Annotated in this window: 48 protein-coding genes (2 of these 48 only partly in view); 12 read left to right on the top strand and 36 right to left on the bottom strand. The window is 57.5% G+C overall.

The features are described 5' to 3' along the window. From GYRE_RS01615 to GYRE_RS01605, 3 genes are all read left to right on the top strand, one after another. On the top strand, positions 1-862 hold the 3' portion of the coding sequence (locus GYRE_RS01615; RefSeq protein WP_006816923.1) for an NAD(P)/FAD-dependent oxidoreductase. The gene continues 1,031 nt to the left of window position 1, outside the view; only the last 862 of its 1,893 coding nucleotides appear in the window; its start codon lies beyond the left edge, outside the window; it ends in the stop codon at positions 860-862. A 4-nt stretch (positions 863-866) separates the two neighbouring features. Next, a complete protein-coding gene (locus tag GYRE_RS01610) occupies positions 867-2,063 on the top strand; it encodes a cytochrome c (protein ID WP_038252447.1) in 1,197 nt (398 codons plus the stop codon). Positions 2,064-2,149: 86 nt separating this feature from the next. After that, positions 2,150-3,271: a ribosomal protein uL16 3-hydroxylase gene (locus GYRE_RS01605; protein WP_006816925.1), complete on the top strand. Its 1,122-nt coding sequence runs from the start codon at positions 2,150-2,152 to the stop codon at positions 3,269-3,271. 90 nt (positions 3,272-3,361) lie between these two features. Here the strand turns inward: GYRE_RS01605 and GYRE_RS24365 are convergent, their stop codons facing one another. Together GYRE_RS24365 and GYRE_RS01600 are read right to left on the bottom strand one after the other, a co-directional pair. Beyond that, positions 3,362-3,487 carry a hypothetical protein gene (locus GYRE_RS24365; RefSeq protein ID WP_237723238.1) on the bottom strand — a complete coding sequence of 42 codons (126 nt, stop codon included), beginning with the start codon at positions 3,485-3,487 and terminating at the stop codon, positions 3,362-3,364. Between the two features lie 4 nt (positions 3,488-3,491). Further along, positions 3,492-4,940, bottom strand: coding sequence for a nucleobase:cation symporter-2 family protein (locus GYRE_RS01600; RefSeq protein ID WP_006816927.1), 1,449 nt, complete (start codon positions 4,938-4,940; stop codon positions 3,492-3,494). A 425-nt stretch (positions 4,941-5,365) separates the two neighbouring features. Between GYRE_RS01600 and ygfT the strand changes: the two genes are divergently transcribed. Next, on the top strand, positions 5,366-7,303 hold the full coding sequence (gene ygfT / locus GYRE_RS01595) for a formate-dependent uric acid utilization protein YgfT (RefSeq protein ID WP_038252445.1): 1,938 nt from the start codon (positions 5,366-5,368) through the stop codon (positions 7,301-7,303). Further along, positions 7,300-7,776: a 4Fe-4S dicluster domain-containing protein gene (locus tag GYRE_RS01590; protein WP_038252443.1), complete on the top strand. Its 477-nt coding sequence runs from the start codon at positions 7,300-7,302 to the stop codon at positions 7,774-7,776. The genes ygfT and GYRE_RS01590 overlap by 4 nt, the downstream gene beginning before the upstream one ends. Positions 7,777-7,840: 64 nt before the next feature. On the opposite strand, the gene GYRE_RS01585 is transcribed toward GYRE_RS01590, so the two are convergent. The 8 genes from GYRE_RS01585 to GYRE_RS01550 all read right to left on the bottom strand — a co-directional run bounded on the left by GYRE_RS01585 (position 7,841) and on the right by GYRE_RS01550 (position 21,174). Next, positions 7,841-9,208, bottom strand: a complete 1,368-nt coding sequence (locus GYRE_RS01585; protein WP_038252441.1) for an NCS2 family permease — start codon at positions 9,206-9,208, stop codon at positions 7,841-7,843. Positions 9,209-9,240: 32 nt separating this feature from the next. Then, the gene (gene guaD, locus GYRE_RS01580) at positions 9,241-10,557 is read right to left on the bottom strand and encodes a guanine deaminase (protein ID WP_038252438.1); all 1,317 of its coding nucleotides are present in this window, start codon (positions 10,555-10,557) and stop codon (positions 9,241-9,243) included. A 13-nt stretch (positions 10,558-10,570) separates the two neighbouring features. Beyond that, positions 10,571-11,968: a nucleobase:cation symporter-2 family protein gene (locus GYRE_RS01575; protein ID WP_006816933.1), complete on the bottom strand. Its 1,398-nt coding sequence runs from the start codon at positions 11,966-11,968 to the stop codon at positions 10,571-10,573. A 177-nt stretch (positions 11,969-12,145) separates the two neighbouring features. After that, on the bottom strand, positions 12,146-15,016 hold the full coding sequence (locus GYRE_RS01570) for a molybdopterin-dependent oxidoreductase Mo/Fe-S-binding subunit (RefSeq protein ID WP_038252436.1): 2,871 nt from the start codon (positions 15,014-15,016) through the stop codon (positions 12,146-12,148). After that, positions 15,013-15,792: a molybdopterin-dependent oxidoreductase FAD-binding subunit gene (gene ygfM / locus GYRE_RS01565; RefSeq protein ID WP_006816935.1), complete on the bottom strand. Its 780-nt coding sequence runs from the start codon at positions 15,790-15,792 to the stop codon at positions 15,013-15,015. Before ygfM ends, GYRE_RS01570 begins: the two co-directional genes overlap by 4 nt. Positions 15,793-15,841: 49 nt before the next feature. Then, positions 15,842-17,176 (bottom strand): putative aminohydrolase SsnA, encoded by a 1,335-nt coding sequence (gene ssnA, locus GYRE_RS01560; protein WP_038252432.1) that lies wholly within the window; start codon positions 17,174-17,176, stop codon positions 15,842-15,844. Then, complete coding sequence (gene ygfK / locus GYRE_RS01555) at positions 17,173-20,277, bottom strand: putative selenate reductase subunit YgfK (RefSeq protein WP_038252429.1); 3,105 nt, start codon at positions 20,275-20,277, stop codon at positions 17,173-17,175. The genes ssnA and ygfK overlap by 4 nt, the downstream gene beginning before the upstream one ends. Before the next feature lie 321 nt (positions 20,278-20,598). Then, complete coding sequence (locus tag GYRE_RS01550; protein ID WP_038252426.1) at positions 20,599-21,174, bottom strand: NTP transferase domain-containing protein; 576 nt, start codon at positions 21,172-21,174, stop codon at positions 20,599-20,601. 24 nt (positions 21,175-21,198) lie between these two features. On the opposite strand from GYRE_RS01550, the gene yqeC reads away from it, so the two are divergent. Continuing rightward, on the top strand, positions 21,199-21,963 hold the full coding sequence (gene yqeC / locus GYRE_RS01545; RefSeq protein WP_038252424.1) for a selenium cofactor biosynthesis protein YqeC: 765 nt from the start codon (positions 21,199-21,201) through the stop codon (positions 21,961-21,963). Positions 21,964-22,011: 48 nt separating this feature from the next. Beyond that, positions 22,012-23,637 carry a selenium-dependent molybdenum cofactor biosynthesis protein YqeB gene (gene yqeB / locus GYRE_RS01540; protein WP_038252422.1) on the top strand — a complete coding sequence of 542 codons (1,626 nt, stop codon included), beginning with the start codon at positions 22,012-22,014 and terminating at the stop codon, positions 23,635-23,637. 61 nt (positions 23,638-23,698) lie between these two features. Here the strand turns inward: yqeB and arcC are convergent, their stop codons facing one another. From arcC to ygeW, 5 genes are all read right to left on the bottom strand, one after another. After that, complete coding sequence (gene arcC / locus GYRE_RS01535; protein WP_038252420.1) at positions 23,699-24,631, bottom strand: carbamate kinase; 933 nt, start codon at positions 24,629-24,631, stop codon at positions 23,699-23,701. A 124-nt stretch (positions 24,632-24,755) separates the two neighbouring features. After that, on the bottom strand, positions 24,756-26,183 hold the full coding sequence (hydA, locus tag GYRE_RS01530; RefSeq protein WP_038252418.1) for a dihydropyrimidinase: 1,428 nt from the start codon (positions 26,181-26,183) through the stop codon (positions 24,756-24,758). Between the two features lie 51 nt (positions 26,184-26,234). Beyond that, positions 26,235-27,446 (bottom strand): YgeY family selenium metabolism-linked hydrolase, encoded by a 1,212-nt coding sequence (locus GYRE_RS01525; protein WP_006816943.1) that lies wholly within the window; start codon positions 27,444-27,446, stop codon positions 26,235-26,237. A gap of 58 nt (positions 27,447-27,504) precedes the next feature. Further along, the gene (gene dpaL, locus GYRE_RS01520; protein WP_006816944.1) at positions 27,505-28,704 is read right to left on the bottom strand and encodes a diaminopropionate ammonia-lyase; all 1,200 of its coding nucleotides are present in this window, start codon (positions 28,702-28,704) and stop codon (positions 27,505-27,507) included. Positions 28,705-28,767: 63 nt separating this feature from the next. Continuing rightward, a complete protein-coding gene (gene ygeW, locus GYRE_RS01515; protein ID WP_006816945.1) occupies positions 28,768-29,955 on the bottom strand; it encodes a knotted carbamoyltransferase YgeW in 1,188 nt (395 codons plus the stop codon). Between the two features lie 476 nt (positions 29,956-30,431). Between ygeW and GYRE_RS01510 the strand changes: the two genes are divergently transcribed. Next, positions 30,432-32,210, top strand: coding sequence for a sigma-54 interaction domain-containing protein (locus tag GYRE_RS01510; protein WP_038252588.1), 1,779 nt, complete (start codon positions 30,432-30,434; stop codon positions 32,208-32,210). A gap of 59 nt (positions 32,211-32,269) precedes the next feature. Here the strand turns inward: GYRE_RS01510 and xdhC are convergent, their stop codons facing one another. The 11 genes from xdhC to GYRE_RS01455 all read right to left on the bottom strand — a co-directional run bounded on the left by xdhC (position 32,270) and on the right by GYRE_RS01455 (position 45,030). Further along, a complete protein-coding gene (gene xdhC / locus GYRE_RS01505) occupies positions 32,270-32,746 on the bottom strand; it encodes a xanthine dehydrogenase iron sulfur-binding subunit XdhC (protein ID WP_038252416.1) in 477 nt (158 codons plus the stop codon). Beyond that, complete coding sequence (gene xdhB, locus GYRE_RS01500; protein ID WP_038252414.1) at positions 32,743-33,618, bottom strand: xanthine dehydrogenase FAD-binding subunit XdhB; 876 nt, start codon at positions 33,616-33,618, stop codon at positions 32,743-32,745. The genes xdhC and xdhB overlap by 4 nt, the downstream gene beginning before the upstream one ends. 5 nt (positions 33,619-33,623) lie before the next feature. Continuing rightward, positions 33,624-35,927 (bottom strand): xanthine dehydrogenase molybdenum-binding subunit XdhA, encoded by a 2,304-nt coding sequence (xdhA, locus tag GYRE_RS01495; protein ID WP_038252411.1) that lies wholly within the window; start codon positions 35,925-35,927, stop codon positions 33,624-33,626. A gap of 254 nt (positions 35,928-36,181) precedes the next feature. After that, entirely contained in the window at positions 36,182-36,925 is a 744-nt protein-coding gene (dagF, locus tag GYRE_RS01490) for a 2-dehydro-3-deoxy-phosphogluconate aldolase (protein WP_006816951.1), read from the bottom strand. Beyond that, positions 36,912-38,021, bottom strand: a complete 1,110-nt coding sequence (gene dgaE, locus GYRE_RS01485) for a D-glucosaminate-6-phosphate ammonia lyase (protein WP_038252408.1) — start codon at positions 38,019-38,021, stop codon at positions 36,912-36,914. Before dgaE ends, dagF begins: the two co-directional genes overlap by 14 nt. 3 nt (positions 38,022-38,024) lie before the next feature. Then, positions 38,025-38,885: a PTS system mannose/fructose/sorbose family transporter subunit IID gene (locus GYRE_RS01480; RefSeq protein ID WP_161616068.1), complete on the bottom strand. Its 861-nt coding sequence runs from the start codon at positions 38,883-38,885 to the stop codon at positions 38,025-38,027. Further along, the gene (locus tag GYRE_RS01475; protein ID WP_006816954.1) at positions 38,879-39,631 is read right to left on the bottom strand and encodes a PTS mannose/fructose/sorbose/N-acetylgalactosamine transporter subunit IIC; all 753 of its coding nucleotides are present in this window, start codon (positions 39,629-39,631) and stop codon (positions 38,879-38,881) included. The genes GYRE_RS01480 and GYRE_RS01475 overlap by 7 nt, the downstream gene beginning before the upstream one ends. Positions 39,632-39,655: 24 nt before the next feature. Further along, on the bottom strand, positions 39,656-40,141 hold the full coding sequence (locus tag GYRE_RS01470; protein WP_006816955.1) for a PTS sugar transporter subunit IIB: 486 nt from the start codon (positions 40,139-40,141) through the stop codon (positions 39,656-39,658). 12 nt (positions 40,142-40,153) lie between these two features. Next, positions 40,154-40,588, bottom strand: coding sequence for a PTS sugar transporter subunit IIA (locus GYRE_RS01465; protein ID WP_038252407.1), 435 nt, complete (start codon positions 40,586-40,588; stop codon positions 40,154-40,156). 131 nt (positions 40,589-40,719) lie between these two features. Then, positions 40,720-43,515, bottom strand: coding sequence for a transcriptional regulator DagR (dagR, locus tag GYRE_RS01460; protein ID WP_038252405.1), 2,796 nt, complete (start codon positions 43,513-43,515; stop codon positions 40,720-40,722). A gap of 102 nt (positions 43,516-43,617) precedes the next feature. Then, positions 43,618-45,030 carry an aminotransferase-like domain-containing protein gene (locus GYRE_RS01455; RefSeq protein ID WP_038252403.1) on the bottom strand — a complete coding sequence of 471 codons (1,413 nt, stop codon included), beginning with the start codon at positions 45,028-45,030 and terminating at the stop codon, positions 43,618-43,620. 176 nt (positions 45,031-45,206) lie between these two features. Here GYRE_RS01455 and GYRE_RS23350 point away from each other — a divergent pair, with 176 nt between their 5' ends. The 4 genes from GYRE_RS23350 to GYRE_RS01440 all read left to right on the top strand — a co-directional run bounded on the left by GYRE_RS23350 (position 45,207) and on the right by GYRE_RS01440 (position 48,122). Beyond that, positions 45,207-45,371 carry a DUF1127 domain-containing protein gene (locus GYRE_RS23350; protein ID WP_072009025.1) on the top strand — a complete coding sequence of 55 codons (165 nt, stop codon included), beginning with the start codon at positions 45,207-45,209 and terminating at the stop codon, positions 45,369-45,371. A 148-nt stretch (positions 45,372-45,519) separates the two neighbouring features. Beyond that, entirely contained in the window at positions 45,520-45,984 is a 465-nt protein-coding gene (locus GYRE_RS01450) for a MarR family winged helix-turn-helix transcriptional regulator (RefSeq protein ID WP_006816960.1), read from the top strand. Between the two features lie 7 nt (positions 45,985-45,991). Beyond that, positions 45,992-47,059: an HlyD family secretion protein gene (locus GYRE_RS01445; RefSeq protein WP_038252399.1), complete on the top strand. Its 1,068-nt coding sequence runs from the start codon at positions 45,992-45,994 to the stop codon at positions 47,057-47,059. After that, entirely contained in the window at positions 47,049-48,122 is a 1,074-nt protein-coding gene (locus GYRE_RS01440; protein WP_038252397.1) for a DUF2955 domain-containing protein, read from the top strand. Before GYRE_RS01445 ends, GYRE_RS01440 begins: the two co-directional genes overlap by 11 nt. A 30-nt stretch (positions 48,123-48,152) precedes the next feature. Here the strand turns inward: GYRE_RS01440 and GYRE_RS01435 are convergent, their stop codons facing one another. The 10 genes from GYRE_RS01435 to hpaG form a co-directional block, all read right to left on the bottom strand. Then, positions 48,153-48,665 (bottom strand): 4-hydroxyphenylacetate 3-monooxygenase reductase subunit, encoded by a 513-nt coding sequence (locus GYRE_RS01435; protein WP_038252394.1) that lies wholly within the window; start codon positions 48,663-48,665, stop codon positions 48,153-48,155. Between the two features lie 19 nt (positions 48,666-48,684). Next, positions 48,685-50,247: a 4-hydroxyphenylacetate 3-monooxygenase, oxygenase component gene (gene hpaB, locus GYRE_RS01430; protein WP_006816964.1), complete on the bottom strand. Its 1,563-nt coding sequence runs from the start codon at positions 50,245-50,247 to the stop codon at positions 48,685-48,687. 139 nt (positions 50,248-50,386) lie between these two features. Further along, positions 50,387-51,277, bottom strand: a complete 891-nt coding sequence (hpaA, locus tag GYRE_RS01425; RefSeq protein WP_038252390.1) for a 4-hydroxyphenylacetate catabolism regulatory protein HpaA — start codon at positions 51,275-51,277, stop codon at positions 50,387-50,389. A 9-nt stretch (positions 51,278-51,286) separates the two neighbouring features. After that, positions 51,287-52,639 carry a 4-hydroxyphenylacetate permease gene (gene hpaX / locus GYRE_RS01420; protein ID WP_038252387.1) on the bottom strand — a complete coding sequence of 451 codons (1,353 nt, stop codon included), beginning with the start codon at positions 52,637-52,639 and terminating at the stop codon, positions 51,287-51,289. 21 nt (positions 52,640-52,660) lie between these two features. Further along, positions 52,661-53,458 carry a 4-hydroxy-2-oxoheptanedioate aldolase gene (gene hpaI, locus GYRE_RS01415; protein WP_006816967.1) on the bottom strand — a complete coding sequence of 266 codons (798 nt, stop codon included), beginning with the start codon at positions 53,456-53,458 and terminating at the stop codon, positions 52,661-52,663. 10 nt (positions 53,459-53,468) lie between these two features. Beyond that, positions 53,469-54,272 carry a 2-oxo-hept-4-ene-1,7-dioate hydratase gene (gene hpaH, locus GYRE_RS01410; protein ID WP_006816968.1) on the bottom strand — a complete coding sequence of 268 codons (804 nt, stop codon included), beginning with the start codon at positions 54,270-54,272 and terminating at the stop codon, positions 53,469-53,471. 11 nt (positions 54,273-54,283) lie between these two features. Next, entirely contained in the window at positions 54,284-54,664 is a 381-nt protein-coding gene (locus GYRE_RS01405) for a 5-carboxymethyl-2-hydroxymuconate Delta-isomerase (RefSeq protein WP_006816969.1), read from the bottom strand. Between the two features lie 9 nt (positions 54,665-54,673). Then, complete coding sequence (gene hpaD / locus GYRE_RS01400) at positions 54,674-55,525, bottom strand: 3,4-dihydroxyphenylacetate 2,3-dioxygenase (protein ID WP_038252384.1); 852 nt, start codon at positions 55,523-55,525, stop codon at positions 54,674-54,676. Between the two features lies 1 nt (position 55,526). Next, the gene (gene hpaE, locus GYRE_RS01395; RefSeq protein WP_038252381.1) at positions 55,527-56,993 is read right to left on the bottom strand and encodes a 5-carboxymethyl-2-hydroxymuconate semialdehyde dehydrogenase; all 1,467 of its coding nucleotides are present in this window, start codon (positions 56,991-56,993) and stop codon (positions 55,527-55,529) included. After that, positions 56,990-57,671: the 3' portion of a 4-hydroxyphenylacetate degradation bifunctional isomerase/decarboxylase gene (hpaG, locus tag GYRE_RS01390; protein ID WP_006816972.1), read on the bottom strand. 620 nt of this gene lie beyond the right edge of the window; 682 of the gene's 1,302 nt are visible here — the last part of the coding sequence; the start codon falls outside the window, past its right edge; the stop codon is at positions 56,990-56,992. The genes hpaE and hpaG overlap by 4 nt, the downstream gene beginning before the upstream one ends.

Raw genomic sequence — 57,671 nt, 5'->3', positions numbered from 1 at the left:
CCTGATGATCCGCCATCTGATCCCGCAGGCGCTGCCTGGGAGCACGATGGAAGACTCCATCACTTCGCGCCTCGACTACTCGACCCTCGACAAGCCGCAAAACCCGGCGCGTATTCGCCTGAATAGCGTGGTGGTTAACGCCGCCAATACCGACGACGGCGTGGTCGTCACCTACCTGAACGACGGCAAGCCGCACCGCGTGCGCGGACGTAACGCGGTGATGGCGGGCTACAACATGATGGTGCCGTACCTGGTGCCGGAAACCCCGGAAGAGCAGAAAGACGATCTGCGTCTCAACGTGAAAGCGCCGCTGGTGTACACCAACGTGGTAGTGAAAAACTGGCAGCCGTTTATGAAGCTGGGGATCCACGAATTCTATTCTCCCGCTGCTCCGTACAGCCGCGTGAAGCTGGACTATCCGGTAAGCCTCGGGAGCTATCAGCATCCGCAGTCGCCGGACGAACCGATGGTGCTGCATATGGTGTACGTGCCGACCTACCCCGGCAGCAACATGAGCGCCCGCGAGCAGTTCCGCAAAGGGCGTGCGTTCCTGCTGGGAACCTCTTTTGATGCTCACGAAAAGATGATCCGCGATCAGCTGCAGGAGATGCTCGGCAGCGCCGGATTTGACCACGAGCGTGATATCGCCGCCATTACCGTCAACCGCTGGGCGCACGGCTATGCTTATTACGCCAACGCGCTGTTTGACGATATGGACAAACAGGCCGAAATCGTCGAGCGGGCGCGAAAACCCGTCGGGCGTATCGCCATCGCCAACTCGGATTCCGACTGGAGCGCCTATGCCCACGCGGCAATCGATCAGGCCTGGCGCGCGGTTAACGAACTTAAGGCTATGGGGTGACATCATGCGTACTGGACTGATTCTTGCCGGCCTGCTGTTCTCGGCGGTAAGCCACGCCGCACTTCCACAAGGGGAGTACGTTGCCCGCGTTGCCGACTGTATGGCCTGCCACACCGCCGAGGGCGGGGAGGCCAACGCCGGTGGCAAAAGGTTTCCCACTCCGGTAGGGGACATTTTCTCCACTAACATTACGCCGGACAAAACCCATGGTATCGGCAACTACAGCTATGAAGATTTCGAAAAAGCCGTTCGTCAGGGGATAGCGAAAGACGGGCACCCGCTGTACCCGGCGATGCCGTATCCGTCGTACGCCAGAATGTCGGATAAAGACGTGAAGGCGCTGTATGACTATTTCATGCATGACGTACCGCCTTCCGCCACCGCTAACCGTGAAAGCGAGATCCCGTGGCCGCTCTCCGCCCGCTGGCCGCTGCACATCTGGAATGCGCTGTATGCCGACACGCCCGCCGACGTGAAGGCGGCTGACGACGACGGCGATCTGGTGAAACGTGGGGCGTACCTTGTACAGGGCGCTGGGCACTGCGGGGCCTGCCATACCCCGCGCGGCGCGGCAATGAACGAAGAAGCCTACGACGACAGCGATCCGGCGTACCTCAGCGGGGCGATGATTGACGGCTGGTATGCGCCGTCGCTGCGCACCATTAACATGCCGCCGGAAGAGCTGAAGGCGCTGCTGCTTACAGGGCGCAGTAAACATGCGGCGATTTCTGGCTCGATGGTCGAGGTGGTTGAGCAGAGTACTCAGTACCTGACCGACAACGACGCCAACGCCATCGTCCACTACCTGCTGAGCCTCAACCGCAGCAGCGCAGCACCGTCGCCGATGCCGCCGCTGGCGGATGTACCCTCGAATCTGGACGGTAAAACGCTTTATATGCGCTACTGTTCTACCTGTCACGGCCCGTCAGGGCAGGGTACCGATGATAACGTGCCGGCGCTCAGCGGTAACCCGATGCTGCAGGTGGCGGACCCAACGCCGCTCATCCGGGTGATAGCGCAGGGGGCTGAAACCCCGAACACCAAAGGCAGCGTCTCGTTCCGTATGCCTGCCTATGGCGACGTGATGAGCGACGACGATATTCGCGACGTCACCAACTACCTCAGAGAGAGCTGGGGCAACGGCGCGCCGGAGGTGAACAGCAACGACGTTAACAAGGTGATAAAACAAACGTCACCTTAGGTGCCGAAAGGTTGACCGCTGACAAGGCAAATGCGGCCTGAGCTTTTTTATAATCAGGCCCGTTTGTCCTCTCATTGGTGTGACCTATGGCGTATCAACTGAATCTGAACTGGCCGGAATTTTTAGAGAAATACTGGCAAAAAAAACCTGTTGTTCTGAAAAATGCTTTTCCGAACTTCGTTGACCCCATCACGCCAGACGAACTGGCGGGGCTGGCAATGGAGCCGGAAGTCGACAGCCGCCTGGTCAGCCATTTCAACGGTAAATGGCAGGCCAGCAACGGCCCCTTCGAAGATTTCGATGGCTTAGGCGAAACCGGCTGGTCGCTGCTGGCGCAGGCGGTGAACCACTGGCATGCGCCTGCCGCTGAGCTGGTGCGTCCGTTCCGCGTTCTGCCGGACTGGCGGTTAGACGACCTGATGATCTCCTTCTCGGTGCCGGGCGGTGGCGTTGGCCCGCACATCGATCAGTACGATGTGTTCATCATCCAGGGCATGGGAAGCCGCCGCTGGCGCGTGGGCGACAAGCTGCCGATGCGTCAGTTCTGCCCGCACCCGGCGCTGCTGCACGTCGATCCGTTTGAGCCGATCATCGATGAAGATCTCGAGCCGGGCGATATTCTTTATATTCCGCCGGGATTCCCGCATGACGGCTTCACCCATGAAACCGCGCTGAACTACTCCGTGGGTTTCCGTGGGCCGAACGGTCGCGACCTCATCAGCAGCTTTGCCGACTACGCGCTGGAAAACGATCTTGGCGGTGAACACTACAGCGATCCGGATCTCACCTGCCGCGAGCACCCGGGCCGGGTGGAAGAGTATGAGATGGCGCGTCTTCGCCAGATGATGTTCGACATGATAAGCAAGCCGGAAGACTTCACTCAGTGGTTCGGCAGCTTTGTCACTACGCCGCGCCACGAGCTGGACATTGCCCCGGCCGAGCCGCCGTACACGCCGGATGAGCTGCAGGATGCGCTGCTCGGTGGCGAAGTGCTGTCTCGTCTGAGCGGGCTGCGGGTGCTGAACGTGGGCGGTAGCTGCTTCGTGAACAGCGAGCCGTTAGACGTGAGCGATGCGACCGCCGCCGATGCGCTGTGCCGTTACACCCTGCTCGGGCAGGAAGAGCTGGGCGACGCGTTGCAGAACCCGACCTTCATTGCCGAACTGACGGCGCTGGTGAACCAGGGTTACTGGTACTTCGACGAGTAAATCCCGCAAGTCAAAAACCCCGCCATATGGCGGGGTTTTCTTTAGTGCTTGTCCAGCGGCGAACGCATGTGGTTCGGGCTGGTCGGTGTGTTACATCATCAGCATTAAATAATGAAAACGGCTTTCAATGGCAATGGCAACACAATCTGACACCACTGGGATCGAGATTAGCATGAGCAGCAGCGTCCCCAGCAGACAGCGCAGCGCAAAAGCCATTTTGTCACTCATCGTCTTGACTCTTCTTCACTTTTCGCATTAACAACCACATGCGCACGGTACGTGGTGACCGCTTCGGCGCGTTAGGATCTTCCTCTGCAAGCCCGGTATTGTGCTTGTAACCGTTGAAGAACAGATTCAGGGTTACCGCCGCAATGGTGGCAAGCATGATCCCGCTGTGCAGCAGCGGCTGCAGATCGGCAGGAAATTTAGAGAAAAAGTTCTGCGATAAGGTGGGCGTCATGCCGACCCCCAGGCTGATGGCGACAATATACAGGTTGTAGCGATTCGTCTTGTAGTTGCAGCGTGCCAGGATGCGGATCCCGGTTGCCAGCACCATTCCGAACATCACCAGCCCCGCTCCGCCCAGGACAAACTGCGGAATTGAGGCAACCAGTATTCCCATTTTCGGCACCATACCGAAAATCAGCAGAATGGCACCGGAGGCGATACACACCCAACGGCTGTATACCCCGGTAACGCTCACCAGCCCGATGTTCTGGGAGAATGAGGTGTGCGGGAAGCTGTTGAAGATGCCGCCAAACAGGGTGCCGACGCCATCAACGCGCAGGCCGCGAATGATATCCTGCGAGGTGAGCTTACGGCCGACTATCTCGCCCAGGGCGAGGAACATCCCCATCGACTCGATAAAGACAATGATCATCACGGCGGTCATGGTCAGAATCGAGATTGGGTCGAACACCGGGGTGCCTAACGCCATCGGGGTGACGATGGCGAACCATTTCGCTTCCCCCAGTCCGGCGAGGTTAACTTCATTCATCATTAGCGACAGCACAAAGCCGAAGACTATCCCCAGCAGTACCGCCACGTTCGACAAAAAGCCTTTGGCAAAACGGGTAATCAACAAAATAAACAGCAGAACGGCAAACGAAATCCCCAGATAGATAGGGCTACCGTACTCCGGGTTGCCTTTGCCGCCGGCGGCCCAGTCGATGCCCACCTGAATAATGCTCAGGCCGATGGAGGTGATGACAATCCCGGTGACCAACGGCGGGAACAGCGGCATCAGACGGCCAATCAGGGGCGCGAGCAGCGTCGTGATGATCCCGGCACCGATAGTGGCGCCGAAGATCCCCATCAGCCCAATATCAGGGTTAAGACCGATTGCCAGCATTGGTGTCACGGCCGCAAAGGTGACGGACATAATCACCGGTAGACGTATCCCCATGAATCGCCCGATCCCAATACACTGCAGCAGCGTGACGATACCGCAGCAGAAGAGATCTGAACTGATTAACAGAGCGATGGTTTCTTTACTAAGGCCCAGCCTGTCGCCCACCATAAGGGGCACGGCGACAGCGCCAGCGTACATAACCAAAACGTGTTGCAAGCCCAAAATGATAAGCTTTCCTGGGGATAGTATCCGATCCACCTCATCAATTTCGTGGGGGCTGCCAGAGACCGATGGTGGCTGAGAATCTATGGCGCTCATAACTTTTTCTCCTTGTTTACCCGTCTTTCCGGCGCTCCTGGCCCGGCTGTGGGAGAGTACAGAATGATGAAAAGTAACACCGCTGAGTACATGCTTATCGAGTGCCAGTTTTTCGTTCGAAAGGAGGAAAGTATTTGAAATGCGGCGACAATCACAGAAAGGCCGTCTGGTGCGGTCTGGAGAGGAGAAAAGTGAAAGAATAGCGCGACGTTCTTTTCTCAAATTGAGAGAAAATTAATCATTCTGAATCGCAAGATGATTCTGGCTGAGAGAGATCCGCAGCGTGATTATTTTTCGCTGGTCGCATTCGCGGCTTTTTTTGAAGTGCCTCGCAAAAACGGATTAAGACTGACCCTGCGAAGAAAATAAGCCCGGTTTTTGCATCGCGACCTTCTGTTGAAGTTAAAACAATAAAAGGGTAGCGCATGAATAAATTTATTGTCGCCGATGCGTCTGAGTGCATTGGTTGCCATGCCTGTGAAGTAGCCTGCGTCACGGCACACCATCAGGATGGCTGGCCACAGCATCGCAGCGAGTTTTTGCCCCGGATCCACGTTTTTGCCAAAGAAACCTCAAGCAGCACGACAACCTGCCGCCACTGTAACGATGCCCCCTGTGTCACCTCTTGTCCAACGGATGCCCTGCGGGTAGAAAACCGTAGCGTTCAGCTCGATCAATCCCGATGTATCGGCTGCAAAAATTGTGTGATCGCCTGCCCGTTTGGCGCGATCGACATGGTTGCGGCTAACGAAGAGGCGCCGCTGCTGGCGCACAAATGCGATCTTTGCCAGCAGCATCCTTCGGGTAAGCCAGCCTGCGTGGCGAACTGCCCGACGCAGGCGCTGCGGCTGATGGATGAAGACGGGCTGAACCAGCTGCGCAACAGCCGCCGGGTGCGCGCCGCGCAGGGTCAGTCGGCGCAGGCGAAAACGCCTTCCCGTAAGGAAATCCTGCTCGACAGGACCGATCGTAAAGGTGCGAGCAAGGTTCCGGCGCAGGAGCGAAAAACCCATTTCAAAGAGATTTATCAAGGGCTTGATGCCCGTGAAGCCGAGTATGAAAGCACCCGTTGCCTCTACTGTGCGCAGAAGGCGTGGTGTAACTGGACCTGCCCGCTGCACAACCACATTCCTGATTTTATCCGTCTGGTCAATGAGGGCGACATCATTGGGGCCGCCGAGCTGTGCCATGACAGCAGTACCCTGCCGGAAATCTGCGGCCGCGTATGTCCGCAGGACCGCCTGTGTGAAGGCGCCTGTACCCTGAAGAGCCGCAACGGTGCGGTGGCCATTGGTAACCTCGAGCGCTACATCACCGATACCGCGCTGGCGATGGGCTGGCGGCCAGATCTTAGCGCCGTGCAGCCACGCGCCGAACGCGTTGCCATTATCGGCGCGGGTCCGGCTGGGTTGGGCTGCGCCGATATTCTCGCGCGCGCTGGCGTGAAGGTCGACGTCTTTGACAGGCACCCGGAAATTGGCGGTCTGCTGACCTTCGGGATCCCGCCGTTCAAGCTTGATAAAACCGTGCTCAGCATGCGTCGTGAGATCTTCAGCAACATGGGGATCCAGTTCCACCTCAATCAGGAGGTGGGTCGCGACGTCGAGTTCGACAGCCTGATGAACGATTACGATGCGGTATTCCTCGGCGTTGGCACCTACGGGCTGATGGCGGCGGGGCTGGAAGGGGAAGATGCACCGGGGGTTATCCAGGCGCTGCCGTTCCTGATTGCCAGCACCCGCGAAGTGATGTCGCTTGAAGAGAGCAGCGAGTACCCGTTAACCGAAATCCAGGGGAAAAACGTGGTGGTGCTGGGCGGGGGGGATACCGCCATGGACTGCCTGCGAACCTCGATTCGTCGCGGTGCCGCCAGCGTGACCTGCGCCTACCGACGCGATGAGCTGAGCATGCCGGGCTCGAAAAAAGAAGTGGTTAATGCCCGGGAAGAGGGCGTGGAGTTTCTGTTTAACGTTCAGCCGCAGTACATCTCGCGGGGGCGCAAAGGTCAGGTGACCGCCATCGGCCTTATCCGTACCGAGATGGGCGAGCCGGGGCCGGATGGTCGTCGCCGTCCGCGCCCGATCCCCGGTTCGGAATTCGAGTTAGCCGCCGACGTGCTGATCATGGCCTTTGGATTCCAGGCCCACGAGATGCCGTGGCTGCGCGGGCAGGGCGTGGCGCTTGACCGCTGGGGGCAAATTCGCACCGGCGGGAAAGGTTGCGGTACCACGCAAACCAGTAACCGGAAGATTTTTGCGGGCGGTGACGCCGTGCACGGCGCCGATCTGGTGGTGACGGCGATGGTCGCCGGTCGACAGGCAGCCCGCGAAATGCTGACCATGTTTGACGAGGAGGCTACATGACCAGTTTTATCGTTGCCAGTCCTGAAGCATGCATTGGTTGTAGAACCTGTGAGGTGGCCTGCGCGCTGGAGCACGTTTCGCCGTCAGCGCCTTTTGCCCCGCGGCTCAAGGTGCTGCGCCTTGACCATCTCAGCGTGCCGGTGATGTGCCATCAGTGTGAAAACGCTCCCTGTGTTGCCGCTTGTCCGGTGGCGGCACTGCGGATGGGTAAAGAGGCGGTAGAAGCGGATCCTTCGCGCTGTATCGGCTGCCAGAGCTGCGCTGTGGCCTGTCCGTTTGGCGCAATTACCATTGAAGTGGCAGCGAAGCAGCCGCCAGCGATTGTGAAGTGCGATCTCTGTGGTCACCGTGAGCAGGGGCCCGCCTGCGTCGAGGTTTGTCCGACGTTTGCCCTGAGTGTCATGACCGATGAAATGCTGGTGGCGTTGCAAAGACAGAGAGTGGTTGCCAGTGCGGGCCTCTATTCCTGTTAACCACACTCGTTAACCGCAGGGCGTAAAAAAGCCGGGTAGCATCATGCTAACCCGGCTTTTTAGTTTAGATAGCCCAGCCTCCCGCGTAGAACACCACCAGAATGATGGCAATCGCTACGGTACCGACGTTCAGCTTGCGCCACTCGCCGGAAAAGACCCTGCCGACCACCAGGGTGACAAAGCCCAGCATGATGCCGGTTACGATGTTACAGGTCAGAACGATAAATACCGCGCAAACCAGCCCCGACATGGCGTCGATAAAGTCGTTGAAGTCGAGTTTGGTGACGTTACTCAGCATCAACAGGCCCACATACATCAGCGCCGGTGCCGTGGCATAGCCGGGGATAAGGTACGCCAGCGGTGACAGGAACAGCACCAGCAGGAACAGCAGGCCAACCACTACGGCGGTAAGGCCCGTTTTCCCACCTGCAGCCGTTCCGGCGGCGGACTCGATATACACCGCAGCCGGAGCCGCACCCACCAGGCCCGAGAAGATAGAGCTCACCGAGTCGCTGGTTAATGCCTTTCCGCCGTTGATTATCTGATTGTTTTCATCGAGTAAATTCCCCTGGCCGGCCACCGCGCGGATGGTGCCGGTGGCATCAAACACCGCGGTCATCACCAGCGCCAGCACGCTCGGCAGCACGTACGGCTGCAGGGCACCCATGATGTCGAGGGTGAACATCAGCGAATTTCCCGCTTCATCCTGCATCTTCGGCATCGCGACCAGACCGTGGTACTTCACCGCCGGGTCGAATATCAGCCCGATAATAGAGATTGCGATGATAACCAGCAGGATCCCACCGGGCACTTTGCTCTTCTCCAGACCAAAGATAGCGGCAAGGCCGAGCAGCGCCATGGCGACCGGGAACGAGGTGAAGGCCCCCAGCGCCACCGGCATCCCGTCGAGCGGGTTCTTAATCACCAGACCCACGCCGTTTGCGGCGATTAGCAGCAGAAACAGCCCAATGCCGATCCCGGTGCCGTGCGCTATCCCCATCGGCAGATTGCGCAGGATCCAGGTTCGCACCCCGGTTACCGAGATGGCGGTGAAGATAACCCCCATCAGGAACACCGCTCCCAGCGCGACGGGGATGGGAATATGCTGCCCCAGCACCAGGCTGAAGGCGGTAAAGGCGGTGAGTGAAATCGCACAGCCGATAGCCATCGGCAGGTTAGCCCACAGCCCCATTAACAGCGAGCCGAACCCGGCCACCAGGCAGGTGGCAACGAAAACGGCACCCGGTGAAAACCCGGCCTTGCCCAGCATGCCCGGCACCACAATGACCGAGTACACCATCGCCAGAAAGGTGGTTAAACCGGCGAGTATCTCCTGGCGGGTTGAGCTGCCGCGTTCGGTGATTTTAAAGTAGTTGTCGAGGGCGCTGCGCGGTTGCGCGGTACCCGGTGTGTTAAGCGAATCGTCTGCCATTGTCATTCCCCTGCTTGATAGTGGAAATAGCGTCAGGTACGTTCATAAACCAGACGGCCATCAACATAAGTACGATAAATGGAACGGTCATCGCCCAGAGTCATCATGACGAACAGCTTGTCGATGAGTGACACCGAGTTGTCGTAGCGCAGCTGCTGAAGCGGGGTGGCGGTAGGTTCCAGCACCACAAAGTCAGCCTCTTTGCCAATATTGAAGTTGCCAATACAGTGGTCGAGATCCAGCGAGTGCGCGCCACCAAGCGTCGCGAGGTAAAAGGCCTCGAAAGCCGAGAGTCTGGCCCCCTGCAGCTGCATCACCTTGTAGGCCTCGTTCAGGGTTTGCAGCATGTTGAAGGTGGTTCCGGCGCCAATGTCGGTCCCCATCCCGACCGCCACCTTTTTGTGCCAGGCCTTTTGCAGGTTGAATAACCCGCTGCCGAGATACAGGTTGGAGGTCGGGCAGAAGGCGATAGAGGAGCGGGTGTCGCGCAGGCAATCCCACTCTTTTTCTTCCAGATGTACGCAGTGGGCGAAGACCGATTTTCTGCCGGTCAGCCCAAACTGGTGATAGACGTCGAGGTAGCCGTCGTGCTCCGGAAACAACGCCTTAACCCAGGCGATTTCATCCACGTTTTCACACAGATGTGTATGTACCCAGGTATCGGGATACTCTTCGCGCAAACGGCGGGCGACGGCCAGCTGCTCCGGCGTGGAGGTCGGCGCAAAGCGCGGCGTAATGGCATACTGCAGGCGGCCATGGTTGTGCCAGCGCTCAATGAGCGCTTTGCTTTGCTGATAGCTGCTCTCCACCGTATCGAGGAGATAGTCCGGGGCGTTCCTGTCCATCATCACCTTACCGGCGATCATCCGCATATTGATGTGGCTTGCGGCCTCGAACAGCGCGTCTACGGATTCCGGATGCACGGTGCCAAACACCAGCGCGGTGGTGGTGCCGTTGCGCAGCAGCTGTTTTAAAAAGAACGACGACATCTCACGGGCATATTCGAGATCGGCGTAGCGACGTTCAGTCGGGAACGTATGTTTGTTCAGCCACTCCAGCAGCTGTTCACCGTAGGCACCGACCATTTCGCTCTGCGGGTAGTGGATATGCGTATCGACGAAGCCGGGGACCACCAGCTTGCCGCGATAGTCGCGCACGCGAACGCAGGGCGGGACCATCTCTTTACCCGTTTCCCATTCGCCAATCCACTCGACTTTCCCTTCGCGGATAAGCATCAGACCGTCTTCGATAAAGCGCAGCGCCGATTCAATTTCTTCCGGATGCTCAACGGTACGAGTGACGTCAAGGAAGCTGCCACGTACGGCTTTTAAGTTGTGTTCTCCTGACATACTGATTTCCTTTTTATTCCAGTTCGTTAACGGTAGCGTCGGTGGCGATAACCGGTTCTTCGCGGCGTAGAGGAATGAGCAAGTTAAGGATGATGGCGGTTAAGCCCCCGGCGCAGATAGGGTTTTCGACCAGCACGTAGATAGACGCGGGCAGCGCCTGGAACAGAGCTGGATCGTAAGAGACGCCAAGGCCGAGCCCGAGGGACGTGGCCACAATCAGCGTTTCACGGCGCTTCAGGCCGTTGGTGATGATGATGCGGATCCCGGCGATGGCGATCATCGAGAACATCAGCGTCATCGCACCGCCGAGCACCGGAGCCGGAAAAGTGGTAAAGAAGCGGCCGATAACCGGGAACAGGCCGAGGATAACCAGCAGCACGGCGATGATTTTGCCGACATAGCGCGACGCCACGCCGGTCATCTGGATAACGCCATTATTCTGCGCAAAGGTAGTGAGCGGCAGCGAACCGAGCGCCGAGGCAATCACCGACACCAGGCCGTCTGCCAGCACGCCGCCCTTCAGCCGCTGCTGGTATTCATCTCCCTCGACCGGCTGCTGAGACACAATGGCGGTGGCGGTGATGGAGCCAACTGCTTCCAGTACGCTCAGCAGGTAGATGATGCCGACGACCAGAAACTGGTGAAAATCAAAGGAGAAGCCGTACTTGAACGGCTGCGGGATGGTGATGAGCGGCAGGTTACGCATCACGCTAAAATCAACCATGCCGAGGCACAGCGCGACGAGATACCCCACCATCAGCCCGACGGCTATCCCACACATGCGCATTAACGGGCTGCGCATGCAGTTGAAACCGATAACCACCAGCAGCACCAGAAGGCCGAGACCGATATTCTGATAATCCCCGAAAGTGCCGCTGTTTTTGGCGGCCAGACCGCCGCCAAAATCGATAATACCGACCTTAATCAGGCTCAGACCAATCATCAGTACCACAACGCCGCTGACGGTTGGGGTAATGACACGCCGCAGATAAGGGAGCACGAAAGAGGAGCCAACGACCAGAAAGGCGCCGACAAACGACACGCCCAGCAGGGAAGACATAATCAGCTCTTCGTGAATGCCGTCGCTGCGCATACTGGTCCCGATGGCGATCATTGCGGTCACGAACGAGAAGTTAACGGACTGAATGGAGAGCAGGCCAGAGCCGACTCGTCCGTAGCGGTTAACCTGTAACCAGGTGCCTACGCCGGAGGCGATCATCGCCATAGAGACCAGATAGGCGGTGGTTTCGGTGGAGAGCTTTAGTGAGGCACCGACGATCAGTGCGGGGGTGACCATCGGAACAAAAATGGCGAGCAGATGAGTAATGGCGCCAAGCAGGCCCTGTCTCATCGGTGGTTTATCTTCCAGCTTATAAATAAGATCGGATTCGGACTGGGTAATATCAGACATCCCTTCACTCCTTCAAAGTAAATTTGATCATCTGAAACGACTGCTTACCATCCGCTTAACCGTCAAACTGGAACGTCAGGTACAGCTATCCCTGAGAATGTCTCTCATATAGTGATGATCAGCAGATGCGGTAAAACCTGTGTGGGGCTGCGGGGCAGCCCCGTTCAATGACGATGCTTACAGTTTGCCTAGTGCGGTGAGTATTTTCTCCGGTGTGAAGTGCCATTCACGTAGCCACACACCACAGGCATCGTGAATCGCGGTGGCAATAGACGGGGCCGCGCCGTTAACGCCGATCTCAGAGATCGACTTCGCGCCAAACGGACCCACTTTGTCGTCGCTTGGCACCAGTACCGCACGGAAGTCGCGCGGTATGTCGCCAATTTTTGGTGCGCCATAGCTGCGCAGATCGCGGTTGATCGGGTGACCTTCACGATCGTAGATAATCTCTTCCATCAGGCTGTGGCCGATAGCACGCAGGGAAGCCCCGTAGATTTGCCCCAGCGCCAGGTCCGGGTTCACCGGGGTGCCGCAGTCAAGCAGGGCATAGAACTTCTCAAGCCGTATCTCACCGCTGCGTACGTTCACCGCCACTTCCGCGAAGTTAGCCCCATACGGGAAGGCGAAGTCCGGAGAGGTATAGCAGGCTGTCGCAACCAGCACGCCAAAGCCGGTGCCGGTCTCGGCCTCGTGGGCGATTTTGGCATAGCTTATCTCACCCTTCTTACCGCGCACGACGCCCGGTGCCACCAGCTCGACGTCTTCCTCCGGTTCACCCAGAAGTGCAGCACCGTGGAAGCGGATTTTCGCCAGCAGGTTCTCCGCTGCCATGCGCGCCGCGTTGCCGGAGAAGCAGGTGCCGGAAGAGGCGTAGGCGCCTTTATCAAACAGCGCATGGTCGGTGTCGCCGGAAATCACGTGCACATCCTCAAGCGGGCAGTGCAGCACCTCGGCGGTCAGCTTGGCGACCACGGTATCAAGACCGGTCCCGATATCCGCACCGCCGGAATGCACAATGAACGTGCCGTCCGACTCCAGCTTAACCATACAGTTGGCCTGGTCGATATCCGGGATCCCGGATTTTTGCATGATGATCGCCACACCACGCCCGGTGCGCCAGTCGCCGTTCTGCGGTTTCGGAGAATCCCACTGGATCATCTCACGACCCTGGCGCAGGATCTCTTCCAGCGCGCAGCTGGCGGCGGTTGGCACCGACGTCGGTGCTTTCCCTTCGCCAATAGCGCCAAGGATCTTCAGCTCCTGGCCTTCGTGAACGCGGTTGCGTTCAATGATGTCGAGCTGATCGATCTTCAGCTGTTCTGCCAGCTCTGCCAGCGCCATGGTGAGGGCGAAGTTGCCTTTTGGCGCGCCGTAGCCCTGGTAGGCTCCGGCCGGGCAGATGTTGCTGTAGTAGGTGGTGACGGTGAAATTCACGTTGTCGCACGGGTACAGCGGCAGCGAGAGCGCCGGGCCGTTAGATGGCACCGTCAGCGCGTGGTTGCCGTAAGGGCCGGTATTGGCACGGAAATCCATGTCGATAGCCGTCAGGCGACCATCTTTTTTCGCCCCGAGTTTCACGGTGACTTTCGCCACGTGGCGGCTGGTATTCGCGATAAACTCTTCTTCACGGGTGTAGCGGAAATAGACCGGACGCCCGGTCACGCAGGTCGCCCAGGCGCAAACCTCCTCCAGCAGGATGTCCTGCTTAGAACCGAAGCCGCCGCCCACGCGCTCTTTCACGACGTGAACCTTGTTTTGCTTCATGCCGACGATACGCGCTACCTGGCGGCGCACGTGCCACGGTACCTGGGTAGAGGCGTGGATCACCAGACGATCGCCGTCCATACGGGTGAAGCAGATGTGTGTTTCCGTCGGGCACTGCTGCGCCTGAGTGGAACGGTAGGTACGCTCGATGATGACATCCGCATCGGCAAAACCGCGCGCTACGTCACCGATATGGCCGTGAACGCCAGCGGCGATGTTTTTACGCGGACGGGCGCCGATTGGGAAGTTAACGATCATATGCTCGCCGCGATCGACGGCGTGATGGTTATCTTCTTCCAGCGTATCCGGCGCGCCGACACCATACACGACCGGTTCGTCGTGGATAACCGGAGCATCTTCCGCCATCGCCTCGTCGATAGACATTACCGGTTTGAGGACCTCGTACTCCACCTCAATCAGCGCCATTGCCGCCATGGCAATCTCTTCGCTCTCTGCAACAATGGCGGCAACGCGATCGCCAACGTGACGCAGTTTTTTGCCAAACATACGGCGGTCGAGCGGTGAGGGCTCTGGGGCGCTTTGGCCACCCGGCGTGTAGTAAATATCCGGGCAGTTCAGGTGGGTGATCACGTGGACAACCCCGGGCAGCGCTTCTGCTTTGCTGACGTCGAGGTGGGTGATGAGCGCATGCGGATGCGGGCTGCGCAGCATCTTAACGACGCAGGCATCTGCGGTGATGCGGTCCTCCACGTAGCATGGTTTGGCCTGCACCATTTTCGCGGCGTCTGATTTCGGGTGGATCTTGCCGATAACCGCGAGATCGTCGCGGAAGGTGGGGGCGTATTCAGAGGCCAGCTGCGGATTCGTTTTGCGGGCAATCGCCAGCTCGATAACCTGGTAGAACTGCTGATACCCGGCATCGCGACTGAAAATGCCGGACAGGGCATCGTCAATCTCGTCGCGAGTTGGCTCGGTAATACGGTCCAGCAGATCGCTGATGATGAGTGCGGTGGCCGGATCGCTGTAACCCGACTGCACCACGCCAACGTCGACCATGGCCTGCTGCACAAGGCTCAGCTGATTCCAGCTCCCCAGAGATTCAGCGGTACGCACGATGGCTTTATCGAGCTGTGCGGCAATCAGTAACGAGGCGTTGACGATGCGACCGTTGAACAGAATGGCATCAGTACCGGCGAAGCCGAAGCCGTCGTCGCTGTTACGTACGGAGTGCATCCCTAAGTTAAACAGTAGCCGTTGAACGTTTTCGCCAGGTGCGACTTTCAGCTCGCGCACGCTGTCATTCAGATTGAAATGGATGATCATGCTAATTCCTCTCCCATTTGCTGGCAGTCAGCGAACAGGTCCGCTACCGCCACTCCTGCGATATAACGTTTATAATCGGCACTGCCGCGAATATCCGCGCGCGGGAAGACGGCCTCACGCACGGCGTGCTCAAGTGCTTCACCTTCCAGCTGCTGTGCTTCGACGTCACGCAGACGAACAGGAATGTCTGCAACACCGTCAATGGCGATGCGCGTTTCTCCTTTGTTGGTGACGGCAACGGCGGCAGTCACCACCGAGAGCCCGGCATGGGAACGGCTGATGCGCCGGGTTGCGCAGGCACGGAAGGGATCATGGATAACAATTTCGGTTAACAGCTGATCGTCGCGGGAGGCGAGCCAGGCTTCGAGCGGCAGCGTGTCACCGTTGGCAAATACCAGCAGCGCATCCAGTGCCAGTAGTACCGGAATAAGCACCGACTCTTCCTGACAGGCGGCAATTTCACCACCGAGAGTCGACTGATTACGCAGGTGACGAGAATCAATGAACCCCAGCGCGTCATACAGGGCGTCGGGGATGAAGTTGAGTTCCCGGAGCGTCTGCAGTCTGGACATCAACCCGATGCGCAGACAGCCGTTATCCCAGTCGGCCCAGTCCAGGGACAGGTCTTCCAGCGAGATGGCGATACGCTTATCGGTGCGTCCGGGCATGGCATTGAGCTTACTGCCGCCTGCAAACCAGACGGCTTGCTCCTTGTAGTGGCTTTTTAACTCCAGCGCTTGTTCGATGGAGTCTGGTCTGAAAAATTGCTCAATCATGAATTCATCCTCATCGGCACCTCCCCGCAGCGGCGGGGAGGTCACGGGTTTAGTTCAGTGCATCCATGCGCTGCCATAGTTTCGCAGCAGCTTTTCTCGCTTCGGCGAAGATAGGCTCATAGTCGAAGGCAAATTCGCGATCTTCGTAAATCATCGCGCCATTCACCATCACGCTGTTCACGTTATTCGCGCTAATGCCAAACGCCAGATGACCGGCGATGTTCTCGGCAATAAGCGGCGTCGGCGAGGCATAATCGCAAATGGTCAGATCGGCTTTGTATCCGGCTTCCAGACGCCCAAATTTGGCGTTGAAGTTGCGGCTTAACAGCGTGTTGCCGTTAGTCAGCGCGCGAGCAAAGCTGTCTGGCCACAGCGGGCCACCGGCATCGCGATGTTTGAAGAAGGCAAACTTCAGCTCCTCGAACATGTCGGAGCCGATACCGTCGGTGCCGAGCGCCAGGTTGCGGTACTCGGTCAGGCGATGGTTATAGCCCACCTGGTTGTTCATGTTTGAACGCGAGTTATGCACCAGGAAACCGTCATTTTCATTCAGCAAACGAATATCGTTGTCGGAAAGATACAGGCCATGCGCGACCAGCGTTTTGCTGTTAATCAGGTCATACTCCGCCAGTCTTTCCAGCAGGTCTTTACCGTAGTGATGATGGCTGTGAGAAACGTCGTATTTATCCTCAGCCGCGTGGATGTGCAGACCGCGACCGGTAGCGATAGTGGCTTCGCGCAGCATCGACAGCCCCTCGTCGGAGAGGGTAAACGGCGCGTGGGCGCCGATGTGCGCTTCGACCAGGTAAGGTTCCTGACCTTTGGTACGGGCGGCGTCAATTTCGCGAGCGAAGCGGATATTCTCTTCCACGCTGTCCTGCTGCTCTTTCTGCCCGCCGTTACGGTTGGTGGTTTCGAAGCAGGTCATGCCACGCAGACCCACTTTCAGGAAGGCGTTTCGCAGCTGGCTCAGGGAACCGGCAATGTAGTTTGGCGACGCGTGGTGGTCGATAACCGAAGTACAACCGCTGCGAATAGCCTCCATCGAGCAGATAAGGCCGCTGTAATAGAGAGACTCTTCGTCGAGCGCGCGGTCGAGCCTCCACCACAGGTTTTTCAGCGTAGAGATGAAATCCGGGCACGGGGCGATGTTGGCCTGAACCCCACGTGACAAGCCAGAGTAGAAGTGGTTGTGCGAGCAGACGATCCCCGGCATCACAATCTTGCCGTGCATCTCTTTAACGTGCGCATCGGGGTAGCGCTGGCTCAGCGCACTCCCTACTTCGCGGATCACATCGCCTTCAATCGCGATATCGACGTTTTCCTGCACGCTCGCCGGATAAAGCTGCACGGCGGTGGCATTTTTCAGGATTAACATACTCATACTTCGACGCCTCCCAACAGGTAGTGGTGATGTTGATGTACCTGGCTGATGATGCGGCACATGTCTTCCAGCTGTGGCGGGATCTGCTCAAACTCGCCACCCTCATCGATATTCAGAACCCAGGTTTCGCTGCCCTGGCGCACGTGTACCCGGTCGTCTTCCACAAAGAAGCCAGGGTTAGTGCTGTTGGTGAAATCCTGCGGCAGGCTGAATACGGTGAGCTTGTCTTTGTACGGTTTACCCTGCCATGGGCAGAACTGGGCGCAGTTACCGCACTCGTTGCAGTAGGCATCAAGGTGCAGCGTCTGGAAGCGGTTCTGGAAGCCTGGTACGGCAATGGAGACGTTGGCGCGGTTCGGGCAGACGTCGACGCATTTACTGCAGACGTAGTTACATTCGAGGCAGCGTGAGGCTTCCTGCGCCACGAAGGCGTCGCGATCGTCTTTGCCAACGTTTTCGATAACAATCGCCCCTTTACGGCGATAGATCTCCGCCGGGTCGACGTTGTTCCAGTGCTTGTCACTGTGGTGTGAACGGATGTTTTCTCGCGCAAGGATGGCGTCGGACGCGCGGCGAGCGTTACCAATCGCCGAGACAATGGAAGATGGTCCACGCTGGACGTCGCCAATCAGGAATACGCCATTTTTCCGTGTTTCGCCCTCAGCGTTAACTTCCGGCCAGCCGCTGGCATCCATCGGAATGCCCATTGCTTCCAGCGCGTCGCAGTCCTGCTGCTCGCCAATCGAGGTGATCACCGTGGTCACGTGCATGGTGCGGGTTTCGTCTGTTTCAACCGGGCGGCGACGGCCTTTTTCATCCGGCTCGCCTAAACGCATGACGCGTACGGTCAGGGTGCCGTCGGCATCGAACTGTTCCGGGTTGCTGAGGAACATGAATTCAACGCCGTCATGTACCGCTTCTTCGTACTCTTCACGCCAGGCTGGCATTTCCTGCAGCGAGCGGCGGTAAACGATGGTGGCTTTCTCAACCCCTGGCATCCGCAGCGCAGTCCGCGCGCAGTCCATCGCGGTGTTACCGGCACCGATAACCACCACGTGTTTACCCAGATGCATTTCCACGCCACGATTGTATTCACGCAGGAACGGCAGTGACTTCAGCACGTTAGCGTTATCGCCGCGCAGTTTGATACCGCTGTTTTTGTCGGTGCCGACACCGACCAGCACGTATTTGAAGCCGTCTTCCTGCAGTTTTTCGACAGTCAGATCCGGCTCGCAGCCGTAGACGATATTAACGCCGTGGGCGACGACAAAATCGATATCCTGCTGGATGAGCTCACCCGGAATACGGAACTGGGGAATGACGTTTCTGACCACGCCGCCGGCGTTGGCTTCGCGCTCAAACAGTGTGACCGGGTGGCCAGCGCGGGCAAGGAAGTAACCCGCTGCCAGACCCGCCGGGCCTGCGCCGATCACCGCTACCGGGTTCAGTGAGCCAGAGCCAGCCGGCTTGTGCCAGCGTTCCTGGTAGCCTTCCCAGCCTTTTTCCAGCGCGATTTTCTTAAGCTCGCGGATGTTGAGGGAGCTGTCGTAATCCAGACGAGTACAGTTGTACTGGCACTGGTGATCGCAGATATGGCCGGTGATTGCCGGCAGGGCGTTGCGCTGATAGATGAGCTCCAGCGCTTCAACGTAGCGCTGCTCACCCATCAGGCGAATGTACTCAGGAATATCCTGTTTGATGGCGCAGGCGGTGACGCACGGTGCCACGTAGCAATCGGTGAGTGGCAGTTTTTCCGAGACTTCAATACGGTCTTCTGGCTTCCAGTGTTTCTGGGTGTACTCCATGCTGACCGCGCGCTCTGCCAGCGCATCCAGACGAGCGACGTCGATGGTGGTCATATCCCAGCCATCGGCCTGCTCCAGCTCGCGCATACACTCGCTCAGGCGCAGGTAACCGCCCGGTTTCAACAGATCGGTTGCCATGGTTATCGGGCGAATACCGGTTTCAAAGATATCGCGTACGGTCAGCTGGCTGGCGCCGCCGGAGTAGGAGATAGGCAGCTTGCCGTTGAAGGCGCGGGACAGCATGGCGGCTACGTTGATAGACAGCGGGAACAGCGCACGCCCGGACATGTACATCTCTTCACCCGGCAGCGCCCCTTTGTGGTTGATGGTGCCCAGGGTGTTGGTGAGCTTAACGCCGAAGCCGAGGTGCTTGTCTTTGGCAAGTGACATCAGGCGTTCCAGCATTTCGAGCGCCTGGCCGATTTTCAGGTCGTGATCGAAGGATTCTTCTTTCAGGCCAACGTAGTCGAAGCCGCAGGTATCGAGGATTTCGCGCACACGGGCGTAGCCGAGCAGCGTCGGGTTTAGCTTCACAAAGGTATTGAGTGATTTTTCTTCGAGCATGTAGCGACAGATGGCTTCAATTTCATCTGGCGGGCAGCCGTGCATGGTAGAGAGCGTTACGCCATGGACCATGGATGCCGGAATGCGCTCGCAAAGGGTGCTTAACTGCGGGCGAATGTCGTTGAGCTGGTGGCGGTCAAGGAAGGCTTCATTGTTCAGCCAGCGCTGCAACGTGTCGCGGTACATGGCGAACTTCGGATGCGCCGAGGCATCCATCATGTTGTCGATGAACTGCTGCATCGGCGGTTGCTTGATGCCGTCGAGGTTGTAGCCCACGCTCATGTTGAAAATAAAGGATTTTCCGGATGATGACGGCGTCAGCGGGAACACTTCTTCCAGCAGGTGCAGCACAAACCAGGCCTTCAGATATTCGTCCCAGGCTTTCAGTAGAGTGAACTCCGTGGACCACTCGGTGTTGAAGCACTCATCTTCGGCATCAATACACGGTTTTTCCAGCTCCAGGCGGTCGAGGATCTGGACGGTTTTCAGCTCAATAAAGCGCCCACCGGTCAGCCAGGAGGTGATGATGTTCTGTGCGAGTTGGGTGTGTGGACCGGCGGCCGGGCCGATTGGCGTGGCGCAGCTTTCACCAAAAACCCGGGTATCATGTTGTTTGGCTGGTGAATAGAATTGCTGCTCAGGAATACCGAAAATTGAGCGGTGATCGTGGTACTCATCAAAAATGCGCGTCAAAAGTTCCTCAAATGGGACGGGACGCATGATATCACCCATAACCCTCTCCTTTTTTTTCATACACAGTGGTGTATCAGGTGGAATCAACATTCGGCATCACGGGAATACCGATAGATTGAGGGTTAATGGAGCAACAATCGCACCAGTTATTCTGTTGCGAAGTTGGATATGTTTAAATTTGTGAACTACTTCGAAAGTTAATCCTTTTTTGTGAAATGTCTCACGTGGGGTAAATGAGAATTAAACTCACTCATTACTGTCGGGGTTTATTATTTCTCAAAATCTGTTTTACCCTATCAGAATGATAATAAAGCCTGCGAAGAGTTTATTTCCGCCCGCGCAAACGATTGACTTTTTAATTCAGTCGCGATAAATCGTTTGCAGGTTGATAAAATCGTCAGGGGTATCAATATCAAAAATGATACCGCGATCGCCGACGTCAATTCGCCGGTGCGGTGACGCGAGGAGTGCTTTACGCATTGAGCTATACGACGTTTGGCTGACGGTGTGCTGGAGCCGTTCGCGGCTTAGCAAAATAGGGTGCCCTGGCGTGCCGCCGTGCTCCGGCAGCAGCGCTTCTGCGCCACGCTGCGACCACAGGGTATGGAAGACGGATTGCGGCAGGCAGGGGACATCACCCAGGGTGATGAAACAGTAATCCGTATTGACGATTGTGGCCCCGGCTTTGACCGAGGAAAAAAGCCCGGTCGCATAATCGGCGTTATACACCAGACTAATATTTACTCGCCCGGCATATTTTTCGTGAAGTTCATCACTACGATGTCCCGTTACTAATATAATTCGTGAACAGAATTGCAGCGCATTTTTAATACTTGCATCAAGAATTGTCCCATCTCGCCAGGGTAACATCATTTTCCATTGCCCCATTCGTGACGAAAGTCCCGCGGCGGTAATAATACAATCGACCTGTTGCATAACACTCTCTGTATAAATTGGCGAATGAAAAATATACCGCAGACCGACGATCTCTTTTTTGATTTAAACGCTTCTTCGCGACCACTGGTTATCTCTGCGGTGGGCGCCGGGGGGAAAACCAGCCTGCTTTTCTGGCTGGCGACGCTTTTGCAGCAGGCGGGAAGACGAGTGCTGCTGACCACTACCACGCATATGTTTGTCCCCGATGCCTGCCCGGTACTGCTGTGCCGCGATCCTTCCACACTTCCTGCCCCGGCTTTCCAGCAGCCGCTGCTGGGCTGCTTCTCTACCTTGCTTCCTGCCGTGGGCAAGGTTCGTGGGTTTTCTCCTGAGCAGATTGATGTGCTGGTGGCACGCGCCGATGTCGACGTGATTCTGGTAGAAGCTGACGGCGCTCACGGTTTTGCACTTAAGGCGCCAAATGAGCATGAACCTTGCATCCCACAGTGTAGCTGCTGTGTGATTGCCGTGACCGGGGGAAAAATGCTCGGACAAAAAGTGGGACCGTCCAACGTGCATCGTTGGCCTGGTTTTAGCCGCTTAACCGGTGTTGAAGCTGGCGAGACGCTGGATGTGGCTGCGCTGATCCGCCTGGTTCAGCACCCGCTGGGCGCGTTTAAAAACGTGCCGGAGGGCTGCCGTCGCATCTGGCTGATTAATCAATATTCTCAAAATGAGAATATTGCCGGAGACATGTTAACGCCGCTACTGGAATGCAGCGATGTGGAGGCCATCTGGATCGGGGCCGTGCAGGAAATCCCGGCAATAACACGCAGATTTGTGAGATAGCAGGTCCGGGCGACCGGATCATCAGAAAGGATATCCATTGAGGTTTTTATGAATATTTTCTCAGAAGCTGCAAAACTTGAAGAACAAAACCGTCCATTTGCGCTGGCACAGATTGTTGATAGCCGGGGATCAACGCCGCGCCATTCCGCCCAAATGTTGATTCGCGAAGACGGAACGATAGTCGGCACCATCGGTGGCGGCATGGTCGAGCGCAAGGTGATTGATGAAGCGCTGGACGCACTGCGCTGCAAAGAACCACGCCTGTTTCATGGCCGGATGGCGCGCAACGGTAACGACGCCGTCGGTTCGGACTGCGGTGGAGCAATGTCGGTTTATATCAGCGTACACGGGCTTCGGCCCCGCCTGGTGCTGATTGGTGCCGGGCACGTCAATCGGGCTATTGCCCAGGGAGCCGCGCTGCTGGGGTTCGAAATCTCAGTCGCCGACATTTATCTTGAAAGCCTCAACCCACAGCATTTTCCCCCTTCAGCACAGCTGATCCACGCCGAGTCGTTTTCTGAGGCGGTCGACAAACTGGCGATAACGCCAGACAACTTCGTGCTGATTGCCACCAATAACAAAGATCGGGAAGCGCTGGATAAGCTTATTGCACAGCCTGCCGCGTGGCTTGGGCTGCTGGCCAGCCGTCGCAAGGTGCAGGTCTTTTTACGTCAGATGCGCGAGAGCGGAGTAGACGAGGCGTTGATTCAGCGTCTGCATGCACCGGTGGGCTACAACATTGGTGCAGAAACACCGAATGAAATCGCCATCAGCGTGCTGGCGGAAATCCTGCAGATAAAAAATCAGGCTCCAGGTGGGCTGATGATGGCGGCGACACATCCGTCACAGCACCAGCGCGTGGTTATCCGCGGCGCCGGGGATATCGCCACCGGCGTGGCGCTGCGTCTGTATCATGCGGGCTTTAAAGTCATCATGCTGGAGGTGGATAAACCCACGGTTATCCGCCGCAGCGTGGCGTTTGCACAAGCGATTTTCCAGGAAGAGATGCAGGTTGAGGGCGTCACGGCGCGCAAGGTGAATTCTGCCGAAGAGGCCATTCGGGTGGCTGAAAGTGGCGTTATTCCGATCCTTATCGATCCGCTGTGCGAATCGCTGCATCTGCTCAAACCAGGATGCGTGGTTGATGCGATTCTGGCGAAAGAGAATATGGGTACCCACTGCGGGCTGGCACCGATAACCATCGCCCTTGGCCCAGGCTTCTGCGCCGGGAAGGACTGCAATGCCGTGATCGAAACGAATCGCGGTCACTGGCTGGGACAGGTGATTTATCAGGGCAGCGCTCAGGAAAACACCGGGATCCCGGGTAATATTCAGGGGCATACCTCGCGCCGGGTGATCCGCGCACCGATGGCGGGAATTATGTGCGCCAGGGTGCAGCTGGGCGACATCGTGAATGAAGGCGATGTGATTGCCAGCATCGGGGAAACCGAAATTCTGGCGCCGCTTTCCGGTATGGTTCGCGGCTTGCTCAGCGATGGGCTGGTGGTGAACAGTGGCTTCAAAATCGGTGATATCGATCCTCGCGGCGAGGGGGCAGACTATACCAGCGTTTCTGACAAGGCCCGGGCGATTGGTGGCGGCGTTCTGGAAGCGCTGATGATGCTGATGCACAAGGGCGTAAAGTCTACCCAGCAGGTGCTGACGGTCGCCTGATTTAACGTTATAAAAAAACCGGAGCACATTGCTCCGGTTTTTTGTTGCCCCGAATATCCCCTTACTGACAGATAACGGTGCCGGTTTTCCCTTCGATCCCTTCTTTGGCTTTGCTCAGCACGGTGATCAGCGCCTCGCGGCCCGGGCGGGAGCGGGCAAACGATGCCGCAGCTTCCACTTTCGGCAGCATTGAGCCTTTAGCAAAGTGACCTTCTTCGATGAAACGTTCTGCGTCACTCAACGACAGGCGGTCGAGCCACTGTTCGTTCGGCTTGCCGAAGTTGATCGCCACTTTTTCAACGGCGGTAAGGATAATCAGCATGTCCGCGTCGATCATTGCCGCAAGCGTCGCGCTGGCCCAGTCTTTATCAATAACCGCGCTGGCGCCGCGCAGGTGGTTGCCTTCACGCGTTACCGGGATACCGCCGCCACCGACGGTGATCACGACCTGGCCCGCTTCCATCATCGCTTTCACGCTTTCTTTTTCTATGATGTCGACCGGCTTCGGCGAAGCCACTACGCGGCGGTAGCCACGACCGGCGTCTTCTACCATGGTGTAGCCCTGGCGGGAGAGCTGGTCGGCTTCTTCTTTGTTGAAGAACGAGCCGATAGGCTTGGTCGGGTTTTTGAACGCTGGATCGCCCGCATCAACTTCAACCTGCGTAATCAACGTTGCTACCGGCACCTGCATGTTGCGGGAGAGCAGCTCTTCGCGCAGCGCGTTTTGCAGATCGTAACCGATGTAGCCCTGGCTCAGCGCCACGCAGACCGACATCGGCAGCATTGGGGTGTGGGCTTCGGTTTTTGCCGCTGCTTCAAAGGCCAGGTTGATCATGCCTACCTGTGGACCGTTACCGTGGGTAACCACAACCTGGTGACCCTGGGCAATCAGATCGACGATCGCCTGCGCGGTCAGTTTTACCGCCTGCATCTGCCCGGCAAGGTCATCACCTAAGGCATTCCCGCCGAGGGCGAGAACAATTTTCTTACTCATCTATTCCTCACTTCGTTGTTATTGACCCTGCGGGAAAGTCCCCGCTGCGGTAGTCATGGCTACTCGTCATTCTTTGAGTTACATGTGCGTTGGCTGCGCTCACTCACCCCAGTCACATAGCTGTCTATGCTCCTGGAATTCGCGAGCTTGCCGCCTTCCTGGAACTCGAATTATTTAGAGTAGAAAAGGGTTTACGGCGCAGGAAGCGCCCCTGCCCGGCGATGCCTGAGAAGACGCCGTCGCTAAAGATGACCCGGCCGTGCGATAGCGTGTGCCGGATGGCACCCTGGCAGACAAAGCCTTCCCAGGGGGAGTAGTCGGCGTTGTCGTGCAGGTCGGCATGACGAATGGTGGTGGTGGCGCGCGGGTCGATAACGACCACGTCGCCGTCGGCGCCCGGGGCAAGCAGGCCTTTCTGCGGCCACAGGCCGAAAAGCTTCGCCGGATTAGCGCTGGTGAGCGCCACAAAACGCTCCGGGGTGATACGCCCACCGAGAACGCCTTCGGAGAACAGCAGCAGCAGACGGTTTTCCACCCCAGGCAGTCCGCCCGGGCAACGGCTGAAATTACCGCCGGAAAGCTGCTGGCGCTGGGCCATAGAGAAGGCGCAGTGGTCGGTGGCGACGACGTCGATGGCGCCATCGCTGATGCCGCACCACAGCGCGTCTTTGTTGTGCGCGTTACGCAGCGGTGGGCTCATGATGTACTTCAGCCCGTCCTCCTGCTCGTAGCAGCGGTCATCCAGCAGCAGATACTGCGGGCAGGTTTCTATCCATACCGGCTGCTGGCGTGATTTTGCCAGCCGCAGATAATCCAGCCCCAGTTCGTTGGACAGGTGGACGATATACAGCGGAGCGTTACCCGACAGCGCTGCCAGATTAATCATCCGCGAAACCGCTTCCGCTTCGCATTCTGCCGGCCGGCTTAAGGCGTGATATTTCGGGGCCGTTTTGCCCGCGGCGAGAAACTCGATGCGCTTTCTGGCAATCGCCGCATCGTTTTCCGGGTGAACGGTGGTGAGCGCCCCGGCACGATGCAGGTGCTGCAGCGCCTGCAGTACTTCGTCATCGTTCAGTTTGTACTGGTAGGTGAGATAGAGCTTGAAGCTGCTGATCCCGGCATCAACCATCATCGGAATTTCATCGAGGATAGCGTGGTTGATGTGCTGAATCACGCCGTGGAAGCTGTAGTCGATAACCGCTTTGTGGGCGGCGTAGCCGTGGTACACCTCAAGCTGGTGATGCAGTTTGCAGCCTGCCGGGCCGAAACCCATATGGTCGATAATGGTTGTTGTACCGCCACACGCAGCGGCGCGGGTACCGGTAAAAAAATCATCACAGCTGCGCGCCATTCCGGTGTCGATATTGAAATGAGTATGAACGTCGACGCCGCCTGGCATGACGTAGCAGCCTTCCGCATCAATTATTTCGCAGGGCAGTTCCGGGGTGATATGGTCGGCAATTTCGCGAATGATACCGCTCTGAATGAGCAGATCCTGTTTCGCCATACCATCGGCATTGACGACGGTGCCGTTTTTAATCAGTACGCGCATTTTGGTCTCCAGCCCCCGCCAGCACGGTGGCGGGGGAATGACAGGGGATGATTACTCTGTTGCTAACCAGCTCAGCGGGATAGCGGCATACATGGCGGCACAGGTCACCAGATGTGCTTTCCAGGTTTTCTCGTTCGGCGCGTGAGCTTCTGGCTCTTTGCCCGGGCCAAAACCGATTACCGGAATGCCGTGACGACCCATGATGGATACGCCGTTGGTAGAGAAGGTCCACTTGTCGACGACCGGTGCTTTACCGAACAGGCCTTCATAGGCGTTGCTCAGGGCTTTCACGGTGAAGTGGTTTTCTTCTACTTTCCAGGTCGGGAAGTAGCACTCGGTCGGGTACACCAGGCCGGTCCAGGACGGACGGTCGTAGTTGTACATAGAGACTACGGCGTTTGCTTTCTGTACCGCTGGCAGGGCGCGGATTTCGTCCAGTGCACCTTCCCAGGTTTCGCCCCAGGTCAGACGACGGTCAATAGAGACCGCGCAGCTGTCTGCAACGGCACAGCGGCTCGGAGAGGTGAAGAAGACTTCAGAAACGGTGAGCGTACCTTTGCCAAGGAATTCATCGTTGCCGAGACGGCCGGACAGTTCCTGCAGTTCGCCCAGGATCGGGCCCATTTTGAAGATGGCGTTATCGCCACGCTCTGGCGCTGAGCCGTGGCAGCTCACGCCCTGCACGTCGATACGAATTTCCATGCGTCCGCGCTGGCCGCGATAGATCTGGCAGTCGGTCGGTTCAGTACTCACCACGAACTCCGGACGAATACCGGACTGCTCGATGATGTACTGCCAGCACAGCCCGTCGCAGTCTTCTTCCTGAACGGTACCGGTGACCAGCAGGGTGTACTCATCTTCCAGACCAAGATCTTTGATTATCTTACCGGCGTAAACCATAGAAGCCATGCCGCCTTCCTGGTCAGACGCGCCGCGTCCGCCGATCAGCTCATCGGTTTCCATGCCTTCATACGGATCGAAGTTCCAGTTTTTGATGTTGCCGATGCCCACGGTGTCGATATGCGCATCCATCGCCACCAGGCGAGGGCCGTGGCCAACGTAGCCCAGCACGTTACCCATCGGATCGATTTCGACTTTATCGAAGCCGACTTTTTCCATTTCTTCTTTGATGCGATGTACCACGCGTTTTTCGTCGCAGCTTTCGCTCGGGATGGCAATCATGTCGCGTAAGAAACGGGTCATGTCTGCCTGATAGTGATTTGCTTTTTCCAGAATCAGTTTGAATGGGATGTGCTTAGCCATCGTAATTTCTCCAGTTCATGTTCCCCGCTCATCGCGGGAAACTAAATTTAAAATTCGGTTACTGTGCTACCGGGTGTTTGCCTTCCCAAACCACTTCCCGGTAATGTTTCACGTCGGTGTCGCCTTCGGTGCTGATGACCAGTACGACGGAGTCTTTGTCGAGGCCCAGTTTCTGCATCAGGGCTTCGCGCTGCGGGTGGTAGTGAACGGCGGCAAGAATGCCCAGGCCAACGGCGCCGGATTCACCGGAAATGACGCGCGGGTCGTTACCGAGCGGGTTGCCCAGCACGCGCATGCCGAGTGCCGCGACGGCGTCCTGGCATGAAATAAACTGGGTGGCGCAGTTGCGCAGTACTTCCCAGCCCAGCGGGTTCGGTTCGCCGCAGGCGAGGCCTGCCATGATGGTCGCCATATCGCCACCGACGTTGACAATCTGGCCTTTCACGCCGGAGCGGTACACGCAGTCCGCAAGCTCGGGTTCAACGATGACGGAGTGCAGCTGTTTCGGGCCATAAACATCAGCCAGATAACCCAGCACGCCGCCAGCCATCGCGCCGACGCCTGCCTGTAAGAAAACGTGAGTCGGGCGAGCAATGCCCATTGCTGCAATCTGTTCTACTGCTTCGTCAGCGAGCGTGGCGTAGCCCTGCATTATCCAGGTTGGAATTTTGGTGTAGCCTTCCCAGGCGGTGTCCTGCACCACTTCCCAGCCGTTTTCCTGCGCTTTTTTCATGGTCAGGCGCACGGTGTCGTCGTAGTTCATGTCGGTGACGATGCACTCAGCGCCGAGGCGTAAAATCGCATCTACACGCTCCCTGGCGGAGCCTTTCGGCATGTACACCACCGCGTTCTGTCCAAGCTGTTTTGCCGCCCACGCCACGCCGCGGCCATGGTTGCCGTCGGTGGTAGTGGCAAAGGTCATTTTTTCCTTGATGCTCGACTTGATGGTGTCGAAGGAAAACGCGTTGATATCTAAATGGTATTTTTCACATAACAGCTGCGCGATAGCATAGGCGCCGCCCAGCATCTTGAATGCGTTGAGGCCAAAACGTTGTGACTCGTCTTTCACGAGGATTTTGTTTACGCCGAACAGGCCAGCCAGCTGGTTCAGGGAATGCAGCGGTGTCGGTTGGTAGCCGGTAATTTTCTGGTGGAAATGACGCGCTTGCTGCGCCTGCTGGCGCGAAAATAGCGGTGAGGTTTCACCATTAAAAAAACGGTTGTCGGCAATATCCATCTTCAGTGAGAAAGCAGACATATTCTGTCCTTATCCTTCATTACAGAGGTGTTGAAGCCGACCCGACGGGGCCGGCCAGGGGTATTATTTGACGCGTGGTTTTGCTTCTTTGAGCAGCTGTTCCAGCAGAAGACCTGGTTTTGCATATTTGCGGGACAGGATCATCGCGGCGATGATGTATGGCTTCCAGCTTGCTTCTTTGTAGGTTGCGATACGGTATTTTTCGAAGACGCCGTCGGTGACTTCACCTTCTTTACAGGACACACCGGTGATGTCCGCTGGCAGGCAGTGCATATACAACGCTTCGCCTTTTTTGGTCAGCTTCATCATCTCTTCGGTGCAGTGCCAGTCTTTGTGATTGGCGTTCTGTTCCAGACAGGCTTTTTCCAGCGCTTTCAGGCCGTCGTGGTCGTCGGCACGCAGCAGCTCGGTACGTTTTTCCATGACTTTGTAAGGCGCCCAGGACTTCGGATACACGATGTCGGCATCTTTGAACGCTTCTTCCATGTCGGTCACCTGACGGAAGCTACCACCAGAGGCTTTGGCGTTGTTTTTTGCCACTTCGATGACGTCCGGGATCAGGTCATACCCTTCCGGGTGCGCCAGGGTGACGTCCATACCAAAACGAGTCATCAGGCCGATGATGCCCTGCGGCACTGACAGCGGCTTGCCGTAGCTCGGGGAGTAAGCCCAGGTCATGGCAATTTTCTTACCTTTCAGATTTTCCAGAGAGCCGAAATGCTCGCGCAGCCAGGCGAGGTCAGCCATGGACTGAGTCGGGTGGTCGATGTCGCACTGCAGGTTGATAAGCGCCGGACGCTGCGGCAGTACGCCCTGTTTGTGACCGTCGTCGAGTGCGGCACCCACTTCACGCATATAGGCGTTGCCCGCGCCGAGGTACATGTCATCACGGATACCGATAGCGTCGGCACAGAAGGAGATCATGTTGGCGGTTTCACGAACGGTTTCGCCGTGCGCAATCTGAGATTTACCTTCGTCCAGATCCTGTTGCGCCAGTCCCAGCAGGTTCAGCGCTGAAGCATAAGAGAAACGGGTACGGGTGGAATTATCACGGAAGACGGAGATGCCAAGGCCATTGTTGAAGACGTTAGTGGCAACGTTCTCGGCCCGCAGCGCTTTCAGTGCCGCCGCAACATCCAGTACCTGCTTCAGTTCGTCGGGTGACTGTTCCCACGTCAGCAGAAAATCTTTCTCATGCAGATGGGAGTTCAGCGTATTGATGTCCTTAATCAGCTCGTTAACAGTTTTCATTTTTGAGTCCTGGTAGTGAATGACTGGCGTTTATGACGAATGTGCTGTCGTATCGGCTGTGACTGACAGCGATATTCATGACTTAACAATAAGTGTGCCAGTTCGTTCGAAAGGGCCGTTTTGGCGTAAAAATGGCAGGGATTATGTGATTCAAATCACGAAAAAAGTCAGTTGAGAGGCTTATTTTAAAAAACGAAAACGTTTGGCTTTTAAGGATGAATTTGTCAATTTTTGTACGGCAGGGGAAATAACGTGAGAGGAACTTAGAAAATCCGCCAATTTGATAAAACCACCCTAAGGATTCTCATATTGATATGAAAATGTGATGCTTCTTCCATATTTTTATCAAGTAATGATAAAGAAAGCGTATCTTTATCAATATTGGTGGGCGCTAAGTTAGTATCATGGCTCTATAACAATAAGAATTCTTACACCTCTATAGATATCAGCCAGTTATGATATTCAAAGGTTACGTTATGATACCCTCAAACACATTATCAGTTTTGATGCAAATACAGCCTACTATTCAGCGCTTTGCACGCATGCTCTCAAGCGTGCTGCAGCTGGATGTTGAAATTGTTGATGAAGAGCTTTGTCGTGTTGCAGGTACGGGTGCCTACGGCCGCTCTCTTGGTCGCAAGCTGAATGCGGATTCCAGATTGCTTCGCTATGTTCTTGAAACAAAGCAAGAAAAAGTGGTTACTCACTCACGATTCGACCCCCTCTGTGAAGGATGTACCAGTAAAGACAACTGTAAAGAAAAAGCCTTTCTCGGCACCCCGGTTATCTACCAGGATCGGTGCGTCGGCGTTATCAGCCTGATTGCCGTAACCCACGAGCAGCAGGAACACATAAATGATAATCTGCATGAATTTTCAGATTATGTCCGTCATGTTTCCTCTATATTTGTTGCCAAATTGCTGGACGATCAGAATGGTGCCGATAATATCCAGAAGATATTTTCAACCATGATTGAAAATATGGATCAGGGTGTGCTGGTGGTGAGCGGTGATAATCGCGTGAAGTTTGCTAACCAGACGGCGTTAAAAGTGCTCGGGGCGACGCAGGGAAATATGATTGGCCAGAGTATTCATTTTCGCCCGCTCACCTTTGAACGTAATTTTACCAGCGGCCATATGCAGCATGTGGTGTCGTTTGATGATAAAAGCGAACTGATAATAGGTCAGTTACATACCATCCAGGATCAGCAACTCTTTTTAATGGCGTTTCATCAGTCGCACTCTTCGTCTGCGACGGCACCTTCCCAGGATGAGCCACAGATTGAACATCTGGTTGGTGAATGTCGGCCGATGCGTCAGCTGAAAAAACTGATAAGTCGTATTGCCCCAAGCCCGTCCAGCGTGCTTATCGTTGGTGAAAGCGGTACTGGTAAAGAAGTGGTTGCCCGGGCTATCCACAAGCTGAGCGATCGCAAAGCAAAACCATTTATCGCTATCAACTGCGCGGCCATTCCGGAACAGTTGCTGGAGAGCGAACTGTTTGGCTACGTCAAAGGGGCGTTTACCGGCGCTTCCGCTAACGGTAAAACCGGGCTGATTCAGGCAGCCAACCACGGGACGCTGTTCCTGGATGAAATCGGTGATATGCCGCTGACGCTGCAGGCAAAACTGCTGCGAGCTATTGAGTCACGCGAGATCCAGCCCGTCGGCGCCAGCAATCCGGTGTCGGTCAATATCCGTATTATCTCCGCCACCAACCAGAATCTCGATCAGTTTATCGCTGACGGTAAATTCCGTGAGGATCTCTACTACCGGCTGAACGTCATTCCGCTGCGTCTGCCGCCGCTGCGCGAGCGTCAGGATGATATTGAGCTACTTATTCACTATTTCCTGCATCTGCATACCCGACGCCTCTCCCTGGTTTACCCGGGCGTCGCACCGGATGTGATCGCCCTGCTGAAACAGTATCGTTGGCCGGGCAACCTGCGTGAACTGAGCAACCTGATTGAGTACCTGGTCAACGTGGTGCCTTCCGGCGAAGTGGTTGATAGTTCGCTGTTGCCGCCAAACCTTATCCACAGCGGCAAACAGCCGGAGCGGGAGCCAGCCAGCACCTCGGTGATGCACACTGCAATTGAGGAAGAGGGCGTGACCGGCCTCGAAGAGATGGAGCGGCAGATGATCCGTGAAGCGCTGTCGCGTTACAGCAACAAGAAACAAGCCGCCGATGAGTTGGGGATTGGCATCGCCACGCTGTATCGCAAAATAAAGAAGTACGAACTGATGTCCGCCTGACGGAAATCACTGCCTTCGGTCAGGCTGCGGCATAACGGCAGCCTGAACGATGAGCGACTTTACTCCTGTTCGCAGGCGCGAACCGTATCGACAATCATCTGATATCCCGTACAGCGGCACAGATTTCCGGCGAGACCACGGCGGATCTCCTGCACCGTAAAGGGTTTCTGATGCGGTTTTGCCAGTAGCGCTTTGGTCGCCATGACCAGTCCAGGCGTACAGAACCCGCACTGCACCGATCCTGATTTCGCGTAGGCCTGCTGGATCTTTGAGATCTCGCCCCCGACCGATTCTCCTTCCAGCGTGCTGATGCTTTTGCCGTCTACCCAGCTGGCAAGATACAGGCAGCTGTCTATCGCCACGCCGTCAATCAGTACGGTGCAGGCCCCACATTCGCCCACGCTGCAACCCTGCTTGATGCTGAGCAACCCGTGAGAACGCAGCAGGGTGGAGAGCGGCGTTGCCGGTGACAGCGTAAACTGCTGCGCGGAGCCGTTAATCGTACAGGCGACGGTTACCCAGGATTCGTGATTCATAATGTGCCTCCGGCATGGGCGACAGCTTCGCGGATCACGCGCTGCGCCATGGTCTGAATCAGGTGTAAACGAAAATCTTTTTCTGCCCGCCAGGACGATCGCGGAGAGACGTCCTGCAACAGCGCTTCGCAGATGGCGGTAAGCGTTTGTTCACTCACTGGCGCACCTTGTGCTGTCTGTTCTGCATGAACGCAGCGGATGGGGGTGGGGGCGGCAACGCCAAAAGCTAACCGCAGCTCACGGAAGTGGTCGTTCTCAAGACGGCACCAGGCGGCACTGCCGATGGTGGCGATATCCATGGCATCGCGCATCGCATACTTGAAGTGCGCGCTGCCGGTATTCGCCTGCGCCTGCGGCGGGAAATGGAACGCGACAGCGATTTCACCCGGCTGCAGCGCGACCTTTCCGGGACCGGTGTGGAAACCGAGTACCGGAATAACCCGAGTCCCCTCTGCAGAGGCAATCTCAAGGCTGGCTTCGTAGATGAGCGAAGGTGTGGCGGAGTCGGCACTGGTGGCCCCGTTGCAGATGTTGCCGCCATAGGTGGCAACGTTACGGATTTGCGGTCCGGCAATTGAGGCTGCAGCGGCCGCCAGCGCGGGCAGATGCTGCTGCACAACCGGGCTCTCGATGATTTCAGTGAAGGTCGTTCCGGAGCCAATCCGGATGTTACCCTGAGCGCCAATGCTGATGCCGCGCAGTTCAGCAAGCCCATGAATATCGACGATATGCCGATAGTTAGCATTGAGATGATGAAGCTGGATCAGCACGTCGGTGCCGCCCGCGATAAGCCGCGCTTCAGGATGCGCCGCCGCAAGAGAGAGGGCTTCTTTCAGGCTGCGGGCACGATGATAAGTTTCAATATCAAACATGGCGATTATCCTTTAATCAGTCCGGCCCGACGGAATTCAATGAACAGGCGCTTTGGCGTTAGCGGCAGCGTGTTAATCCCCACACCGGTGGCCATACGGACGGCATTACGAATGGCGGGCGCTATCGGGATTAACGGCGGTTCGCCAAGCGACTTGTGGCCGTAGGCTGACTGTGGCTCGCAGCTTTCGACAAAGGCGCACTCCAGATCCGGAAGATCCATCATGGTTGGCATTTTGTAATCCAGCAGGTTCGGGTTACGGATAAGCCCGCTGGTTTCATCGATGATCATCTCCTCGAAAATGGCGCTGCCGATCCCCATCCCCATTCCGCCGTGCATCTGGCCTGCTGCCAGCTGTGGATTGAGGATCCGCCCGGAATCCTGCACGTTGAGGATCCGGTTGATGGTGATTTTGCACAACGCGATATCGACGGTGAGATCGACAAACGAGCAGCCAAAGGTGGGGGGGTTGGTGCGGGTTTTCACCGAGGCCTCTGCTGAAAGCTGGTTACCGCGATCCGGATGATAGAAGGCATCCATTGCCACATCGGCGACGGAGACCATTGTCAGTCCCGGACGGGTGGTCATTTCCACCATCCCGTGGCGGATAGTGAGATTCATCGCCGACTGATGCAGCATTTCAGCGGCGTGCAGAATGATTTTCTCGCGAAGCTGTTGTGCTGCCTCTCTTAGCGCCGGGGCGGCGACATAGCTCTGGCGCGAGCCAAAAGCACCGGGATCGAACGGCGTTACGTCGGTATCCTGGGTTGAAATCACGTGCACCATGTTGACCGGCATACCGATGGTTTCGGCCACCATCTGGGTAAATACCGTATCAGCGCCCTGGCCGATTTCTGTGGCACCGCACTGCACGTGAATACAGCCATCCTGATTGAGCAACGCTCTGGCACCGGAAATCTCCACGCCCACCGGCCAGGTGTTAGAGCCGTAGCTGAAGCAGGCCACCCCAACACCGCGCCGAAGGTTGCCCTGGTCACTCGCGTATTCGGCGCGACGTTTGTCCCACTCAAACAGCTCCCGACCTTTGCGCAGGCACTCCGGTAAACCGGCGCTGTAAATCGTTTTGTGGTTCACCGGGTTTACGTCACCTTCCTGGGCGACGTTGCGCAGACGTACGTCCACCGGGTCAAGATTAAGCGCCGCGGCGGCATCGTCCATGAGTGATTCGAGTGGGAATATCACCTGCGGCGCTCCGTAGCCGCGCATCGCTCCGGCGGATGGGAAGTTGGTGTAGCAGGTGCGGGCGTGGTAGCCAAAGGCGCTGCGCGGGTAGAGATAACTGATTTTGTTACCGCCTGCTGCCGCAATCGAATGACCATGCGAGGCATATGCACCGGTATTAGACAGCACATCGAGATGATAGCCCTTCAGGGTGCCGTCCTTGTCCATCCCCAGCTGTGCGTCAATGGTGAACGCGTGGCGGGTGCGGCTTGCCATAAAGCACTCTTCCCGGCTGAGGGATACCTTTACCGGAATACCGCCGAGCCGCGAGGTTAAAAACGCCGCCATTGGCTCCTCGAGGACGTCCTGTTTATTGCCAAAGCCGCCGCCAATGTAGGGTTTGATGACGCGAATTGAAGACCATGACATCCCCAGCGCCTGGGCGGTGATCCGGCGGACAATGTGCGGGATCTGGGTACTGGAAACGATAGTGATGCGCTTATCTTCTTCCATCCATGCGAAGCTGGTGACACCTTCCATATGGCAATGCTGAACCACTGCGGTCTGAAAGTGGCTACTGAACTGGTGATCCGCGCCAGAGATGGCTCCCAACGGATCGTTCGCCATGATTTCACTGCTTTTGAGCAGGTTACCGTCTTCGTGCAGCGCAATGGCGTCTTCAGCCAGCGCGGCTTCGGGAGAGGTGATGACGGGAAGCGATTCCCACTCGACGTGAACCAGGTGCGCGGCCTTCTCGGCCGTCAGTTCGTCGCGGGCGACCACAATCGCCACCGCGTCGCCGTGATGGCGAACATGACGGTGAAGCAGAAGGCGATCGGCGAGATCACGTTTGTTGGGATCCAACGACCAGGCGTGGCCGGCGGTGGCAAAAGGTGTGTCCGGGACATCTTCCCAGGTGAACACGGCAAGCACCCCGGGTAACGCCCGTGCTGCGGTGCTGTCGATAGTCTGTGCATAGCCGTGGGCTATTGGGCTGCGAACATATTTCGCGTAGCACATCCCTGCCATGACGTAGTCGTCGGTGTAGCGCGCGCGGCCGGTGACTTTTGCGATGGCGTCAACGCGCATGCAAGATTCCCCGGTGACTGCCGCTTCCAGCTCATCCATATCTTCCCCCTGATAGTTAGACCGTAGTGAGCGTGTAAACCAGTAATGAGGCAAGATTTACGCCAGAAGCGGAAAAGTGGTCAGGGGTACAGTAGAAGTGTGATGCCGTTAAAAATTATCGACTATTCTGGCGGAAAAACAGGGAGATAAGCGGTGATGACGCGTATCAAATTGAGCTAAAAACAATCATTGTGATACGGCGGCGCGAGAGAGCATGGCCCGTATCAACGGGCCACTCGTGATAATGGCAACCGTCAGACCACCGCCTTCACGATGTCCATCAATTTCACCACATCTTCCGGACGGGTAAGGCCAGTTTGCGGGTCGATGATGGAGCTGTAAACGTGTGGCATCACCTGAGGTACTCCCGCTTCCAGACAGCTTTGCAGGATCATGCCGAAGTTATCGAGGTCAATCCCGCCGGTCGGTTCAATCAACGTCATGCCGTTCTGCGCGGCGGCGAGAGCCAGCGCACGAAGCTCTTCCAGCGAGGCGGTGCCGCCCATCGGGAAAAATTTGGCGGCATGGGCGCCCATATCACACATCATCCGTACGGCGGCATCTACGGAAACCCGTGCGGCTGTACCTTTGGCGCTGAGAACGCCGGTAGAAATCAGCACTTCTCCCGGCACGCCGGTGGGGCTGACCAGGGCGTTGATACGTGTCGATATCCCGCCGGTGGCAGCCAGCGCCCCGGCGGCAAAGCCGCTGCCGGTAAAGGTCTGGTTAACGTGCGCCGGGTGAACGCGCGCGGCAATCATCGCCGCTTTGTAAAACTGCGCCGGATCACCGGCGCCTAAACCGACGGAAATCGACGGCACTGCCGCTATCCAGCGTTCAACTTCGGCAACGCCTTCATCAACGCTTGCGAACTGTGCGGAAAGCACGCCGATTGCCGCGTGGCCTTCGGCTGCATCGTAAATCTCCCGGGCGTTGGCGATATCTTTTGCCAACACGTTAATGGCCACCCGCTGACGGTAAAAATTAATCTGCTGCATGTTGTGTAATTTCCTTAAGTCGCGCGACGATGAGCGCCATGTCACCTTCGCCCAGCGTGCGCGGGTCGAGGCTGAAAACGCCTTCGTGCAGAAAATAGCGACGGGCGTAGATGGCGATGTCACCTTCGCGCAGCTGGGCCTCCACCTCCCGGGCATCAAGGCCAAGCGCATCAGCGTCGACGTGGACGCGAATTCGCCAGATAGCGCGCCCGGCTTCGTCCTGCTCAATGTCGGCATTCAGGCCACGTAGCGCAGAGATGGCGGCCACTGCCGGACGTAAGGCATCGGCATCAGGGGCTTGCCGGGCGTCTTCGTAGCGGTCGAGAGCCACGATCAGCCCAACCATGTTTTCTTTGCCGATTTTCATCGCCCGCGCAATACCGTAGTGCTGCGCTTTACAGGCGGCGAGCCAGCTGCGTTTACCGGTGATTAACCCGGAGGTTGGCGCGTTGAACGCTTTGGCACCGCTGTAGACCACCATATCTGCGCCCTGAGCTACCCACTGGCGCAGATCCTCTTCGGCAGCGGCATCAACGATGAGCGGCAGGCTGTGCGCCCGCGCCACCTGCACAAAATCAGCAATGCTCAGCATGCCTTTTTGTACACAGTGGTGTGATTTCACATACAGCAGCGCGGCGGTGTGCTCGCTGACGGCACGTTCCAGCTGCCAGCGAGCGACCAGGTTGCTGGAGCCTACTTCCACCACTTTGCCGCCGCCAAGACGAATGGCGCTGGTAATCGGCGCACCGTAGTCGATGTTGTGCCCACGCAGCATCAGCACTTCGTTGGCAAGCCCGCTGCTGTCCGGCATCATCGCGACCTGCTCCGGCCTGCCGCGCGTGATGGCGGAGGCCACGGCAATGGCGATCCCGGCAGAAGCGCAGGAGGTAATATAGCTGTCTTCACCGCCGGTGTGGCGGGAGACAAGTTCCCCCGCCCGATCCACCAGTTTGTCGATTTCGACGAAGGCGCTCGCCGCCTCGGTGGTCGCTTGCATCACCTCGGGAGCTACGCTTGAAACGCCCAGAATGGTCATCTTGCCGCAGGCGTTAATGACCCGCTTAAGCCCCAGGCGCTGATAGATATTCTGTTCCATGACTTACAGCACTCCCAGCAGCGAACACACCACGCTGATTGCCACAATCGACAGCAAAATGGTGGTGTAGCGCGGCCCTTTTTTCACCAGATAGAAGTAGATAGCGAACACCGCCGCCAGCGGCAGCAGGCCCGGCGCGATAGAGTCGAGGATCTGCTGTACCACCACTTCCGAACCTTTCAGGGCGCTGATCTTGAGCGGGGTGGTGATCTTGACGTAGCTTGCTGACAGCGCGCCCATCATGATGAGGCCGAGCACGTTCGCGCCGTAGATAAGCTCTTTTATCCTCCCACCCTGCAGCAGCCCTACGATGGAGTCACGCCCCAGGGTGTAACCTTTGTGGACCAGCCCATAGCTGATGACCATGGTGATAGCCGGGTAGAGGATCAGCGGGGCAATGCCGCCGAACGCGCTGCCGCTGGCGGCGAACGGGATGAAGATAGCGATAAGTAGCGGCATGACCGCCGCCCAGATGATGGAGTCGCCCATGCCTGCAAGCGGCCCCATCAGGCCGGTTTTGATCCCGGTTATTGAGGCGTCGCCGATAGGTTCACCGCGCGTCTTTTGTTCTTCCATGGCGATAGCGATCCCCTGGATCACCGCGCCAAACGTCTGCTCGGAGTTAAAGAAGTTCAGGTGACGCTTGAGGGCTTCAGCCTGTTCCTCTTTCTGCGGGTACAGCTTTTTGATAATCGGCGTCATGGAGGCACAGAAAATCAGGCTTTGCAGACGCTCGTAGGAGCTGGATACTTCCGCCCCCAGCCAGTAAATGAACCAGGCTTTAGTGATATCGGCTTTGCTGAGCGTACGGCTTTCGCGCGCCCGTTCCACCAGTTCGTTTTGCATAACATCGCTACTCATGATGCTGCTCCTTCATTTTTCGCCAGCCCTTTAATCAGGAAGGCCACGCAGGTGCCGAAGATGGCCATCGCCATGATGTCGACTTTCAGGTACAGCACCGCAAAGAATCCGCCGATAAACCACGGCAGCAGGCTCTTTTTACCGATAACCATGATGGTGATGGCAAAGCCCAGCGCCGGCAGGATCCCACCCATAATTTCGAACGAGTGCGTCAGCCAGTGCGGCATCAGCTTGAGGAAGGTTTCCACCACGCCCTGGCCGAAGTAGTTGGCGGCAAACACCACCGGGAAACGCAGCGCCAGCCCGAGCAGCGCCGGGTAGATAAAGGCGCAGCGCATGATCCCGGCCATATTGGCGGTTTCCGCATGCTTATCGGCCATGTGTACCCACGCGGCGTTCAGCGTACGGCGCAGCTGATCGAGGAACACCCCGATAACGCCGAACGGAATGGCGAGGGCGATAGCGAGGCTTGGCTCCATCCCGGCTTTCACCGCAATTGGAATGGCGATACAGGCGGCCAGCGCCGGGTCGGACGGCACGTTACCGCCGGGGGTGGAGGTTACGCCGAGGTACACCAGCTGCATCCCGGCACCGATGATCATCGCTGTTTGCATGTTGCCAAGCAGCAGGCCAACGAAGACGGCGATCACCACTGGCTGTAACAGCATGGCGGAGAAGGTGTAGCCCAGGCGTAAGCGCGCGAACCAGTAATACAACCCCATCAGGCTCGCAAAAAGTAAGGTATCCATGTTTTATTCCTTGTTCTCAGAGAGTTAGAATTTTTTCAGGATATCGTCCAGAGACTGCGGTTTGTCTTCCGGGATGGTCTGGAAAAATACCTGAATACCACGGTCTTTCAGTGCGTTAAGAATGCCCACGTCTTTGTCATCAAGTGTGATGTTCTGGAACACCGCTTTGCGGTTTGGACCGCCACCGAGTCCGCCAACTTGGATGTTGTTAATCTCAAAACCAAGCTCAACGGCCTGCTGAATGGCGGCGAGGGAAGGGAACAGCACCAGCACTTTGCCATCGCCGAGCTGATTTTCCTTCCACGCTGCGGCGAAGCTTTCGTTGCCGTAGCAGTCCACTTTGATGCTCGGCGGCGCGGCCATCAGATAGATGTTTTTCATGAACGGATCGGCGTCCAGTTCATCGCTGACCACCACAATGCGGTTTGCCTGCGACTGGCCTACCCACTTAGTAACGACCTGACCGTGAATGAGGCGGCTGTCGATGCGGCATAAGACGATGTTTGCCATGATATTTATTCCTTATTGTGGTTGTTGTAATTGACGAACGTGGGCGACAACGTCGCGGCAGCTGCTGCGTCCGGCTTCCACCAGTTCGCTAACGCAGTCGGTCAAAAGACCCTGCTCACGCTTGTCGAGCGCTTCCAGCAGCAGCGAGGCGTTAAGGCCTGAAATCACCGCCACCGGGTAATCTGCGCTCAGTCGGGCGGCGACGTTAGACGTTGTGCCGCCAATAAAATCCGTCAGGATGAGCGATCCTTCCGGCAGGGTTTTCACCACCGCTTCAACGCGCTGGTAAAACTCTCCGAGGGTATCAACCGGCATCAGCGCAATTTCCTGCACGTCGTCGATTTCACCCATCACCATGCGCAGGCTGTTGCAAAGATGCTCGCCCCAGCCGCCATGGGTCAGCAGCAGAATGCAGGGTTGCGTTGAAGTGGATACAGTCGATGTCAAAATGGCCTCCTGGCACGGTTCTGGTTACGCGTTAGATAGAGCAAGCTCTGTGCCAGAATTAGTGTCACGCCAGGTGGGACGCGGGGGTGAGGCCGGGTAGCGAAGGCGCAACCCGGCGGCCAGACAGGGGTTTAACCGTACAGGAGTTCGTAAATATAAATGTATTCGGCATCGGAAAGACGGATGGCATAAGCCTCTTCCACCGGTCCAAACGCCGATTTGATGACACTAAAGGCGCGGGAGTCCATTTCTGGCTTCATCTCCAGCGCCATCTGTAACGGTTTACGGTTGATAACGATACGCTCAACCATGCAGCAGCAGTGGATAAGAAAGCGTAGTGTCACCTGACGGCTGGGAGAGAGACCAAGCGTGGTGCGAAGATGGCCCAGCACGCCCTCCATTTCGGTAAGAATGCGCTGCGGGTTGAGCACCGAAATATGGTTGATGATGCTTTCCATGGTCAGCGCGCTGATAAAGCGCGAGGCGCTGCGCTCCATCTCCAGCCGCCGTTCTGCGCTTGAGAGGTCCGGTGTTAGCAGGCTCAGCACCAGCTCGGGACCTTGCTCAGAGAAAAGCTCTTCCAGCGAGATAAACGGAATATCCGGCAGGCCTGGCTGGAAGGTTCCGACGATTCCCACCACGCGCTCATGCGGATTCAGCGCCTGTTGCACGCGCTCCGGGCTGCGCACGTCGTTGTAGTCGAGAATAAGCATGCGGGTGTCGTTAGCCATCAGCTCGCCAAAGCTCTCTTCCAGCACCTTTTTGATTTTCTCGGCGGTGCCCATTCCGGTGATGCAGGAGACGACCAGCACCTTCCCGGCGCTATCCTGCTGCGGGGTACACAGCTGGCAGGGGATCCCCTTGGTCTGCATCAGCTCGGCAAGCGCGGGCAGATCGCTGGTTTCATAATTCAAATCCAGCCCCGTCTCCAGCAGACTGGTGAGGTTGATGTTGGGCAGGAGCAGAACGTCTATCTGGAACAGCTTGCTGATAGTGCTACCGAAATGCACCAACGAGCCGATATCGACCATCAGGATAAGCCGCTGCCAGCCGTGGCTTTCAATGGTCTGCGTGAGCCGTTCCAGCGTGTCGTGCACCGACTGCTCGAAGGGCATATCGATGGCATGAAAAATATCGCGCTCCAGTACCCGGTTAACGTACTGCGCCATGCTGGTGGCGGTCGTGGCGCCGTGGGCAATCAGGATCGCGCCACAGTCCGGGCTGGTGGTAATACGCTGCCGGTAATGGCGGCACTCTTTGAGGAACAGGCACAGCCACACCACTTCCGTTGCCGGGCACTGAATGTGCAGCAGCTCGTTGATTTTGCGGCACAGCAGGGTAGCGTTCTCGTACTCGTCTTTGCAGCGATCGAGGATCAGGCTTGAGGAGTAAAGCTGGGGGATAAGCCCGCGCTGGACGTAGCCGATGAGCGCCAGGAAGTGCTTACGCAGCGGGTTGACCAGGTTTTCCGGCAGCGGGAAGCCCAGCACCTGCTCAACGCTTGCCATCAGTAGCGTCACGCGCTCTTCAAGCTGAGAGGCGTAGCGCGGCGGATGGCCGCTGTTGTCGCGGCTGTAGAGGCCATACTCAAAAATCGAGCTGAGCTTGTTTTTGAGGATGGCGAGCGTCTCGGCTGGAGGCACGTTACTGTTACGCAGGTTGACGTATTCGCGGGTCAGGAAGCTGTAAAACAGGTCGCTCTCCTGCGGATCAACGTCGGCGGCAAGCGAGGTCTTCAACTGCGGCAGGGTGCGGGCGTCAACGTCGAGCTGGGTCTGGCCATTAAACAGGGCATCGACCCGCAGGCGCTGCTCGGGCGTGGCATGGAAGGGGGCTTCGACCAGCTTTTTGTCGAGCCACAGGGAATCGCTGTGGCTGGTCATTCCCGAAGCCCACGCCTGGGCGCAGAGGAACTGAATATCGCTTTTGAGCTGACCGATGTTGCCTTCCAGCGGCTTGTTCAGCAGCCACAGCAGCAGGGTTTTATCGATGCTGACGGTGCGCTCAATCTTGCGGCTTTCACGCTGCAGAAAACCGACGATCAGCTCGATCTGCTCCTCGATGGAGCGACTGCGGATCCCCGGGAGATCGATACTGACCTGGATCCGACGCTGGAAGGTGCGCAGCAGCGCCGATCCCGGTGATTCGGTCGTGGCGCAGATGAGCCGTACGGCGATCCGCCGCGCGCTGGCGCTGGATCCGAGCGGGCGGTATTCCCCTTTATCGAGCAGGGAGAAGAGCTTCTCCTGACCTTCATAAGGCAGACGATGCACTTCATCAAGCAGTAAGAAACCGCCGTCGGCCTGCTCGACCAGACCGGTTTTGTCGCTGGTGGCGCCGGTAAACGCCCCCTGACGGTGACCGAAAAGATGCGAAGAGAGCAGTTCGGGGTTATTGGCGTATTCGGCACAGTTGAAGTACACCAGCGGCGGTGTCTGGGCCGCGGCATGCTTGCAGGCATAGCGGTGCATCAGCTCGGCAAAAAAGGTTTTCCCGACGCCGGAAGGGCCGGTCAGCAGTACGTGCAGGCCATGGGGGTAGAGCACCGCCGCTTTGCCTTTCTCTACCGCATCACGCAGGCTGCGGTCGTGACCGATGAGCGCCGTGAAGGGATCGCCCTGGGTTTCCACCTGCGGAGGCAGCAGATCGGCGAGCGACTGGACTTCCCGTTCGTGCTCGGGCAGGCGACGGCCAATCAGCGCTTCTATTGCCTCACGGTGGACGAAAAAGACCGGTCGTCCGCGGCTTTTGATGGCTAATCCGTCGGAGCACAGCTGGTTAAGGTCTTTGCTGACCGAATTACGCGCCAGACCGAGGTTGAATCCCATGCTCTCGGCGGTGAAAGGCAGAGCCTTACGTAAATCCTCCTGGCTCAGCGTTCGGGTCAGCCGCTCCAGCTCGCGAAGTACTACTTCTATACGTCTCATCGCTCTACCACTTGTCATTCTCATTAAGGCAGAACATACACTATATATCCGCCGGAGAACGCGACCCGGTGCGTAGTTGTGAGACGAAGCGCCCGTTACGCGCTATTCCATCGCTATCTGGATGGCTTCACCAAGCTGTTTTACCACCTCCCGGTGATGCTCCGTCGGCGGCAGCGCGCAGTTCAGCCGCACGCAGTTGCGGTATTTACCCGAGGCAGAGAACAGCGAGCCGGGGGCAATTTGAATTTTCAGCCGACACAGCTGGTTTGCGACGCAGACCATATCAACGTGCTCCGGCAGCTCAATCCACAGCAAAAACCCGCCCTGCGGACGCGTTACGCAGATCCCGCAGGGAAAATACTGTCGCACCCAACAGGTATAGGTTTCCATGTTGCTCTGATAAATCTGCCGCATCCGCCGCACGTGGCGATGATAGTGCCCTTCGCGGATAAACGAGGCGACCGCCAGCTGCGTGGTAGGGACGTTGGTACCGCTGGTGGCGTACTTCATGTGCAGCACCCGGTCGAGATAGCGTCCGGGGGCAATCCAGCCCACCCGCAGGCCAGGGGCAAGGGTTTTGGTAAACGAACTGCACAGCAGCACGCGGCCGTCGATGTCCCAGGATTTGATAGTGCGCGGGCGCGGGTAGTCGTTCGCCAGCTCGCCGTAGATATCGTCTTCGAAGATGGCAATGTCATGGCGCTGGGCGAGGGAGAGAATGGCGCGCTTACGCTCATCCGGCATGATAAAACCGAGCGGGTTATTGCAGTTGGGGACCAGGATAACGCCCTTAATCGGCCATTGCTCAAGCGCCAGCTCCAGCGCTTCAATGCTGATCCCGGTTTGTGGATCGGTCGGAATTTCAATCGCTTTGATGTTGAAACCGCGCAGCAGCTGCATGGTGCCGTAGAACGACGGTGATTCCACCGCGACGATATCGCCGGGCTTACATACTGAGAACAGCGCGATAGAGAGCGCTGCGTGGCAGCCGTGCGTCACCACAATGTCGTCAGCGGTCACAACGGTGCCGCCGTCCAGCGCCAGCCGGGCAATCTGCTCGCGCAGTTCACGCCGGCCGGGGAGTTCGTCGTAGCTGAGTATATCGCTGGGGTTGTGCTGCACGATGCGGCTCATCTCCCGCCACAGCGGCTTAAGGCTGGGCTGGGTGACGTCCGGAGAGCCGCCGCCGAAGGCGGTCACCTGCTTATCGTTGCGGGCACCCAGAAGCGTTAAAACCTGTTCCCACTGGGTTACTTCGACCGGGCGCTGCACCGGGCGCGACATTGCCGGGACCGGCGGCTGTGCTTTACGTGGGGCAACAAAGTAGCCGGAGCGCGGCTGGGGTGTAATGAGTTGCAGTGTCTCCAGCGTCTGATAGGCCTGCTGGACGGTACTGATGCTAACGCCGTGCTCCTGGCTTAGCGCGCGTACCGAAGGCAGCTTTTCTCCATGGCGATACAGCCCTTGCTCAATCCGCTCGGCGAGCAGATTCGCCAGATGTTGGTAACGGGTCATGCTGTATCCTTATTTTTGTCATACAGATAAGTAAACCAGTACAGATTGCGGAGGAAATCACCGTTCAGATATTGTTTTAGACGATCTGTATGTTAAAGAAAAGTAGATTCTGAATCTGTATTGTTTACCCCGATTTCCGTGATGATAAAGCCTCACTCACAGAGCAGAGGTGCAGCATGGAATTTCACGAAAACCGGGCCCGGGCGCCGTGGATGGGCTTTACGTTGCTGGGCAGAGCCATCGCCAGCTGGTGGCGAGTGGGGAGAACCCGCCGGGCGCTCAGCCGTCTTAGCGACGAGCAGTTAAAAGACATCGGCATTTCACGGCATGATGTTTGTTAAGGACTGCGCCCGGCGGCGCTCAGGCTGCCGGGCGGCAACGCTTTTCCCCGCCATTTTCCTTTTCGCATTTCCTGCGGTTCTCCTTTTTGTTTCTTGATACTTACCCTGATAACTATTATCGTGATCGGGTATTGAAGAGAGGGGAATCATGAGCGAAGACGCGCTGTTTACCCGCAGACCGATGGGCATGCGGCTGGCAATGGTCGTGCGCCTGTGGCGTGCGGTTATCGATCAGGCCATTACCGACACCGGCCTGACGCAGTCCAGCTGGACGGTGCTGATGCAGCTTCATCAGCTCGGCCATCATGTCTCTGTGAGCGAACTGGCAGAAGTGCACGGTATTGAATTACCGCCGCTGATGCGCACGCTATCGCAGCTGGAGAAACAGGGATACCTGCTGCGCGTCACCTCACCGTACGACAAGCGTATTCGCCTGCTGACGCTGACCCCGGAAGGCCAGGCGGTGCTGGAGAAGCTCACCTGCGTGATAGAAACTTATCAGCAGCGGGTTTCACAGGACATTCCTGCCGACCAGATGGCGCAGTTCAGCGACACCCTCAATCAAATCGCCTGCAACCTGCGGACTATCCGCGAAGAAGAAAATAAGATCTAAAAAAATCATGATGACGCCAGAACAAAAATTTGCCCGCTGGGTAAGGGTGAGTATTGCCTCTTTCCTGCTGATGTTTGTCTACTTTATCTTTGCCGATATCTGGATCCCGCTTACGCCGGACTCCACGGTGATGCGCGTGGTGACGCCTGTGTCATCGCGGGTGTCGGGCTACGTGGCACAGGTCTATGTGCACAACAACAGCCAGGTGAAGCAGGGAGATGTGCTGTACGAACTGGATCCGACGCCGTTTCGCAATAAAGTGGAAGCCGCGCACATCGCGCTGGCGCAGGCCAGGCTTGGCAACCAGCAGCTTGATGCGCAAATTGCTGCGACCCAGGCGAACCTGAAAACCGCCCAGCTCACCGCCCGCAACGATAAGGTCACCTTCGATCGCTATCAGCGTCTGAGTGCGCTGCAGAACGTTTCACAGCAGGATCTCGATAAAGTGCGTACCGCATGGCAGACCAGCGAGCAGTCGGTCAGCGCGCTCAATGCCAGTATTCACAACCTGCAAATTCAGCGCGGCGACCGCAATGAGCGTGGCAACGTGACGCTGCAGAAGTATCAGAATGCGCTGGAACAGGCCGAGCTGGAGCTGGGCTGGACCACCGTACGCGCCGAAGCGAGCGGCACGGTAAGTAATCTTCAGCTGTCGCCAGGGCTGTATGCCACGGCGGGGTCGGCGGTGCTGGCGCTGGTCAGTCACAATACCGACATCGTGGCAGACTTCCGTGAGAAAAGCCTGCGCCACACCCGCGAAGGCACCGATGCGGCGGTGGTGTTTGATGCCCTGCCGGGGAAAGTGTTCAGCGCCCACGTTACCAGCAGCGATGCCGGGATCCTCGCCGGGCAGCAGGCGGTAAACGGTCAGCTGTCGCAACCGGAGCAGTCTAATCGCTGGGTGCGTGACGCACAGCGGATGCGTATTCACGTCGCTCTCGACGAACCGCTGGAAAATCAGCTGCCAACCGGCGCTCGCGCCACCGTGCAGTTGTATAACAGCGACGGTCCGTTCGCCCGCTTCTTCTCGGGGCTGCAAATCCACCTCGTCAGCCTGCTGCATTATGTCTATTAACACTCTGGCGCGGGTCTTCACGCCCCACGACAACATCGTTTACACCGGGAATGACTTTCGCCAGACGCTGCGCATCGTGATTGCCGGCATGCTGGCGCTGAGTATTTCGACGTTCTACAACGTGCAGTACGGCGTTTTTTACGTGGTCTACCCGATCATGCTGCTCTCGCTGGTGCCGGTGTTTAACCGTCACGTGGCAAAGCAGTTTGTGTTCAGTGCGGCACTGAACTGCGTCGAAATGGTGATTATCGTCGGTTTTCTGGCGCAGTGGCCGGCCATCATGACGCTGGTCGTTTTTGGCCTGTACGTGATGCGTTTTCGTTTTATGAGCAAAGGACCGCTGTTTTTGTTCGGTTCGATGGGCGTGGTGTGCCAGAGCGTGATGCTCAACTTTATGAGCTATCCGAGCACTAACTGGCACACGCTGCTGTTCTCCAATATGGAGGCGAGCGTACTGGCGGTGGCGCTGAGCGCGCTGATGAACCATCTCATCCCGGATGTTGAACCGCGAAAACCGCCGCCGCTGATTGAGAAAAACGCCGCCCGGGTTCGCCATGAATCACTACTTTCCGGTACCGTCGCGACGATAATCTTCGTCGTCTTTCAGATAAGTGACCTCAGCGATTCGCTGTCGGCGCTAATGGCGGGGATCCTGATCCTGTTTCCGATGCACTATCGCGGCGCGGTGCTGAGCTCGCTGTGGCGCGTGGTCGGCGTGGTGCTGGCGTGTCTGTATATTCTGCTTATCCAGCTGCTGCTCTACGATCACAGCAGCCATATGCTGCTGATGATGCCGCTGATAGCCCTGGGGCTTGCCTTTAGCGCACGGCTGCATGTAATGGAAAAGGTTGGGGCAGGGGTCGGTTTTGCCAGCATTACCACCATTGGCATCATGTTCGGGCAAAATATGCGTCCGAGTCAGGATCTGGTATTCAGTGATTTGTACCGCATTACCTCGGTCACGGTCTCGCTGTTGGTCACCCTGACGCTTATTTTTCTGCTGCACCGCATCCTCAACTGCTTTGCCGCCACCCGTTTTGTGGTGAATAACCCGAATGCCTGAAAGAGCCCGGCGTGCCGGGCTCCCTGGGGTTCAGGCGATGGCCTCGAGTTCCATCATCACCGGATGAAAACGGCGTTTGAAGTAGATAAGACCGTGGCCGTCCTGGCTCAGGAAGATGTTTTTAATCTCGACCAGATAGACCAGATGCGTGCCGATGGTCTGTACCTGGCTGATTTCCCCTTCGAGACTGGCAAGCGAACCTTTGAGAACCGGCTGCCCCAGCACACCTTTCTGCCAGCAGGAGAGGGTGAAGCGCTCTTCCATCGCCATGCCGGTCATCCCGGCAAAGTGGCGGGCCATCAGCTCATGCTCGTGATTCAGCACGTTCACACATAGCCGACCATTGCCCTGAAAGACCGGATTCATCGCGCTGTTGGCGTTGATGCACACCATCAGCGACGGCGGGGTGTCGGTTACCGAACAGACGGCGGTTGCGGTAATACCACAGCGTCCGGCTTCACCTTCGGTAGTGATGATATTCACCGCCGCCGACAGGCTGGCCATAGCATCGCGAAAGCGCAGGCGTTGTTCATCAGGTTGCATGTTGTTTCTCCCGCTGCTGTTACTTCAGCAGCTTATCCAGCATGTTGATATCGGTGTTGTTGTGCAGATGCGGCACCGTCCAGCCGTTCTGGTCGTATTCAGACAGGCAGCGGTCAACCATGGCCATCATTTTGTCCATATTGCCGGAGCTCTGCGCCTGGCGCAGACACTGCAGACGAATCTCATCCTGGCTGCCGGAGTAGTTGATTTCGTACAGCTCATGGCGACCGCCGAATTCGCTACCGATGGCGTCCCACATCAGCTTCAGGATCTTGATGCGTTCCACGTGATCCATGCCGTTTGAGCCGCGCACGTATTTCGCCAGATACTGGTCAATCTGCGGATTATTCAGGTCGCGGGCGCTGGACGGCAGGTAGATTAGCCCGGACGTCACGTTGCGCTCGATGATGTTTTTGATTTTCGCGTAAGCCATCGGTGCCATCACGCGGTAGGTTTGCAGCGCGGCGTGATCAGGCAGCCAGGCACCGTTAACCCACGGAGTGGCTTCGGCACACATCGAATCGCTCAGCGCCCAGAACATATTGCGCCATGCCACCACTTCGCCGAGATCCGCCTGCACGCCGCGGAATTCGAGGGTGCCGGTACACTCCAGTGATTTTTTCAGCAGCGCGGTGATGAAATCGAGCTTCACCGCCAGGCGCACGCAGGCCTGCAGCGGATACATGCGGGCGAAACCGCCTTCCATTGTCCAGCGGCGGCAGCGGTCAAAATCGCGATAAATCAGCACGTTTTCCCACGGGATCAGCACGTTATCCATCACCAGAATGGCGTCGTTTTCATCGAAGCGGCTGCTGAGCGGGTAGTCGTACGGTGAACCGGTCGCCCCGGCGACCATCTCGTAGGACGCGCGGGAGATAAGCTTCACGCCGTCGGCATCCATCGGCGCGACGAACATCAGCGCAAAGTCCGGGTTTTCGCCCATCACCTGAGCCGAGCCAAAGCCAATCATGTTGTAGTGGGTCAGCGCTGAGTTGGTGGCCACCACCTTCGCACCGCTGACGATAATCCCGGCGTCGGTCTCTTTCTCAAGCTTGATGTAAACGTCTTTCACTTCGTCCGCCGGTTTGTGGCGGTCGATAGGTGGGTTGACGATGGCGTGGTTGAAGTACAGGCCGGTTTCCTGAATGCGGGTGTACCAGTTGCGGGCGTTCTGCTCAAACTGGCCGTAGAACGCCGGGTTAGCGCCGAGCGCGCAGCCGAAGGCGGCTTTGTAATCCGGGGTGCGCCCCATCCAGCCGTAGCTCAGGCGTGACCACTCGGCGATGGCGTCGCGCTGCTGGCGCAGGTCGTCGGCACTTTTCGCCACGCGGAAGAATTTGTGGGTGTAGCCGCCGCTGCCGGTGTCGGTGTTCCAGCACAGGGTGTCCTGAAGCTCTGGTTTGTGCAGTGCATCGTACAGCTGAGCAACGGATGCCGCAGCGTTACGGAATGCCGGATGCGTGGTGACATCTTTCACGCGCTCGCCGTAAATGTAGATTTCACGCCCGTCCTGCAGGCTCTTCAGGTACTCTTCGCCGGTTAACGGACGCTTTGCGTCAGCGCGGAATGCTTCAGGTTTCATGTTCACCTCTTCACTCGTATTCGGAATTGTGTTGTTAAATTTATGTTTTGTTTTTGTTGTTTAATTGAAGCGTTAAGTGCGGCGAAGGTGAAGGGACGTTTGGGACAACAGCAGGTACTTTTCGGACAGGCGATAAAGTTTATGACACCGGTACTTTCCTGGCGCGATACGCGCTCGGAGAACAGCCCACTAAGCGGTTAAAAAAGCGGGCGAAATAGGCGGGATCTTTGAACCCGAGCTGCCAGGCAATCTCATTCACCGCGCTGTCAGAAAACAGCAGCAGGCGTTTGGCTTCACGCATTTGCCGATCGAAAATCAAGCGCTTCGGCGAGCGGTTGGCGAAGCGGCGGCAGATGTCGGTCAGGCGTGACTCGGTGAGATGCAGCTCGTTGGCGTATTCCGGCACCGTCCAGTGCAGATGGTAGTGGCTGTCGATAAGTTGGGTGAAGCGCTGGAACAGGCGAAGCTCGCCGCGCATACCGCTGGCAGCATGATCGTCGAGCTTCGCGTTTCGCAGTAGCAGGGTAAACACCGCCTGCGCCAGCAGCACCAACGTGTGCTCGCGCCCGGGTAGCCCGGCGATGGACTCCCGCTTAATCAATTGCCAGTAATGCGTCAGCGCCGCAAGCTCCTCCGGCTTGTCGGCAAGCGACAGGCAGATGCCCGGCAGGCCGAAGGTCTCCCGCGTGCCGGGGTAGAGCACCTCCAGCAGCGGCCAGACCAGATCCTCGCGGACCGTCAGCACGTGGCCGTCGCTGTCGGACTCGGTGATAAACGCGTGCGGCACCGAGGGCGGCGTCAGGACGAACAGCGGCGCCTGCACCGAGTAGCGATGATCGTCGAGCTGGAGCTCGATTTGCCCGGTATCAAGAAAGTGCATCTGAAAAAACTGGTCGTGGCGATGTGCCTGCATGTCGCGGCCAAAAAACTCGGCCATTCGTGCAAACGACTGATAATGCACGTCTTCACTGCCCAGCGTTTCATCGTACTCTTTGCTGATATCGATATTGGCAATACCCGGCTGACACATACCCGCTCCTTAGTGGATCTTTTGCGGCGCCATGCCGGCGGCGTTTTCGCGGTGTTCCCGCTGGGTCATGGGAATTCGCGTCAGCACCAGTGCGCCAACGAACAGCAGCCCCGCGACAAACCACAGGCCCGAACTGAAGCTGCCGGTGGCATCGCGCAGGATCCCAATCAGCAACGGGCTGACGGCGGATCCGACGTTACCAATGGCGTTGATCACCGCCAGCGCCACCGCGCGGGATCGCAGGCTGATAACCTGATCCGGCGTGGTCCAGAAGATGGCCATAGCGGTAAACGATCCGGTTGAGGCCATGATGATGCCAAAGAGCTGGATCAGGCTGTGATCGGTTGCCGATGCCAGCAGCCATCCCGCCGCCGCAAACAGATACGGCAGGATGGTGTGCTTTTTCCGCTCTTTTAACCGGTCAGAGCGGCGGCTCCACCAGATCATCCCGAGGATGGTGCAAAACTGCGGAATAGCCGCCAGCAGGCCAATCACAATGTTGCTGCTGCCGGTGTTAAAGCTTTGCAGGATCTGCGGCGTCCAGATATTGATAGCGCTAAGCGTATTGGTCAGGCAGAAATAGGCCAGCGTATAGAGCAGCACGGCGGGCGTCAGCACTTCGCGCAGGGTGGATCGTGCTGCTGAGGCGCGCGGAGAAACCGCCTCCTGCTCGCGGGCGATCATCGTCTTTAGCGTCTGCTTCTCTTCGTCGCTAAGCCAGGTCGCCTGATCCGGAGTGTCGTTCAGGAAAAACCAGGTCACCACACCCAGCACCACAGAGGGCAGCCCTTCCAGCAAGAACAGCCACTGCCAGCCTTTCAGGTTCCACAGGCCGTCGAGCGCCAGGATATAGCCCGAGAGGATCGAGCCCAGCATCATCGTGACCGGCATGGCAATCATAAACAGCGCATTGGCGCGGGCGCGGTAATACGCCGGGAACCACCAGGTGAGGTACACCAGAATGCCCGGCAGGAATCCGGCCTCGGCGATACCCACCAGCATGCGCAATACGTACAGCGTTTCGGGGCTGGTGGCGAACATTGTGCAGGTAGAGGCAATGCCCCACACCACCATAATCCCGGCAATCCAGCGGCGCGCGCCAACTTTCGCCAGCATGATGTTGCTGGGGATCCCGCACAGCACGTAGGTGACGTAAAACAGCGTGGCGGCGAGGCCAAACATGGTAGACGTCAGGCCCAGATCTTTGCCCATCGTCAGTCCGGCAAAGCCGATGTTGATTCTGTCGAGAAACGAAAAGACAAACAGGATAAAGAGAAACACGATCAAACGACGGAACAGCTTTTGGATCACGCGATGTTCAACAGCTTTATTATCATCAGGTTGCAGGGTAGAGGTCGTCATGTTGCGCTCCACATCTTACGGTTAGTAGACGGATTTATTGTTATTGACTGACGGAACCGGTGAATCGATAAAACGTGCCGCTAATGCGTCGGCGGCGCGGGCGAGCAGGGTGGTGTCCACCCCGACGGCGACGAACAGCGCGCCACGTTCGAGATAACGTTTGGCGAGGTCTTCATTCGCCATCAAAATGCCCGGCGCTTTTCCGGCTTCGCGGATTTGCGTGATGGCCTGTTCAATAGCGGCCTGGACCTCGGGGTGCTGCGGGTTTCCGGCGAAACCCATGTCGGCGCTCAGGTCCGCCGGGCCAATGAATACGCCGTCGACGCCTTCCACTTCGAGAATGTGCGGCAGGTTTTTCAGCGCCTCACGGGTCTCGATTTGCACCAGCACGCACATGGCATCGTTGGCCTGTTGCAGGTAATCCGGGATGCGGTTCCAGCGTGAGGCGCGGGCCAGCGCGCTGCCGACGCCGCGAATGCCCTGCGGCGGATAGCGGGTGGCTTTCACCGCCAGCCGGGCTTCATCGGCGTTCTGTACCATCGGCACCAGCAGGGTTTGCGCACCAATATCCAGCAACTGTTTGATTTGCACGGGGTCGTTCCACGACGGGCGAACTACCGGCTGGCTACGATACGGCGCAATTGCCTGTAGCTGGGTCAGCACCGTCTGAACGTTGTTCGGCGCGTGCTCGCCGTCTATCAGCAGCCAGTCAAAACCACTGTTGGCCAGCAGTTCGGCGCTATAACTGCTGCATAATCCCAGCCACAGGCCAATCTGCGGTTTACCCGCTTTCAGTGCCTCTTTGAATACGTTTTGCATCGTCTTCTCCTTACACAAAGCGGCAGCTGATGGCGCCCATATTGCCGTAGTCAACGTGGAAGGTGTCGCCCTTGCGCGCCGCCACCGGGCGAGTGAACGAACCGCCGAGGATTATCTGCCCCGCTTCCAGCTGTACATCGTATGGGGCTAGCTTATTCGCCAGCCACGCCACGCCGTTTGCCGGATGATTCAACACGCCTGCCGCGACGCCGGTCTCTTCAATCACCCCGTTGCGATAGAGCAGGGCGGAGATCCAGCGCAGATCCAGCTCGTCGGGCTTGATCGGGCGGCCGCCGAGGATCACCCCCGCGTTGGCGGCGTTATCGGAAATGGTGTCGAACACTTTGCGCGGACGCTGGGTCTCGGGATCGTTGTTGTGGCAGCGGGCATCGATAAGCTCCAGCGCCGGGATCACATAGTCGGTGGCGTTGTAGACGTCGAACAGCGTACAGTTCGGGCCGCGCAATGGTTTTGCCAGCACGAAGGCCAGCTCGACTTCAATACGTGGAACGATGAAGCGATCGGTTGGGATATCGCTGCCATCATGGAAAAACATATCGTCCAGCAGCGCGCCGTAGTCGGGTTCACTAATCTGCGAGCTGGCCTGCATCGCCTTTGAGGTGAGGCCAATCTTGTGCCCTTTCAGCACGCGGCCTTCGGCGATTTTCAGACTCACCCATTCGCGTTGAATGGCGTAGGCGTCTTCAATGGCGATCGTCGGGTAGTCGAGCGAGATCTGCCGGATCTGCTCGCGGGTCTGTTCCGCCTGATGCAGACGATGAGCAATCAGGGTATGGGTTGATTTATCGAGCATAGCGGGTGGCCTTAGCGAAATAACGCGTGCACGTTGTTTTGTTTGAAGTTCAGCGTCGGGTGCAGCTCTTCTATTTCGAAAGAGAGCGCCAGATAGCGGCTTTCCATCAGGGCGGCGAAATGGTGTTTAATCAGCGCAAACAGCGCTTCACCCACGGCTTCCCGACTCTCCAGGCTGCGCCCGGCGCCAATTTTCAGCGTCATATGAACGAAGGCGTAGTCGTGCTGACCGTCGGCCATCTGCCAGGTGTCCAGCCATAGCGCCCGGCTACGGATGCCGCCGATGGGGAAGATGCCGGTGGCGGCAAGTTCCGCGTTAACCTTCGCGAACAGGCCCGGTAAGTCGGCCTGCTCGCGGATGTTGTCGGTACATTCAGCAATAAAATGCGGCATGATTTTTCCTTACGCGGGCAGCGGGAACACGGCGTTCACCTGGCCGGTGCCGGAGCTTGGGAACAGGTCGGTGATGAACTCCACCTTGCCGTCGTATTTATCCCAGCCGAGCATCCCGAGCAGCATCACGGTGTCGTGCATATTGCCTTCGCCGTAGCAGTAGTCGGCGTACTCCGGCAGCATGTTGCAAAACTCTTTGAACTGGCCTTCACGCCACAGCTTCACCACCCGTTCATCCATCTGGCGGTCGAACTCGCGGGTGTAGCTGTTCATACCTTCTTCCGCCCGCTGATCGTCAATGAAGCGGTGGGAGAGCGAGCCGCTGGCGAGTACCGCGACGGTGCCGTCGTAGGCGGCAATCGCCTTCAGGATCGCCTGACCAAGCTTGCGGCTGTCGGCGAAGTCGTGAACGGTGCAGAACGCCGAAATAGAGATCACCTTGAAGTGTCGGTCGCTGTTCATATAGCGCATTGGCACCAGCGTGCCGTACTCCAGCTTCAGGCTTGGGATGTTATGCGCCTTGGCGCGCACCCCAAGCTTCACCGCTTCGTCGGCAATCAGCTGGCCGAGCGCCGGGTTGCCGTCGTATTCGTAGGTCATATCGCGAATAAAATGTGGCAGCTCGTTGCTGGTGTAGACGCCAGCAAAATGGTCCGCACAGTTGATGTGGTAGGCGCTGTTCACCAGCCAGTGGGTGTCGAATACGATAATGGTATCGACGCCCATCTCGCGGCAGCGCTTGCCAATTTCTTTATGCCCGTCGATGGCGGACTGGCGGCAGCCGTGGTTTTTCCCCGGCAGCTCAGACAGATACATCGATGGAACGTGGGTGATTTTTGCCGCTAACGCTAACTTGCCCATATCAGACTCCCCATTTCGGGATCGGATGGTCGCCCATGGAAATGCAGACGTTCTTCATTTCCGCGAACACTTCAAAGCTGTACTCGCCGCCTTCACGGCCGGTACCGGAGGCCTTCACGCCGCCGAACGGCTGGCGCAGGTCGCGTACGTTCTGGGTGTTGACAAACACCATGCCCGCCTCGATGTTGCGCGCCAGACGCAGGACTTTGCTGACGTCCTGGGTCCAGATGTAAGAGGCAAGGCCGTACTCAACGTCGTTGGCAAGCCGCAGACCTTCCGCTTCGTCCTTGAACGGCAGCAGGCAGGCTACTGGTCCGAAGATCTCCTCCTGCGCCACGCGCATACGGTTATCGACGTCGGCGAGTACCGTTGGGCGCAGGAAGTTGCCGTTTCTCAGGTGTGCAGGCAGGTCGGAAGGTTTATCCGGGCCGCCCGCCAGCAGGGTGGCACCTTCTTCAATGCCGAGGCGGATATAGCCGGAGACTTTTTCCCAGTGCTGAAGGCTGATGAGTGCGCCGACCTGGGTGTTTGGGTCGGTCGGATCGCCGACACGCAGGCGGTTGGCGCGCTCGGCAAATCGTTTAACAAACTCCGGATAAATGCTCTGCTGAATGAAGATGCGGGAACCGGCGGTACAGCGCTCACCGTTGATAGAGAAGATGGTGAACAGTGCGGCATCAAGGGCGCGTTCGATATCGGCATCTTCAAAAATCAGCACCGGTGACTTACCGCCAAGCTCCATCGAGTACTTCTTCAGCCCGGCGTTTTTCATGATGTTGCGCCCGGTGGCGGTGCCGCCGGTGAACGACACGGCGCGCACGTCGTGATGACGCACCAGCGCATCGCCCGCGGTAGAGCCGTAACCCTGCACCACGTTGAGCACGCCTGCCGGGATCCCGGCCTCCAGCGCCAGCTCGCCCAGGCGATCGGCGGTCAGTGGGGAAAGCTCTGACATCTTCAGCACGGCGGTGTTACCCAGCGCCAGGCACGGCGCGACTTTCCACGTGGCGGTCATAAACGGCACGTTCCACGGCGACACCAGCGCGCACACCCCAACTGGCTGCACCAGGGTGTAGTTGAGCATTTTGTCGTCGACCGGGTAGGTTTTGCCGTTCATCTGCTGGCACACTTCGGCGAAGAACTCGAAGTTGTGCGAGGCGCGCGGGATCAGCACGTTTTTGGTCTGGTGGATGGGCAGGCCGGTATCGGCAGTTTCCATCGCGGCGATTTTCGGCACGTTCTGGTCAATCAGGTCGCCAAGGCGGCGCATCAGGCGCGCGCGCTCTTTCATCGGCAGGTTGGCCCACTTTGGGAACGCCTCTTTCGCGGCCGCCACCGCCTGCTGCACCTCCGCTTCGGTGCCGGAGGCCACTTCCGCCAGGACTTCCCCGGTTGCCGGGTTGGTGGTGTGGAAATAGTCGTTGCCGGCGACGTTTTTACCGTTAATCCAGTGATTTATCTTTTTCATTTCAGCATCTCCTCATGCTCCTGCTGACTGACAATGCGGTTAACCAGGCGGCCCACCCCTTCCACTTCCACCACCACTTCATCGCCCGGAACCACGTCTGATAATCCTTTTGGTGTACCGGTCGCAATCATGTCGCCGGGGTGCAACGTCATGAAACTGCTCAGATATTCGATAAGAAACGGCACGTCGAAAATCAGGTCGGCGGTGGTGCCCTGCTGGCGTAGCTCGCCGTTAACCCAGGTGCGCAGCGTCAGGTTGTGCGGATCGGGAATAGCGGACTTATCAACAATCCATGGGGCTATCGGGGTCAGGGTGTCGCGGCTTTTGACCCGCAGATTTGGGCGGTAGTAGTTCTCGAGATAGTCGCGAATGGCGTAGTCGTTGCAGAGGGTGTAGCCCGCCACGTAGTCCATCGCCGTTTCACGGCTCACCTTGCGGGCGGTTTTGCCAATCACCACCACCAGCTCGGCCTCGTAGTGCATGTACTCGACGTTGTCCGGGCGCACCGACGTTTGCTTATCGCCGGTGAACGAGTTGGCCGCTTTGATGAATACCAGTGGCTCTTCCGGCGGCTTAAAGTCCAGTTCACTGGCGTGATCGGCATAGTTGAGACCCAGCGCGAACAGCGTGCCGTGCGGGTGTGGCTGCGGCGAAAAGGTGCGAGTTTCAGTGATATCG

It is taken from the genome of Yokenella regensburgei ATCC 49455, assembly GCF_000735455.1.
Lineage (GTDB): Bacteria > Pseudomonadota > Gammaproteobacteria > Enterobacterales > Enterobacteriaceae > Yokenella > Yokenella regensburgei.
Note: the sequence above shows the minus strand (reverse complement) of the source record. Positions and strands in the feature narration are given on the sequence as shown.

What these genes read in the sequence shown, in the direction of transcription:
- hpaH (WP_006816968.1), bottom strand. Translation starts at nt 54,272, where the DNA reads ATGCTCGATAAATCAACCCATACCCTGATTGCTCATCGTCTGCATCAG.
- hpaA (WP_038252390.1), bottom strand. Translation starts at nt 51,277, where the DNA reads ATGTGTCAGCCGGGTATTGCCAATATCGATATCAGCAAAGAGTACGAT.
- xdhA (WP_038252411.1), bottom strand. Translation starts at nt 35,927, where the DNA reads ATGGATGAGCTGGAAGCGGCAGTCACCGGGGAATCTTGCATGCGCGTT.
- guaD (WP_038252438.1), bottom strand. Translation starts at nt 10,557, where the DNA reads ATGTCAGGAGAACACAACTTAAAAGCCGTACGTGGCAGCTTCCTTGAC.
- hpaX (WP_038252387.1), bottom strand. Translation starts at nt 52,639, where the DNA reads ATGACGACCTCTACCCTGCAACCTGATGATAATAAAGCTGTTGAACAT.
- GYRE_RS01455 (WP_038252403.1), bottom strand. Translation starts at nt 45,030, where the DNA reads ATGACCCGTTACCAACATCTGGCGAATCTGCTCGCCGAGCGGATTGAG.
- ygfK (WP_038252429.1), bottom strand. Translation starts at nt 20,277, where the DNA reads ATGGGTGATATCATGCGTCCCGTCCCATTTGAGGAACTTTTGACGCGC.
- GYRE_RS01610 (WP_038252447.1), top strand. Translation starts at nt 867, where the DNA reads ATGCGTACTGGACTGATTCTTGCCGGCCTGCTGTTCTCGGCGGTAAGC.
- arcC (WP_038252420.1), bottom strand. Translation starts at nt 24,631, where the DNA reads ATGAGTAAGAAAATTGTTCTCGCCCTCGGCGGGAATGCCTTAGGTGAT.
- GYRE_RS24365 (WP_237723238.1), bottom strand. Translation starts at nt 3,487, where the DNA reads ATGGCTTTTGCGCTGCGCTGTCTGCTGGGGACGCTGCTGCTCATGCTA.
- GYRE_RS01600 (WP_006816927.1), bottom strand. Translation starts at nt 4,940, where the DNA reads ATGAGCGCCATAGATTCTCAGCCACCATCGGTCTCTGGCAGCCCCCAC.
- GYRE_RS01445 (WP_038252399.1), top strand. Translation starts at nt 45,992, where the DNA reads ATGATGACGCCAGAACAAAAATTTGCCCGCTGGGTAAGGGTGAGTATT.
- GYRE_RS01570 (WP_038252436.1), bottom strand. Translation starts at nt 15,016, where the DNA reads ATGATCATCCATTTCAATCTGAATGACAGCGTGCGCGAGCTGAAAGTC.
- ygfT (WP_038252445.1), top strand. Translation starts at nt 5,366, where the DNA reads ATGAATAAATTTATTGTCGCCGATGCGTCTGAGTGCATTGGTTGCCAT.
- dagR (WP_038252405.1), bottom strand. Translation starts at nt 43,515, where the DNA reads ATGAGACGTATAGAAGTAGTACTTCGCGAGCTGGAGCGGCTGACCCGA.
- dpaL (WP_006816944.1), bottom strand. Translation starts at nt 28,704, where the DNA reads ATGTCTGCTTTCTCACTGAAGATGGATATTGCCGACAACCGTTTTTTT.
- yqeC (WP_038252424.1), top strand. Translation starts at nt 21,199, where the DNA reads ATGAAAAATATACCGCAGACCGACGATCTCTTTTTTGATTTAAACGCT.
- GYRE_RS01440 (WP_038252397.1), top strand. Translation starts at nt 47,049, where the DNA reads ATGTCTATTAACACTCTGGCGCGGGTCTTCACGCCCCACGACAACATC.
- GYRE_RS01510 (WP_038252588.1), top strand. Translation starts at nt 30,432, where the DNA reads ATGATACCCTCAAACACATTATCAGTTTTGATGCAAATACAGCCTACT.
- GYRE_RS01405 (WP_006816969.1), bottom strand. Translation starts at nt 54,664, where the DNA reads ATGCCGCATTTTATTGCTGAATGTACCGACAACATCCGCGAGCAGGCC.
- ygfM (WP_006816935.1), bottom strand. Translation starts at nt 15,792, where the DNA reads ATGATTGAGCAATTTTTCAGACCAGACTCCATCGAACAAGCGCTGGAG.
- hpaI (WP_006816967.1), bottom strand. Translation starts at nt 53,458, where the DNA reads ATGCAAAACGTATTCAAAGAGGCACTGAAAGCGGGTAAACCGCAGATT.
- GYRE_RS01585 (WP_038252441.1), bottom strand. Translation starts at nt 9,208, where the DNA reads ATGGCAGACGATTCGCTTAACACACCGGGTACCGCGCAACCGCGCAGC.
- dgaE (WP_038252408.1), bottom strand. Translation starts at nt 38,021, where the DNA reads ATGGAACAGAATATCTATCAGCGCCTGGGGCTTAAGCGGGTCATTAAC.
- ssnA (WP_038252432.1), bottom strand. Translation starts at nt 17,176, where the DNA reads ATGAGTATGTTAATCCTGAAAAATGCCACCGCCGTGCAGCTTTATCCG.
- yqeB (WP_038252422.1), top strand. Translation starts at nt 22,012, where the DNA reads ATGAATATTTTCTCAGAAGCTGCAAAACTTGAAGAACAAAACCGTCCA.
- GYRE_RS23350 (WP_072009025.1), top strand. Translation starts at nt 45,207, where the DNA reads ATGGAATTTCACGAAAACCGGGCCCGGGCGCCGTGGATGGGCTTTACG.
- dagF (WP_006816951.1), bottom strand. Translation starts at nt 36,925, where the DNA reads ATGCAGCAGATTAATTTTTACCGTCAGCGGGTGGCCATTAACGTGTTG.
- xdhB (WP_038252414.1), bottom strand. Translation starts at nt 33,618, where the DNA reads ATGTTTGATATTGAAACTTATCATCGTGCCCGCAGCCTGAAAGAAGCC.
- hpaD (WP_038252384.1), bottom strand. Translation starts at nt 55,525, where the DNA reads ATGGGCAAGTTAGCGTTAGCGGCAAAAATCACCCACGTTCCATCGATG.
- GYRE_RS01475 (WP_006816954.1), bottom strand. Translation starts at nt 39,631, where the DNA reads ATGGATACCTTACTTTTTGCGAGCCTGATGGGGTTGTATTACTGGTTC.
- GYRE_RS01575 (WP_006816933.1), bottom strand. Translation starts at nt 11,968, where the DNA reads ATGTCTGATATTACCCAGTCCGAATCCGATCTTATTTATAAGCTGGAA.
- GYRE_RS01435 (WP_038252394.1), bottom strand. Translation starts at nt 48,665, where the DNA reads ATGCAACCTGATGAACAACGCCTGCGCTTTCGCGATGCTATGGCCAGC.
- hpaB (WP_006816964.1), bottom strand. Translation starts at nt 50,247, where the DNA reads ATGAAACCTGAAGCATTCCGCGCTGACGCAAAGCGTCCGTTAACCGGC.
- xdhC (WP_038252416.1), bottom strand. Translation starts at nt 32,746, where the DNA reads ATGAATCACGAATCCTGGGTAACCGTCGCCTGTACGATTAACGGCTCC.
- GYRE_RS01590 (WP_038252443.1), top strand. Translation starts at nt 7,300, where the DNA reads ATGACCAGTTTTATCGTTGCCAGTCCTGAAGCATGCATTGGTTGTAGA.
- GYRE_RS01470 (WP_006816955.1), bottom strand. Translation starts at nt 40,141, where the DNA reads ATGGCAAACATCGTCTTATGCCGCATCGACAGCCGCCTCATTCACGGT.
- GYRE_RS01525 (WP_006816943.1), bottom strand. Translation starts at nt 27,446, where the DNA reads ATGGCTAAGCACATCCCATTCAAACTGATTCTGGAAAAAGCAAATCAC.
- GYRE_RS01550 (WP_038252426.1), bottom strand. Translation starts at nt 21,174, where the DNA reads ATGCAACAGGTCGATTGTATTATTACCGCCGCGGGACTTTCGTCACGA.
- hydA (WP_038252418.1), bottom strand. Translation starts at nt 26,183, where the DNA reads ATGCGCGTACTGATTAAAAACGGCACCGTCGTCAATGCCGATGGTATG.
- GYRE_RS01450 (WP_006816960.1), top strand. Translation starts at nt 45,520, where the DNA reads ATGAGCGAAGACGCGCTGTTTACCCGCAGACCGATGGGCATGCGGCTG.
- GYRE_RS01605 (WP_006816925.1), top strand. Translation starts at nt 2,150, where the DNA reads ATGGCGTATCAACTGAATCTGAACTGGCCGGAATTTTTAGAGAAATAC.
- hpaE (WP_038252381.1), bottom strand. Translation starts at nt 56,993, where the DNA reads ATGAAAAAGATAAATCACTGGATTAACGGTAAAAACGTCGCCGGCAAC.
- ygeW (WP_006816945.1), bottom strand. Translation starts at nt 29,955, where the DNA reads ATGAAAACTGTTAACGAGCTGATTAAGGACATCAATACGCTGAACTCC.